At 63.2% G+C, this 55631-nt stretch carries 55 protein-coding genes; 15 read left to right on the forward strand and 40 right to left on the reverse strand.

Annotation, left to right across the window (positions count from 1 at the left end):
* The 6 genes from infB to pnp all read left to right on the forward strand — a co-directional run.
* Nucleotides 1-1671, forward strand: a 1671-nt coding sequence (infB, locus tag OES25_12515; GenBank protein MDH3628459.1) for a translation initiation factor IF-2, incomplete at its 5' end; no start/stop codon positions are given.
* Nucleotides 1671-2003 (forward strand): DUF503 domain-containing protein, encoded by a 333-nt coding sequence (locus OES25_12520; GenBank protein ID MDH3628460.1) that lies wholly within the window; start codon nucleotides 1671-1673, stop codon nucleotides 2001-2003. The genes infB and OES25_12520, both read left to right, overlap by 1 nt.
* Entirely contained in the window at nucleotides 2000-2353 is a 354-nt protein-coding gene (rbfA, locus tag OES25_12525; GenBank protein ID MDH3628461.1) for a 30S ribosome-binding factor RbfA, read from the forward strand. The genes OES25_12520 and rbfA overlap by 4 nt, the downstream gene beginning before the upstream one ends.
* Nucleotides 2350-3237, forward strand: a complete 888-nt coding sequence (truB, locus tag OES25_12530) for a tRNA pseudouridine(55) synthase TruB (GenBank protein MDH3628462.1) — start codon at nucleotides 2350-2352, stop codon at nucleotides 3235-3237. Before rbfA ends, truB begins: the two co-directional genes overlap by 4 nt.
* Nucleotides 3238-3371: 134 nt before the next feature.
* Nucleotides 3372-3641: a 30S ribosomal protein S15 gene (rpsO, locus tag OES25_12535; GenBank protein ID MDH3628463.1), complete on the forward strand. Its 270-nt coding sequence runs from the start codon at nucleotides 3372-3374 to the stop codon at nucleotides 3639-3641.
* Between the two features lie 18 nt (nucleotides 3642-3659).
* Nucleotides 3660-5876: a polyribonucleotide nucleotidyltransferase gene (gene pnp / locus OES25_12540; GenBank protein ID MDH3628464.1), complete on the forward strand. Its 2217-nt coding sequence runs from the start codon at nucleotides 3660-3662 to the stop codon at nucleotides 5874-5876.
* Nucleotides 5877-5949: 73 nt separating this feature from the next.
* Here pnp and OES25_12545 read toward each other — a convergent pair whose 3' ends face one another.
* The 24 genes from OES25_12545 to OES25_12660 form a co-directional block, all read right to left on the reverse strand.
* A complete protein-coding gene (locus OES25_12545; protein MDH3628465.1) occupies nucleotides 5950-7077 on the reverse strand; it encodes a LysM peptidoglycan-binding domain-containing protein in 1128 nt (375 codons plus the stop codon).
* Nucleotides 7078-7231: 154 nt separating this feature from the next.
* Entirely contained in the window at nucleotides 7232-7798 is a 567-nt protein-coding gene (gene rsmD, locus OES25_12550) for a 16S rRNA (guanine(966)-N(2))-methyltransferase RsmD (GenBank protein ID MDH3628466.1), read from the reverse strand.
* A gap of 39 nt (nucleotides 7799-7837) precedes the next feature.
* Nucleotides 7838-8251, reverse strand: coding sequence for a biopolymer transporter ExbD (locus OES25_12555; protein MDH3628467.1), 414 nt, complete (start codon nucleotides 8249-8251; stop codon nucleotides 7838-7840).
* A gap of 1 nt (nucleotide 8252) precedes the next feature.
* Entirely contained in the window at nucleotides 8253-8918 is a 666-nt protein-coding gene (locus tag OES25_12560; GenBank protein MDH3628468.1) for a MotA/TolQ/ExbB proton channel family protein, read from the reverse strand.
* Between the two features lie 21 nt (nucleotides 8919-8939).
* Nucleotides 8940-10295 (reverse strand): DEAD/DEAH box helicase, encoded by a 1356-nt coding sequence (locus OES25_12565; protein MDH3628469.1) that lies wholly within the window; start codon nucleotides 10293-10295, stop codon nucleotides 8940-8942.
* A complete protein-coding gene (locus tag OES25_12570) occupies nucleotides 10292-11527 on the reverse strand; it encodes a LeuA family protein (protein ID MDH3628470.1) in 1236 nt (411 codons plus the stop codon). Before OES25_12570 ends, OES25_12565 begins: the two co-directional genes overlap by 4 nt.
* Before the next feature lie 65 nt (nucleotides 11528-11592).
* Nucleotides 11593-12708: a hypothetical protein gene (locus tag OES25_12575; GenBank protein MDH3628471.1), complete on the reverse strand. Its 1116-nt coding sequence runs from the start codon at nucleotides 12706-12708 to the stop codon at nucleotides 11593-11595.
* A 49-nt stretch (nucleotides 12709-12757) separates the two neighbouring features.
* On the reverse strand, nucleotides 12758-13825 hold the full coding sequence (locus tag OES25_12580) for a beta-lactamase family protein (GenBank protein MDH3628472.1): 1068 nt from the start codon (nucleotides 13823-13825) through the stop codon (nucleotides 12758-12760).
* Entirely contained in the window at nucleotides 13825-14772 is a 948-nt protein-coding gene (locus tag OES25_12585) for a Gfo/Idh/MocA family oxidoreductase (GenBank protein MDH3628473.1), read from the reverse strand. Before OES25_12585 ends, OES25_12580 begins: the two co-directional genes overlap by 1 nt.
* Nucleotides 14773-14783: 11 nt before the next feature.
* A complete protein-coding gene (lpxA, locus tag OES25_12590; GenBank protein MDH3628474.1) occupies nucleotides 14784-15569 on the reverse strand; it encodes an acyl-ACP--UDP-N-acetylglucosamine O-acyltransferase in 786 nt (261 codons plus the stop codon).
* Nucleotide 15570: 1 nt separating this feature from the next.
* The gene (gene fabZ, locus OES25_12595; GenBank protein ID MDH3628475.1) at nucleotides 15571-16005 is read right to left on the reverse strand and encodes a 3-hydroxyacyl-ACP dehydratase FabZ; all 435 of its coding nucleotides are present in this window, start codon (nucleotides 16003-16005) and stop codon (nucleotides 15571-15573) included.
* On the reverse strand, nucleotides 16005-17066 hold the full coding sequence (gene lpxD, locus OES25_12600) for a UDP-3-O-(3-hydroxymyristoyl)glucosamine N-acyltransferase (protein ID MDH3628476.1): 1062 nt from the start codon (nucleotides 17064-17066) through the stop codon (nucleotides 16005-16007). Before lpxD ends, fabZ begins: the two co-directional genes overlap by 1 nt.
* Nucleotides 17067-17074: 8 nt before the next feature.
* Nucleotides 17075-17614 carry an OmpH family outer membrane protein gene (locus OES25_12605; GenBank protein ID MDH3628477.1) on the reverse strand — a complete coding sequence of 180 codons (540 nt, stop codon included), beginning with the start codon at nucleotides 17612-17614 and terminating at the stop codon, nucleotides 17075-17077.
* Between the two features lie 16 nt (nucleotides 17615-17630).
* The gene (locus tag OES25_12610; GenBank protein ID MDH3628478.1) at nucleotides 17631-20264 is read right to left on the reverse strand and encodes a BamA/TamA family outer membrane protein; all 2634 of its coding nucleotides are present in this window, start codon (nucleotides 20262-20264) and stop codon (nucleotides 17631-17633) included.
* A gap of 80 nt (nucleotides 20265-20344) precedes the next feature.
* Complete coding sequence (locus tag OES25_12615) at nucleotides 20345-22795, reverse strand: ATP-dependent Clp protease ATP-binding subunit (protein ID MDH3628479.1); 2451 nt, start codon at nucleotides 22793-22795, stop codon at nucleotides 20345-20347.
* Nucleotides 22796-22868: 73 nt separating this feature from the next.
* On the reverse strand, nucleotides 22869-23597 hold the full coding sequence (locus tag OES25_12620) for an ABC transporter ATP-binding protein (GenBank protein ID MDH3628480.1): 729 nt from the start codon (nucleotides 23595-23597) through the stop codon (nucleotides 22869-22871).
* Nucleotides 23590-24828, reverse strand: a complete 1239-nt coding sequence (locus OES25_12625; GenBank protein ID MDH3628481.1) for an ABC transporter permease — start codon at nucleotides 24826-24828, stop codon at nucleotides 23590-23592. The genes OES25_12620 and OES25_12625 overlap by 8 nt, the downstream gene beginning before the upstream one ends.
* Before the next feature lie 3 nt (nucleotides 24829-24831).
* Nucleotides 24832-25842 carry an Asd/ArgC dimerization domain-containing protein gene (locus OES25_12630; GenBank protein MDH3628482.1) on the reverse strand — a complete coding sequence of 337 codons (1011 nt, stop codon included), beginning with the start codon at nucleotides 25840-25842 and terminating at the stop codon, nucleotides 24832-24834.
* Nucleotides 25820-26599 (reverse strand): CDP-diacylglycerol--serine O-phosphatidyltransferase, encoded by a 780-nt coding sequence (pssA, locus tag OES25_12635; protein MDH3628483.1) that lies wholly within the window; start codon nucleotides 26597-26599, stop codon nucleotides 25820-25822. Before pssA ends, OES25_12630 begins: the two co-directional genes overlap by 23 nt.
* A gap of 56 nt (nucleotides 26600-26655) precedes the next feature.
* On the reverse strand, nucleotides 26656-27237 hold the full coding sequence (locus OES25_12640) for a phosphatidylserine decarboxylase (protein ID MDH3628484.1): 582 nt from the start codon (nucleotides 27235-27237) through the stop codon (nucleotides 26656-26658).
* A gap of 2 nt (nucleotides 27238-27239) precedes the next feature.
* Entirely contained in the window at nucleotides 27240-27719 is a 480-nt protein-coding gene (gene rimI / locus OES25_12645; protein ID MDH3628485.1) for a ribosomal protein S18-alanine N-acetyltransferase, read from the reverse strand.
* Nucleotides 27694-28386 carry a tRNA (adenosine(37)-N6)-threonylcarbamoyltransferase complex dimerization subunit type 1 TsaB gene (tsaB, locus tag OES25_12650; protein ID MDH3628486.1) on the reverse strand — a complete coding sequence of 231 codons (693 nt, stop codon included), beginning with the start codon at nucleotides 28384-28386 and terminating at the stop codon, nucleotides 27694-27696. Before tsaB ends, rimI begins: the two co-directional genes overlap by 26 nt.
* Nucleotides 28383-29624, reverse strand: a complete 1242-nt coding sequence (locus tag OES25_12655; protein ID MDH3628487.1) for a diguanylate cyclase — start codon at nucleotides 29622-29624, stop codon at nucleotides 28383-28385. Before OES25_12655 ends, tsaB begins: the two co-directional genes overlap by 4 nt.
* Entirely contained in the window at nucleotides 29621-30808 is a 1188-nt protein-coding gene (locus tag OES25_12660; protein MDH3628488.1) for a diguanylate cyclase, read from the reverse strand. Before OES25_12660 ends, OES25_12655 begins: the two co-directional genes overlap by 4 nt.
* A gap of 229 nt (nucleotides 30809-31037) precedes the next feature.
* Here OES25_12660 and OES25_12665 point away from each other — a divergent pair, with 229 nt between their 5' ends.
* Nucleotides 31038-31676 (forward strand): sigma-70 family RNA polymerase sigma factor, encoded by a 639-nt coding sequence (locus OES25_12665; protein MDH3628489.1) that lies wholly within the window; start codon nucleotides 31038-31040, stop codon nucleotides 31674-31676.
* Nucleotides 31677-31678: 2 nt separating this feature from the next.
* Nucleotides 31679-32293 (forward strand): hypothetical protein, encoded by a 615-nt coding sequence (locus OES25_12670; protein MDH3628490.1) that lies wholly within the window; start codon nucleotides 31679-31681, stop codon nucleotides 32291-32293.
* Here the strand turns inward: OES25_12670 and OES25_12675 are convergent.
* Genes OES25_12675 through lpxC form a run of 4 tightly spaced genes read right to left on the reverse strand, consistent with a single transcriptional unit; the run spans nucleotide 32290 to nucleotide 37243 of the window.
* Entirely contained in the window at nucleotides 32290-33564 is a 1275-nt protein-coding gene (locus tag OES25_12675) for a sigma-54 dependent transcriptional regulator (protein MDH3628491.1), read from the reverse strand. The two genes, OES25_12670 and OES25_12675, sit on opposite strands and share 4 nt — an antisense overlap.
* 15 nt (nucleotides 33565-33579) lie before the next feature.
* Entirely contained in the window at nucleotides 33580-35766 is a 2187-nt protein-coding gene (locus OES25_12680) for an ATP-binding protein (protein MDH3628492.1), read from the reverse strand.
* Nucleotides 35766-36341, reverse strand: coding sequence for a DUF4390 domain-containing protein (locus OES25_12685; GenBank protein MDH3628493.1), 576 nt, complete (start codon nucleotides 36339-36341; stop codon nucleotides 35766-35768). The genes OES25_12680 and OES25_12685 overlap by 1 nt, the downstream gene beginning before the upstream one ends.
* 2 nt (nucleotides 36342-36343) lie before the next feature.
* Nucleotides 36344-37243 carry a UDP-3-O-acyl-N-acetylglucosamine deacetylase gene (lpxC, locus tag OES25_12690; GenBank protein MDH3628494.1) on the reverse strand — a complete coding sequence of 300 codons (900 nt, stop codon included), beginning with the start codon at nucleotides 37241-37243 and terminating at the stop codon, nucleotides 36344-36346.
* Nucleotides 37244-37420: 177 nt separating this feature from the next.
* Here lpxC and OES25_12695 point away from each other — a divergent pair, with 177 nt between their 5' ends.
* The 3 genes from OES25_12695 to OES25_12705 all read left to right on the forward strand — a co-directional run bounded on the left by OES25_12695 (nucleotide 37421) and on the right by OES25_12705 (nucleotide 40170).
* Nucleotides 37421-38146 (forward strand): tetratricopeptide repeat protein, encoded by a 726-nt coding sequence (locus tag OES25_12695; protein MDH3628495.1) that lies wholly within the window; start codon nucleotides 37421-37423, stop codon nucleotides 38144-38146.
* 66 nt (nucleotides 38147-38212) lie between these two features.
* Nucleotides 38213-39175 carry a hypothetical protein gene (locus OES25_12700; protein MDH3628496.1) on the forward strand — a complete coding sequence of 321 codons (963 nt, stop codon included), beginning with the start codon at nucleotides 38213-38215 and terminating at the stop codon, nucleotides 39173-39175.
* Nucleotides 39176-39216: 41 nt separating this feature from the next.
* Nucleotides 39217-40170, forward strand: coding sequence for an MBL fold metallo-hydrolase (locus tag OES25_12705; GenBank protein ID MDH3628497.1), 954 nt, complete (start codon nucleotides 39217-39219; stop codon nucleotides 40168-40170).
* Here the strand turns inward: OES25_12705 and dapF are convergent.
* Genes dapF through hslV form a run of 4 tightly spaced genes read right to left on the reverse strand, consistent with a single transcriptional unit; the run spans nucleotide 40155 to nucleotide 44032 of the window.
* The gene (gene dapF, locus OES25_12710; GenBank protein ID MDH3628498.1) at nucleotides 40155-40961 is read right to left on the reverse strand and encodes a diaminopimelate epimerase; all 807 of its coding nucleotides are present in this window, start codon (nucleotides 40959-40961) and stop codon (nucleotides 40155-40157) included. The genes OES25_12705 and dapF overlap by 16 nt on opposite strands.
* A complete protein-coding gene (locus OES25_12715) occupies nucleotides 40954-42060 on the reverse strand; it encodes a fibronectin type III domain-containing protein (protein MDH3628499.1) in 1107 nt (368 codons plus the stop codon). Before OES25_12715 ends, dapF begins: the two co-directional genes overlap by 8 nt.
* Nucleotides 42061-42080: 20 nt before the next feature.
* Nucleotides 42081-43490, reverse strand: coding sequence for an ATP-dependent protease ATPase subunit HslU (gene hslU, locus OES25_12720; protein MDH3628500.1), 1410 nt, complete (start codon nucleotides 43488-43490; stop codon nucleotides 42081-42083).
* 2 nt (nucleotides 43491-43492) lie between these two features.
* Nucleotides 43493-44032, reverse strand: a complete 540-nt coding sequence (gene hslV, locus OES25_12725) for an ATP-dependent protease subunit HslV (protein ID MDH3628501.1) — start codon at nucleotides 44030-44032, stop codon at nucleotides 43493-43495.
* A gap of 242 nt (nucleotides 44033-44274) precedes the next feature.
* On the opposite strand from hslV, the gene OES25_12730 reads away from it, so the two are divergent.
* The 3 genes from OES25_12730 (at nucleotide 44275) to OES25_12740 (ending at nucleotide 46731) form a co-directional block, all read left to right on the forward strand.
* On the forward strand, nucleotides 44275-44796 hold the full coding sequence (locus OES25_12730) for a hypothetical protein (GenBank protein ID MDH3628502.1): 522 nt from the start codon (nucleotides 44275-44277) through the stop codon (nucleotides 44794-44796).
* A gap of 91 nt (nucleotides 44797-44887) precedes the next feature.
* Nucleotides 44888-45853: an MBL fold metallo-hydrolase gene (locus tag OES25_12735; protein ID MDH3628503.1), complete on the forward strand. Its 966-nt coding sequence runs from the start codon at nucleotides 44888-44890 to the stop codon at nucleotides 45851-45853.
* Nucleotides 45850-46731 carry a DUF72 domain-containing protein gene (locus OES25_12740; protein ID MDH3628504.1) on the forward strand — a complete coding sequence of 294 codons (882 nt, stop codon included), beginning with the start codon at nucleotides 45850-45852 and terminating at the stop codon, nucleotides 46729-46731. The genes OES25_12735 and OES25_12740 overlap by 4 nt, the downstream gene beginning before the upstream one ends.
* Here the strand turns inward: OES25_12740 and OES25_12745 are convergent.
* The 8 genes from OES25_12745 to def are packed head-to-tail and all read right to left on the reverse strand — an operon-like array spanning nucleotide 46728 to nucleotide 53398.
* The gene (locus OES25_12745) at nucleotides 46728-47885 is read right to left on the reverse strand and encodes a saccharopine dehydrogenase NADP-binding domain-containing protein (GenBank protein ID MDH3628505.1); all 1158 of its coding nucleotides are present in this window, start codon (nucleotides 47883-47885) and stop codon (nucleotides 46728-46730) included. The genes OES25_12740 and OES25_12745 overlap by 4 nt on opposite strands.
* A complete protein-coding gene (gene bamD, locus OES25_12750) occupies nucleotides 47882-48721 on the reverse strand; it encodes an outer membrane protein assembly factor BamD (protein ID MDH3628506.1) in 840 nt (279 codons plus the stop codon). The genes OES25_12745 and bamD overlap by 4 nt, the downstream gene beginning before the upstream one ends.
* Nucleotides 48708-49136: an acyl-CoA thioesterase gene (locus OES25_12755; GenBank protein ID MDH3628507.1), complete on the reverse strand. Its 429-nt coding sequence runs from the start codon at nucleotides 49134-49136 to the stop codon at nucleotides 48708-48710. Before OES25_12755 ends, bamD begins: the two co-directional genes overlap by 14 nt.
* Nucleotides 49120-49803 (reverse strand): ribulose-phosphate 3-epimerase, encoded by a 684-nt coding sequence (rpe, locus tag OES25_12760; protein MDH3628508.1) that lies wholly within the window; start codon nucleotides 49801-49803, stop codon nucleotides 49120-49122. Before rpe ends, OES25_12755 begins: the two co-directional genes overlap by 17 nt.
* A gap of 10 nt (nucleotides 49804-49813) precedes the next feature.
* Nucleotides 49814-50572 (reverse strand): PASTA domain-containing protein, encoded by a 759-nt coding sequence (locus OES25_12765; protein ID MDH3628509.1) that lies wholly within the window; start codon nucleotides 50570-50572, stop codon nucleotides 49814-49816.
* Nucleotides 50573-50605: 33 nt separating this feature from the next.
* On the reverse strand, nucleotides 50606-51946 hold the full coding sequence (gene rsmB, locus OES25_12770; protein ID MDH3628510.1) for a 16S rRNA (cytosine(967)-C(5))-methyltransferase RsmB: 1341 nt from the start codon (nucleotides 51944-51946) through the stop codon (nucleotides 50606-50608).
* On the reverse strand, nucleotides 51927-52871 hold the full coding sequence (fmt, locus tag OES25_12775; GenBank protein MDH3628511.1) for a methionyl-tRNA formyltransferase: 945 nt from the start codon (nucleotides 52869-52871) through the stop codon (nucleotides 51927-51929). Before fmt ends, rsmB begins: the two co-directional genes overlap by 20 nt.
* A complete protein-coding gene (def, locus tag OES25_12780; protein MDH3628512.1) occupies nucleotides 52868-53398 on the reverse strand; it encodes a peptide deformylase in 531 nt (176 codons plus the stop codon). Before def ends, fmt begins: the two co-directional genes overlap by 4 nt.
* Nucleotides 53399-53642: 244 nt before the next feature.
* Between def and OES25_12785 the strand changes: the two genes are divergently transcribed.
* On the forward strand, nucleotides 53643-55631 hold a 1989-nt coding region (locus OES25_12785; protein ID MDH3628513.1), incomplete at its 3' end, for a FecR domain-containing protein.

Consider the following 55631-nt stretch of genomic DNA (forward strand, 5'->3'; position numbering starts at 1 on the left):
CTGGACCCCAAGGTTGCCATCGAGGTCGCCAAGGACTTTGGCTCGACCGCAACGCTGATGTCGTACGAGGAAGAGGCCCTGCAGGAGGCTCTTGCGGTCCAACCTCGGGAAGCCATCACCCAGGAACTGGACGCGGCCGATACGCCCGAAGACATGGTTCCCCGGCCGCCGGTTGTCACGGTGATGGGCCACGTCGATCACGGCAAGACATCGCTTCTTGACGCGTACCGAACCGCCACCGTCGCCGAGGGCGAGGCCGGCGGAATTACTCAGCATATCGGCGCCTACCAGGTGGACCTTGGCGGGCGCAAGATCACGTTCCTCGATACCCCGGGTCACGAAGCGTTCACCATGATGCGTGCTCGCGGCGCCGGCGTGACCGACATTGTCGTGCTGGTTGTCGCCGCCGACGACGGCGTCAAGCCCCAGACACTCGAGGCGATCGACCACGCGAAGGCGGCAAACGTGCCCATCGTGATCGCCATCAACAAGATCGACAAGCCCAATGCCCAGGTCGATCGCGTCAAGCAACAGCTTGCCGACCGCGACGTTCTGGTCGAGTCGTTCGGCGGCAAGATCGTTTCCGCCGAGGTGTCCGCCAAGCAGAGGACGGGACTCGACGACCTCCTCGAGTTGATCGTTCTGGAAGCGGATCTGCAAGAGCTTCGAGCCAACCCCAAGCGTCCGGCATCCGGCATCGTCCTCGAGGCTCGCAGAGACCGAGCCAAAGGAGTGGTTGCGACCGTCCTTGTCCAGGAGGGCACGCTGAATGTGGGCGACCCCTTCATCGCAGGTAGCGTGTGGGGCAAGGTGCGGGCGATGACCGACGAGCACGGCAAGCGGATAACCTCCGCCGGTCCGTCGATGCCCGTGGAAGTGATGGGCAGCGCCGAGGAGCCCCTGGCCGGCGACTCGTTCCAGTCGATCGCCGACGAGGCGAAGGCCCGCCGCATCGCGTCCCACCGGCAGGAGAAGGTTCGCGCCGAGGACATTAAGCGCAAGTCTGCGCGCCGCACCCTGGAAGGCCTTGGCCGCGATCTCGATGCCGGTGGCATCAAGGACCTGGCCGTCGTCCTGAAAGCCGACGTCCAGGGTTCCCTGGAAGCCGTACGAAAGATGCTTGGCGACCTTCCCGACGACAAGGTTCGCGTCCAGATCGTTCGCGCATCCATCGGTGGGATCACCCAGGCCGACGTCCTCCTGGCGGCAGCCGCCAACGCGATCGTTGTCGGGTTCAACGTCCGTCCCGAAAAGTCCGCGACACAACTGGCCACCGTCGAAGGTGTCGAGTTGCGGATGTACACCGTCATCTACCACATGGTCGACGAGATCCGTGCGGCGATGGTGGGGATGCTGGATCCCACGTTCAAGGAAATCGTTCTGGGACAGGCCGAGGTTCGAGAACTGTTCAAGGTCCCGAAGATCGGTTTGATCGCCGGCTGCTACGTCACGGATGGCAAGATCACTCGGAAAGCCGAACTCCGCCTCCTCCGCGACAACGTCATCATCCATACCGGCAAGGTCGGATCGCTGCGACGGTTCAAGGATGACGCCTCGGAGGTCAAGAACGGCACCGAGTGCGGCATCGGCATCGCGGGCTACAACGACCTCAAGACGGGCGATGTCATCGAAGCCTTCATGATGGAAAAGATTGTCGCTGAAAGCTTGTAGTGACCGTCGGACTGCTCACGTTTGAACTCCATCTCCCGGACGCGCGATCTCTGAAGAACAAGCGACAGACGGTTCGTCGGATCAAGGATCGGTTGCGCTCTCGCTACAACGTCTCGGTGATGGAACTCGAGGAGCACCAGGACCTCTGGCAACGGGCCGGCCTGGCGGTTGTCACGATCGCAAGCAATCGCGACGTGATCGAGAACCTGTTCGAGACGATCCGAAGTGAGACGGAACGGCTGAGCCCTGGACCGGTCATCGAGACGGCGAGAGACTATCTCGAAGCCGGCGAGGGGATGGCCGAAGGCTGGGATGGCGAGGATTGGGAATGAATCAAAAACGAACCCTACGAGTCGGTGATCGCGTCCGGGAGACACTGGCCCAGGCGATCCGCGAAGAGGTCCGGGATCCCCGGATCGGCTTTGTCACGATTACCGAGGTCGAACTCTCTTCCGACCTCCGTTACGCTCGTGTCTTCGTCTCCATGCTGGGCGAGGAGATGGAGGAGCGGCTGACGATCCTACGTCGGGCCACACCCTTCCTCCGAAAAACTCTGGCGGCACAGGCCGGCCTACGTTTCACGCCGGAGTTACGATTCGAACTCGATCCCACCGCCGGGACCGCCGATCGGATGGAACGCATCTTCGAAGAACTCGGCCCCGGAGACGAAGAGCCGACGTGAGCTGGCTTGGGCTCCTCCTGGTCGACAAGCCCGAGGGTCCGACCAGTCACGATATCGTCGCCGTGGTCCGCCGTGCGACCGGTGAACGACGCATCGGCCACACCGGTACGCTCGATCCCCTGGCGACCGGGCTCTTGCCGTTGGCGATCGGGCCGGTCACGCGTCTGATCCAGTTCCTCCCACACTCTCCGAAGACCTACGTCGGGACGCTCCTCCTGGGACAGACCTCGGACACCGACGACATCAGCGGACAGACGACGACGCGGCACGAGGGGACACTCCCCGGGACAGACGCCATCGCCGAGTCCGCCGCCGCGCTCACCGGATCGTTGTCCCAGCGCCCCCCTGATTTCTCGGCACGGAAGGTCGGGGGACAGCGTCTCTATCGCCTCGCCCGTCGCGGCGTCGAGGTCGAGGCCCCGGAGCGATCGGTTCAGGTGGATCGCTTCCAGCTCGACGCGACCGACGATCCCGCCCGATTTCGATTCGAGGCGGTGGTCTCCGCCGGTACCTACATCCGCTCGCTGGTTCGAGACCTCGGTGCAGATCTGGGTTGCGGTGCCGTGATGGAGAGCCTCCGCCGGACCGCCATCGGCCCGCTGAAGATCGCCGACGCGTTGAGCTGGGAAGGCGTGCCCGACCCGGCGGCTCTCCGAGACGGGCTTGTGGCCCCCTCCGATCTGCCCCTGGAGCTGCCCCGTACGGGCCTGGCGGATGCGGAGGATTGCCGGCGATTTCGCCTCGGACAACCGATCCACTCGTCGATAGCGGGATCCACCGAGGGGCAGACGGCGGTTCTGGATCCCTCCGGGCGACTCCTGGGCGTCGCGGAGTGGCAGGGTCCGGTTCTCAAGCCGAGATTGGTCCTACCCGAAGCCCCCTGAGGGGAGGTCTGCGCGGTTGTTGCCCCCCTACGGCCTGTGATACCTTCCCGCAGTTCAAGAGACGAAAACCTAATGTTTTCATTCTCTTATCTAGCCCGTACGCATGTGACGGCGGCGTTGGAGGAGGATTCGAAGTGTCCCTGTCTCGCGATGGCAAGTCCGACCTGATTCAGTCCCACCGAACTCACGACAGTGACACCGGCTCACCGGAAGTCCAGATCGCGATCCTGACCAAGCGGATCGAATACCTCACCGAACATTTCCGAACCCACGCCAAGGACCATCATTCCCGCCAGGGATTGCTGAAGATGGTCGGCAAGCGGCGCCGACTTCTGGACTATGTCAAGAAGAAGGACCTGGGCCGCTACCAGCAGATCATCGGCCGTCACGGCCTGCGCAAATAGCACCAAGCGGAGAAGAAATTGATCACAAGAAAAGAGATTGAAATCGGCGGCAAGCCGATCGTTGTTGAGACCGGCAAGATCGCCAAACAGGCCGATGGATCGGTCACCGTTCGCCTCGGCGATACGATGATCCTGGTCACGGCGGTGGCCGCTAACAAACCCAGAGAAGGGGTCGACTTCCTTCCCCTCACGGTCGACTACCGCGAGGCGGCCTACGCAGGCGGCAAGATCCCCGGCGGATTCTTCAAGCGCGAAGGCCGGCCCAACGAGAAAGAGACGCTCACCTGTCGAGCGATCGACCGCCCGTTCCGTCCGTTGTTCCCCGACACCTGGCGATGCGAGACGCAGATCATCAGCATGCTGCTCTCCACCGACAAGGAACATGACGCCGATGTACTGGCGATCACCGGTGCGTCCTGCGCACTCTGCATCTCCGACATTCCGTTCGACACGCCGGTTGCGGCCGTACGGATCGGACTCACGGAAGACGGCGAGCAGATCGTCAACCCCACGTTCCAGCAGCTCGAGACGTCCAACCTGAATCTCGTAGTCGCCGGCACCCGTGACGCAGTTGTCATGGTCGAGGCGGGATCCGACGAGGTCTCCGAGCAGGTCATGCTGGACGCGATCTTCCGCGCCCACGACGAGATCAAGAAGATCGTCGCCATGCAGGACGAACTGGTCAAGGAGATCGGCAAACCCAAGCGACCCGTCGTGGTCGAGGAAGAGCCCGACGGGGTCCGCGAGACCCTCGTCAATGACTGGCTGGCCCCGCTGACCGACGCGATGCGGATCCAGGACAAGCTCGAGAGCTATGCGAAGGTCGATGGTGTCAAGACTCGGATGCTGGAGATCTTCGGCGACGATCAGGACGCAGAGCGGGGCTTCGCCAAGAAATTCTGGCACGAGATGCAGGACATGGTCCTCCGTGACGAGGTCCTCAACCAGGGCCGCCGCGTGGACGGTCGTGGAATGGACGAGATTCGTGACCTGGACAGTGTGGTCAGCTTCCTCCCCCGGACCCACGGGTCGGCCGTGTTCACCCGAGGCGAGACTCAGGCGCTGGCCGTCGTAACCCTGGGGACGGCAGCGGACGCACAGCGTCTGGACTTCGTCGAGGGCGAGCGAAAACGACGATTCATGCTTCACTACAACTTCCCGCCCTTCTCCGTCGGCGAGGCACGATTCCTACGCGGACCCGGTCGCCGAGAGATCGGTCATGGCGCTCTCGGCGAGCGCGCCCTCCTCCCGATGCTTCCGCCCGAGGCCGACTGGCCGTACACCATTCGCATCGTCTCCGAGATCCTGGAATCCAACGGTTCGTCGTCCATGGCGACGGTCTGCGGTGGATCCCTGGCGATGATGGATGCCGGAGTTCCGCTCAAGCGACCGGTCGCCGGCATCGCGATGGGTCTCATCAAGGGCGACAAGTCGTTCGAGGTGCTGACCGACATCGCAGGTGTCGAGGATCATCACGGCGACATGGACTTCAAGGTTGCGGGAACCACCGAGGGACTCACCGCCCTGCAGATGGACATCAAGATCAAGGGTCTCAGCAAGCAGATCATGGGTGCGGCGTTGACTCAGGCCAGGAAGGCCCGTCTCGAGATCCTCGAGTCGATGGCCGGAGCCCTGAATTCGCATCGCGAGTCGATCTCGCCGTACGCGCCGCGCATCGTCACTCTCACAATCAACAAGGACAAGATCCGCGACATCATCGGTCCCGGTGGTAAGACGATCCGTTCGATCGTCGAGCGTACCGGCTGCAAGATCGAGGTCCACGACGACGGACGTGTCGATATTGCCAGCACGGATGAGGCCGGCACCGCGAAGGCGATCGAGATCGTCAAGCAATTGACCGCCGAGGCGGAGCTTAGCAAGACCTACGTCGGCAAGGTCGTGCGGGTCGTCAACTTCGGTGCGTTCATCGAGATCCTCCCGGGAGTCGAGGGGCTCCTGCATATTTCCGAGATCGACAACCATCGGATCGAGGAAGTGACGGATGTGATGAACGAGGGCGACGAGGTGACCGTGAAAGTCATCGACATCGACGGCCAGGGCCGTGTCCGACTCTCGCGTCGCGTGTTGCTGCCCGGTGGCGGCGATCGCGGTGGCGATCGGGGTGGCGGAGACCGAGGCGGTCGTGGCGGTGGAGACCGAGGCCGCGGCGGAGATCGCGGTCGTGGTGGAGATCGTGGCGGTGGCCGCGGTCGTCCCGGTGGCGACCGACGCTAGGACCGACTTCAGGAAGACAAAAAAAGGCGGACCCTCGGGTCCGCCTTTTCTATTTCATTGAGGTTGGCGAGATCTAGCGAGTGATCTCGACACGATCGCCGACCTGGGCCTCCGCGATCAATTGGGTGATCTTGGCGGTGGAAGTTCCATCCTCGACCGTCAGCACGATCGCCTGCCCCAACATCCGTCGCGGCAATTCGGCACGCTCCTGATAGAGGCGGATGACCGAGCCGGGCTCGGCACCGCTACCGGCACCCAGATCCGTGTGGATGATCCGACCCGTACCCACCGAGTCTCGGTCATCGGCGATGCGGACGACGTGTCCCGTGGCCTCGCCCGAAGGCTCGGCATCCCAACGGTCGAACTCGGGGAGGTTTCGCAGACGCGGGACCGGGATCTCGCCCCACGGCACCAGCTCGTCACTCATCTGGATATCTTCGCAGGCCATCTCGATCATCGCGGTGGCCGTGTTGCCCTGGGTCACCATGACCTTGACCTTGCCAAGGCGTCGGATGAAGCTACCGAGGGCCTCACCGGACGACGGATGGTCCACCGTTCGGATTCGGCGAACGATGGCGAATTCGTCGCCACCGGCGATTCCCTGGCTTCGGCCCTGGTTCAGGTAGATCACATCGCCGGTTGCCAGTCCCTCGCGGGCGGTCTCACGACCTCCGACCCATAGGTCGGAGTAGCTGGGCTCTGCATCGATGTATCCGGAGCAGTAGATGTCGGTGGCGTCCGCGACCGGCAACAACGGTCGAGGTTGGAGCCTCGCCGTCATCGACGGGTCGTCGCCGTCGCCGTCGGGGTCGCCGACCCCCGCGATCATGTCGTCTCCGCCGTCGTCGTTCAGGTCGTCCCCGATGACCTCGGGCTGATTCGGAACCACCAGCGGGTCGCCGGGATAGATCCAGTGGCTGTCCAGGATGTAGCGGTTCTCATCCCAGATCTGGGGCCACAGGAAGGGATCGCCGAGCCATTCCTCGGACAGATCCCAGAGGGTGTCCCCCTTGACAATGATGTAGTTACCGGCACCGGCGGCAGGCGGATCCCACGCCGTCCAGTGTTCGTCTACGAACTTCAGGTCCTTGGGAGGCGTCGGAGACGTCCCCTGGGCCAGAGTCACCCCACCGATGACACCACATAGCATCGAAACGATCAGGGCAGAACGCAGGGTTCGTGCAGTGATTCGATATCGCATCAACCACTCCTAAGCGAGGGCGGAAAACCGCTGCTCATCTTCTGTATTGGCCAGAATGAAGTCAAGGAATATCCCTCGGTTCCCTCAGCGCCTGACGTCGAGGCATTCCGATATCTTCCCCTCGCGGAAGAATATAGTCCCGACAACCCGGAATTCAACCGATAGGCTCATAGAAGTCCAGACAGCTGCCGCCGTAGCGGGCCGTGCGCCGGTGCTCCAGCCCCACTGGGGCGACCTCCAGGGGGTCTCGACGGTCCCTCTCGACGATCAGGCGACCCGTCGGGGCCAGGAGACTCCTGGAGGCTACGGCCGACAGAAAGGGTCCCAATTGGGCCGTTCCGTAGGGAGGATCGGCGAAAATAACCGAAAAGGGTGCCTGATCCCCAACTCCAGAGCTCAGAAGCCCCTCGGGGAGCCCCAGGCAGAGGGCCCGAGCCCGGTCCGCCACCTTCCAGGCCTCGGTGAGGGACGCCAGCGAGGCGATGGCCTCGGGATCCTCGTCGATGAACAGGGCCCGCTCCGCCCCTCGACTGAGCCCCTCCAGGCCGATGGCCCCGGTCCCGCAGAAAGCGTCCAGGAAGCGTGCCCCATCGAGGGAAGGCCCGAGAATATCGAAGAGCGCTTCCCGGGTCCGCTCGCCGGTGGGGCGATAGGTCACTCGGGCGGGGATCGAGATCCGACGACCTCGCAACGCACCACCGACGATACGAAGAGATCCCATGGCTCTCGACCTCGCCCCCGACTCTACGTCCAGGGGCCCTTATTCGCCGGCCGCGGTCCGCGCGGCCACCGTCAATCCTGAGGCCCCGGCGTCGCGAATCAGGTCCATGACCTTGACCACATCGCCATGGGCCGTTGACCGATCGGCCCGTAGGACCACCAACTTGTCGTCGGACTCCACCAGGAGGGCCTTCAGGCGTTCCTTCAACTCTGCCGGTTCGACAATCTTGCCCTCGAACGAGAGGCGGCCGTCGGCATCGAGTGCGACGGTCAGGTCCTTCAACTCCTGCTTGGCGGTCGAACGTGTCTGGGGTAGCTCCAGCTTCAATCCCGAGCTCTCGAGAAACGTGGTGGACACCGCGAAGAAGATCACGAGCAGGAAGATCACGTCCACGAGCGGCGCGATGTTGATCGCGGCCGCGGTGCGTCGATGGGTATTGCGCCCGAACTGCACGTCAGTCTCCGCTGATCGCCATCGACGGTGCCGGGGGCGACTCCGATGGGGAGTTTCGTTCAGACCCGAACAGACCCCGCAGCATCCTCAGGGACTCGCGCTCGAGTTCACCGACGAGGAAGTCGGCCTTCTCCTGAAAATAGTTGTGGGCGATCAGAGCCGGGATGGCGACGACGAGCCCCGAGGCCGTTGTGATCAACGCCTGCGAGATGCCGCTTGAGAGCGATGCCGCCTGCCCGGCACCCTGATCCGCGATCGTCTGGAAGACGTCGATCATTCCCAGAACCGTTCCGAGGAGTCCCATCAACGGCGTGACCGCTGCGATGGTCGCCATCGCACCGAGGTAGCGATGGAGACGACTGGACTCGTGACGCCCGGCGTTCTCGACGGCCTCCTTGACCGCCGCCTCGCCTTTGCCTACCAGCTCCAGTCCCGCAAGCACGATGGACGGGAACAGACCGGGATGCTCCCGACAGACCTCGATGGCACGATCCACTCTGCCACCTTCCAGGAGGCCAGTGATGCGCTCGACGACGGTCGGGTGCAGGATGCGGGAGGCTCGGAGATTGATCGCCCGGTCGACGATCAGGGCCAGCGTCAGAAGGGATGCGATGGCCAGGGGCCACATCAGTGGTCCGCCCGCGTTGAACAGTTCGATAAAATTCATGGTGCTATCGTAACCCGCCGATCAGGATCCGCTACTCGACCCTCGACGTTCTCCGGAACGACCGCCGGAGCTTCGCCGTCGGCCGCCACTGCCGCCGCGGTTGCCACTACCGCCGCCGCGGTTGCCACTACCGCCGCCGCGGTTGCCACTACCGCCGCCGCGGTTGCCGCCACTGCCGCCGCGACTGCCACCACCGCCGCCGGGGCCACCTCGACCGCGCCCTCCGGCCCTCGGCGTGAGATCCGGGTCCCCGCGGTAGTTGAATCCCTCGAGTCTCCGCCGCGGTACGTCTTCGCCGAGGAGGGTCTCGATCTCGCGAATGCGTCGACCGTCCAGTTCACAGACCAGCGTCACGGCGCGACCGGTGCGCTCGGCCCGACCGGTACGCCCGATTCGATGGACGTAGTCCTCCGCATGCATGGGCGCATCAAAATTAACAACCAGGTCGATGTCGGTGATGTCCAGCCCTCGTGCGGCCACGTCGGTTGCCACCAACGCGTGACACTCGCCATTGCGGAATGCCTCCAGGGCCCGCTCGCGGTTGGCCTGAGATAGAAGGCTCGAGAGCGAGATGACGTCGTATCGCGCGCGACGAAGCAACGCGCCAATCTCCGTGGTCCCCTCTCGGGTTCCGGAGAAGACAAGAAACTTCTCCGGCCGCTCTCGACGGAGAACCTCGACCAGCAACTGTTCCTTCTGACTCCTCAGCACCGGATAGAACGCGTGATCGACGTTCTTGGCGGTTCGCGTACCGCGATGCATCTGGACCTTCTCCGGATGCAGCAGATAGCGCTCCGAGAGTTCGGCGATTTCGTCCGGGAACGTCGCAGAGAACAGCAGTGTCTGACGGCTCATCGGGGTCTTACGAATGATGGCGTCGATGTCGTTGATGAACCCCATGTCGAGCATGCGGTCCGCCTCGTCCAACACCAGGAACTTCAACTTCCGCAGCGATAACCATGCCGACTGCACGAAGTCCAGCAGACGTCCCGGCGTACCGACCACCAGGTCGCAACCGGCCGCAAGCTCCTGCTTCTGGTGCCCGCTTGAGGTTCCGCCGTAATTGAGGACGGTGCGAACGCCCAGCCGCCCGCCGAATTTTACGGCCTCGCCGGCGACCTGAATGGCAAGCTCTCGAGTCGGGCAGATGACGAGCCCCTGGGGATCGCTCCCACCGATCTCCATCTTCTCGAACATCGGCAGCAGGTAGGCCAACGTCTTTCCCGTGCCCGTCTCGGCGACCCCGATCAGATCCTGCCCCGTCAGCAACGTCGGGATGGAGGCGATCTGAATCGGTGTGGGCGTGTCATAGCCGGCGTCGTCAAGTGACGCCTGCAATTCGGCACGCAGATTGAATTTTGAAAAGGTGTCGGTCACGAAACCGTCGTTCCCAGCAGTTGCAGGATCTCGTCGTCCCGAAGGAGACGGTCGGACTGTTTGGCGTGGTCAAAGATGATATCGACCCGCTCATCGGTGGACTCTATCCCGTTCTGCTCCAGCCAGAAGATGACGTTTGAGCGCCCACTCATCGGGCCGATTCGAATCTTCTGCCGAGCACCGAATTCGCCTGCCGCCACACCGGAGTAGATGCGATCGGCGAGCCAGTCGTCGCCCTTGCGATAGGCCTTGATCACGGCGGCCGCATGGACACCGGTTGCCGTCTCGAACGCGTCGGTCCCGACGACGGGATAGTTCGAAGGGATCGGGACTCCGGTCGCCTCCGAGACGGCTCGACAGTACTCGCCGAGTTTGCTCAGATCGCGATCGATCCAACCGAGCAGCTTCATGTTGACCATGACGAGATCCAGCTCGGTGTTGCCGCATCGTTCGCCGATCCCGAGACCACAGCCATGGACTCGGGTGGCTCCCGCCCGGAACGCCGCCAACGAGTTGATCAGACCCATGCCGCGGTCACGATGACCATGCCAGTCGATACCCACATCGTTGCCGCCTGCCTCATCGACGACCTCGCGGACGAACCGGATCAATCGTGCGACGCCTGCCGGTGTCGCGTGGCCGACCGTGTCGGTGACACAGACACGCTTGACTCCGAGCCGCACGGCCTCACCGTACAGCTTGCGGATCGTCTCCGGACGCGCGCGGCTCGTGTCCTCGGTCACGTACAACACGGGCAGGCCGTGACCGACCGCGAACCGGATCGCTTCCGTCGTCTGCTTGAGAAGGAACGACTCGTCCCACCCCTCCGCGAATTGACGAATCGGTGAGGAGCCGATGAAGAGGCTGGCCTCGACGGCGAGGCCGGAACTCTGGCTTGCTGCAACGATCGGCTCGATATCTCGGATCATCGTGCGGGCCGCGCAGTTAGCTGTGAGCGAAAGTTTCTGGTCCGCGATCTCGCGACAAAGCGCTTCGACGTCCGCGACCGCCCTCGGGCCGGCGCCCGGCAGGCCGACGTTAGCCGTATCGATCCCCAACTCATCCATCAGATGCAGGATCTTCTTCTTCGCGGCGATCGGCGGATCGATCACCGACGGCGACTGCAGTCCGTCGCGAAGCGTCTCGTCGTCGAGCATCAGCCCCTTCGGACTGGCGTCGACCGGCGGGTCCTCGGGTAGATTCCAATCGTGGATCAGCGATTCCTGGGACATAGGCCTCCCAACTCGTTTAGTCAGTGGATCTTATCACCGCGACGAGGTGCGTCAACGGCGTGAACTCAGAACAGACCCCGCTGTTTCATCGCTCGGAGATAGCGGCGCATGAACCGTAAATCTGCCGTGGCGACGAACCGGGCGTGGACCGTCTCCTGGGCCCGCGGAAAATCGTCAGGAAGCGGCGGGAGGATGACCTCGGCCAGCGCGTCCGTCGCCGAGAAATCCAGGGGTCCGCAGGACGATGGGGCCTCGACGGAGATCCCCACGACCTCCCCGCTCTCGACGATCGTGAATCGGATACTCACCTCGTCCTGGAGGATCGCGGTACCGTTGTTTCGCCCCCACAGCTCGAACTCGTCCGTCGTTGCGAGGATCCGGTTGTGCCAGGCTCTCCAGATCGCCCAGTAGACCTGACGACCATAATCCTCCCAGTCGTAGTCGGCGCTCTCGAATCGAAGGTTCCCTAACCCGTATCCCGTATTCTCGACGACGCTGACATCGGGAACGAAGACGTTAGATGGCCTCTTCCCGCGCGGCCCCAGCGGCGCCTGACGTTCTCGGACCGCCTGGACCTGCTCCTCGAAGTCACGTAGCGCACGATCGAAATCGATTGGACGCGAGGCGCGTCGTTCTTCGAGTTGCCGAAGTAGCTCGGCATCCGGTGCCTCGTCGAGAGTCGATGCGGCATCCTGCTCACTTTCATCGAGCGCCTCCGGGTCCGGCTGCTCGCTCTGTTCGAGCTCCTCGTCGACCGTTCGGTCCGGCGGTTGCTCTGCGCTCCTGGGCTCGGACTCGGGCTGTGGCGGAACGATCGGTTCTGGCGGCGTCTCCGCGGCTGCCGTGTCGCCTCCGCCTCCACCGGCGGTGGGCGACGGCAGGAATTCGGCCGCCGGCGTCGGTGATGCGCGAATCGTATCGGTATCGAAACTGGAGTCCTCGACGTCGAGGTCCGATGTATCGACAACCCGCAGCAGAGACTCGTCTTTCACCGGCGTGAAGCTGAACACGATGTCGTCGGGAGGCTCGTCTACCGGCTTGGCGGCCGACCCGAACGGAATCCAGAGGCTGACGAGGAGGATCAGCCCATGAAAGACGAGAGAGACCACGAACGCAACCGGAAGACCGATGGATCGGTCCCCTCCGTCACGGTTGCGTCGCGTGAGATTCGTGGATTGCATGGGCGTTTACCATTCTAGGACGCGACCGATGATCTCGCCGCGAGCGTTGCTATCCTCCCGGAACCAGGAGTCGGTGAACCTCGCGGCGAAACGGCTGGAAATCGACCTCGGAAACCCGCGGATGGATTCGATTGGTCAACAGCACGAACACCTGGCCTACCTCGGGCTCCAGCCAGAGGCTGGTTCCGGTAAAACCCAGGTGCCCGATCGCCCGCTCGGAGAGGATCTCCCGAACCGCCACGCTGTCGCGCGCCCGCTGCCAGCCGAACGTCCTCGGAGCCTGGCCCCCGTGGCCGAATCTTCTCTCGAGAGATCGTCGCTCGGCCGCCAACGGCCCACCCGGGAGCAGGCGACGACCCAGTTCGATCACGGCGGACAACGTACCGAACAGCCCCGCGTGACCCGCCACACCGCCAAGTGCCCAAGCGTGGGTGTCGTGCACCTCCCCCGCAGCGATGGTGACCCGTCGCGGGAAATCCGAATTGCCGGCCAGCTTCATCTCGAAATCGTTGCCCTGCTCCGTGGCAATGGACGACGCCGCGTCTGCATGAAATCCGATCGTCGATTGAAGATCCCCGCCGACGACGCGATCCGAAAACAGAGCGTCCAGATTCACGCCGTGTAGGCGCTCGAGTAGCTCTCCCAGTATGAGGTAGCCAAGATCCGAATAGAGGGTCTGCCCACGGGGTGTCGCAGGCGCCAGTCGTGCAATCTGTGGCAGCCACGCTTTGAGCCCACCTTCGAGACTCGCCAGCGGACTCCAACTGGGCAGCCCCGACTCGTGACGCGCCAACTCCGAGATACGGACATCGGCATAGGAACTTCCCGACAGCTCCGGGATCCACGGCCCGACCGGCGCATCGAGGTCGACCCGCCCTTCTTCCTCCGCCAACTGGAGCAGCGTCGCCGTGGCCAACGGCTTCGTCAACGATGCGAGATCGAACTGGGATCGAACCGAGACGAGAGCGGCATCGGAATGGGATGCGTGGCGACCCGCAAGAACCGTGAACTCTTCATCGTTTGCGTCGTGGACGCCCACGGCCGCCGCCGAGAATCGACCCTGGTCAAGCCCCTGTTGCAGAAGGGCCCGCAGCGCTGATTCCAGCGCCGGGGACATCAACCGGCGAACGGAGAACTGGCGATCGCGTCACGAACACGAAACGCAAGCTCTAGCGCGTTCTGACCCTGCCGACCATCGACCGGTGGGGCGCTGTTGTCTCGAATGCAGGTCAGGAAGGCGTGAAGTTCGGCGCCGAGAGGCTCCTCGTCGGCCACGGGCAGCTGGTCGAATTGGATCGTGGGGGCTTCGCCCGGTTTCGGCACCAGGCGATGACGCGAGACCTTTTTCTGGCCCGTGTCGCACGAGAGATAGGTTCGCGCCTGAAAGACCCGCACTCGGCGAATCGGTTCTGCAGATATCCGACTGGCCGTCAGATTCGCCACGCACCCCGACCGAAAGCGAATCCGAGCATTGGCGATATCGACCTTGTCGGTCAGTGCAGAGACCCCCACCGCGTCGACGGATTCCGGTTCGGTTCCGTCCAGGTGCAGCAGGAGGTCGAGATCATGGATCATCAGATCGAGGACGACATCGATATCCGTGCTTCTGGCCGTAAAGGCCGCCAGCCGATGAACCTCGACAAAGCGGGGTGCGTCCACCGCCCCTGCCAGTGCCTGGAACGCGGGATTGAAACGTTCTGTATGACCCACCATCACCCGTCGGCCATGGGACTCGGCAAGACGATTGATGGCCTCGGCGTCCTCGAGACTGGGCGCGATCGGCTTCTCGATCAGAACATCGATGCCACTGGACAGGAGTGGTTCGGCGACGCGTCGATGGGAGTCCGTCGGGACGGCGACACTGACCGCGACCGCCCGCCCGACCAACTCCGAGGGATCGCCAAGGGCGACCGTCCCGAACTCGGATGCGATGGCCGCGGCACGGTCCGCGTCGTGATCGACGACCGCGACCAGATCGGCCAGCGGCGATGCAGCGTAGAGACGCGCGTGATGGCGGCCAAGGTGCCCCACCCCCACGACAGCTACGGGAATTTTCTCCGACATCGTCGCGGCTCCTAGCGGCAGACGCCCCGCTCACTCGACCGAATAAACTCGAGGAGCTGTTTAACTTCCGTGTACTGACCCAGCTCGGCGTCAACGGTATCGACCGCGGTCTCGAGCGTCTCACCGGAGCGAAAGAGCATCCGATAGGCCTTCTTGAGCGCCGTGATCGTCTCTCGGGGAACCCCGCCGCGTTTCAGCCCGACGAGGTTCAGACCGTACGCCTTTGCACGATTCCCGACGGTCATCACCCACGGCATCGCGTCCTGGGTCACGACGGAATACCCACCGATGAACGCGTGATCGGCGACACGACAAAACTGATGGATACCGCTGTACGCACCGACCGTGGCGTCATTACCGATTTCGACATGTCCGGCAAGTGTCGCGGCGTTGGCGAGGATGTTCCGATCGCCTACGAGGCAATCGTGGCCGATGTGAGTGTAGGCCATCAGGAGATTGCCGTTCCCCAACCTTGTGACGCCACCTCCGCCGACGGTCCCCCGATTAAGGGTCACCGACTCGCGAATATCGTTGTCATCCCCCACGACCAGCTTCGTCGGCTCGCCGTCGTACTTCAGGTCCTGTGGAGGCCCCCCGATGGACGCAAACGGCGAGACGCGATTGCGAGCTCCGAGGGTCGTCGGTCCGGTGAGCGAAACGTGGGATGTCAGGATCGTTCCGGCGCCGATCGTGACGCCCGGTCCGACCACGCAGAACGGGCCCACCTCGACGCCCTCAGCGAGAACCGCCGATTCGTCGACCTGCGCCAACGGATCGATCTTGCAACCCTCTGCCACGCTAGGCCTCACGATCAACGAGGGCCGACATGATCTCCGCCTCCGCGGCGAGCTGGCCGTCGACAAACGCCTTGCCACGCATCTTGCACGTTCGAGACCGCAACTTGAGAACCTCAACCTTGAACATCAGCTGATCGCCGGGGACGACCGGACGCCGGAAACGGGCCTTGTCGATGCCGGAGAAATAGACCAATCGTTCCTCTCTGCCCGGCATGTCGTGGAGAAGGAGTACTGCCCCGGCCTGGGCCATCGCCTCGATGATCAGGACACCGGGCATCACCGGCGCACCCGGGAAATGCCCCTCGAAGAACCCCTCGTTGATCGTGACGTTCTTGAGCGCCTCGATCTCTTTTCCGGGCTCCATTCGCAGGATGCGATCGATCAACAGCAGCGGATAGCGATGCGGAATACTCTTCATGATTCCGCCGATGTCCATCACGACTCACTCCTCCGTTGCAGCTCCTCTATCTGACGCCGCAACTCCTTGATCTCGCCACGCATCTCGCCCAGTCTACGCGAAGAGGCATGAATTCGTTTCCATTCACGATGATCGATCGCAGGAACCCCGGCCACGAAAGAGTCGGGGTCGATATCGGAAAACACCGCCGACTTCGCGGCGATCACGACTCGATCTCCAATCGTCAGATGACCGGCGACACCCGATTGGCCGGCAACCGTCACGTGGTCCCCGATCACCGAACTTCCGGCAACACCGCTCTGGCCGACGAAGAGTCCCCCGCGTCCCGTCTTCACTCCGTGGGCGATCATCACAAGATCGTCGAGTTTACTTCCGGCGCCAATCCGCGTCTCCCCGATCGCGCCGCGATCGACCGCCGAGTTAGCACCAATCTCGACGTCGTCCTCGACGACGACGGTACCCACCTGAGGAATCTTGTGGTGCCTGCCATCCGCCTGAGCAAAACCAAAACCATCCGCGCCTAGTACGACTCCGGCATGAAGAATGCAGTCGGCCCCCACGCTGGTCCCCGAATAGAGCACCACGCGAGGATGAATCATCGTCCGCTCGCCGATGGCCGATTGATGGCCCACATAACAGCCGGCGCTGACGACGACGTCATCGGCCAGTCGGCAGCCGGCTTCGATCACCGAGTACGGACCGACGTGAACTCGTTCACCGATCTCGACATCGGCGCCAACACGGGCGTCCGGATCCACGCCCGGCGTCGGGCGGGACTGCGGGTGGAACTTCGCCAGTATTTTCGCGAGTGCCAGGTACGGACTTGGCGCGACGACCAGGTCGCGTCCGGCCAGCGCGGGGTCCGGAGTATTCCCGCTGACCGCGTCTTCGCCAACCAGGAATGCCCCGGCTGCGGAGGTCGTCGCGTCATTGCGGTACTTGCGATTGGTCAGAAAACTCAGCGCATCGACATCCGCGTCTGCGAGTGTCGCGACACGAACGACGAGACGGCCGTCGTCACCGAGGACACGACCACCCACCGCATCGGCAAGCTCCGCGAGTGTGAACTCCGTTCCCACCGTGATGGTTAGTTGCCGTCAACCGGGAACATCTGATTGAACTGATCAATCAGAGCGGTGGTCACGTCGGCACTCTGACCGGCCCACGCGATGGCACCCGTGTCGAGGATCAGATCGAACGATTCGCGTTTCGCAAATGCGTCGAGCACCGCACGTAGTTGCTCATTGAAGCGAGACTCGGCGGCGGCCAATTCAAGCTGCAACTCGCGCTGGGAGAGGTCCTTCTGCGCGTTGATCTCCAGGATCTGACGCTGGATGTTCAACTCCATGTCGATGCGACGATCGGTAGATAGCGAGAGCGCCTGCTGTTGAAGTTGTTGCTGCTGAGCCTGAATCGCGGTCTCTTGTTGGGAGATGGCCTGCTGCTTGGAGTCGCGCACGGCTTGCAGCGCCTGCTGGGCACGGAGCGCATCCGCGGCCTCTGCAGACACGCGGTTCGGGTCGAATACGCCGATCTTCATGGTCGTCTGCTGGGCCATCGCACTGCTCGCAAGAAGGAGACCCACGGCCAGGACGATGAGTTGGATAGACTGACGGTTGATTCGCATTGGATTCCTCTTCGCTCTAGAAACTGCGACCGATCGAGAACTGGAAATTCGTTGACTCATCCCCGACGAGATCGCGTATGGGCACGCCCCAGATTAACCGCAACGGCACTGGGAAAATTGGCAAGTAAAACCGAAGCTCCACACCCGCAGCCACTCTCATGGTATCAAATCCGAGTGACTGATCCTCGAACAGGGTATCCCCGACGTCGAGGAAGAACGCCAGCTCCGCCTGCTCGTTCAATGGTCGCACATACTCGCCCTGGAGCAAGTAAAAGCGGTTGCCGCCGACTTCTACGGTGACCGGAACGCCATTGCTGGAGACCAGATCCGCGGGCGACAGACGGCGCGGGTCGCCTAGCACCTCGCCAATCGACCCGTCCGGGTTGATCTCAATGTAACGCAACGGGGTGATCGAGCGAGTCTCGAACACACGAGGACCGAACGTATCGCCCCCCAGCCAGAATCGACGGAAGCGCGGGACTCCGCCGATCGCAGACTGGTCGTTGGGAGAACCATCCTTCCAGTCCGCGACGTAACCGAGTTCGCCGTGGAACGCCAGGAACGCCTTCCGGAGTCGTTTCCCCCGATGGTAATGAGTGTAGCGGATCTGTGGTCGCAGGAAGTTGGTATCCCCACCGAGAGGCCCGCCGGCGACCTCGAAGAACGCCTGGAACTCTTTACCGCCACTGGGTCGGAACGGGTTGTTGATCGTGCTGAACCGATAGACCGGTGTGACGCTCGACACCTTGTTACTGGTCTCGATGACCTCCGCCACCTGCCCGATGCCAACTCCGCCGGCCGGCGTCAGGATCGTGCGGGACGAGACATCCTGGAAGTTGTACTGCAGGCTGATCTGCGAGTTGCGATTGAGGCTCTTGCCCAGAGTGAGACTCCCACCGCTGCTCTTGCTCTGGAGTGTGTCGCCGAAGTCCACATCCCGGCGGAACAGGCTGAATCCCAACTGATAGGGTCGTCCCAGGAACCACGGCTCCTGAAACGAGATCTGGTACTGATCCGATCGCCCACCGAGACGAATCGATGTCGAGAGGGTCTGTCCCCGACCGAGAAAGTTCCTCGTCGAATAGACACCGTTGAAGAAAGCGCCGTTCAGCCCGCTGAACCCGCCTCCGACCTGAATCTCGTTCTTGCCCTGCTCGGTTCCGGGGAATTTGACGTTGACGGTGCGATTTTCTTCGTCGGGCTCGATGATGGGTTCGCCGTCAACGGAGTAGTAACCCAGTCGATTGACGAGTCGTTTCGTCTGCTCGAGACGGGTGCGACTGAACAGCCCCCCCTCGAGCAATGGCGTCTCCCGGCGCAAGACCGCGTCCTTCGTCTTGGAGTTGCCAAGGTAATCGATGCGCGAGACGAGGTACGGATAATCCTCTTCGACACTGATCGTAACATCGGCGACCCTGTTCTCCGCATCGCGATCGATCCGCCGCACGACCGTGGCGTAGAGATGCCCACGATCCTCATAGCCCGTCGTGATCGAATCGACACCGGCGTCGACCCGGTCATTACGGAAGATATCGCCGGTCGCGATCGGGATCGCCCGCCGGAGGATCGCGTCCGGGAAGACCCCGTCGTTCCCCTCGAACTGCACCGTTCCCAGGGTGTACTGGGGGCCCTCGGTAATCGGAACCTTGAGATAGGCCCAGCGCTTGACGGCCTTCTCCTTCTTCTCCTGCTTTCGGCGGTTCTTTTCGAGTTTTGCCTGTCGTCGTGCGTGTTTCTTGGCCTCGGACCGCGAAAGACTTCCCACATCCACTGCCGGCTCGTCTTCCGCTGAGTCGGCTTCCGGCTTTTCACGTTTCTTCTTCTTGGGTTTCTTGTCGTCTTCCTCGTCGGTCGCGATGATCGTCACGACGGGGGCACGGATCTCCACATCCAGATACCCGAGGTTCTGGTAGAGCTGGCGAACGCCCGACACGTCCTGGTCCCACTTGGCCGGGTGGTAAAGGTTCTTGCCGGACCAGGGCCACCACCAGTGTCGTTCTTCCGTGAGTTCGAGTTGCGATCGAAGCTTCCTGCCGGAAAACAGTTCGTTCCCCTCGAACTCGATCTTCCGAATGCGCGTCTTGCCGCCACTCGAGATACTGAACGCAACCGATCGGGTTCGCTCCGTCACTCGGGTGATTTTCGACGTCACATCGGCGTCGAGGAATCCCTTCTCGCCGAGTAGATCTCGAATTATGGCTTCCGCGCCTGCGATCGCGCCAGGATCGACCGGTTTCCCGAGATGAAGGTCGATGTCTCTCTCGGCGAGTCGATCCTCGATCTCGGTTCGCGTAATGCCGCTCCCCTCCTCGTAGGTGATCGAGCTCAGCGTCGGACGCTCGGTGACCTTGACGACCAGCACGACGCCTCCGTCGCGAGCCGCCTCCGCCTCCATCGTGAGGTCGTCAAACAGACCTCGGGCCCAGAGTGACTTGAACTGGCGTCGGAGGCGGGCGACGTCGTAGGGGTCCCCGACCTTGACACCCATGGCGTGGATGAACGCCTGCTCGGTCATCCGGCGCAGCCCCTGGACATCGATGATCTTGATATCGCCGGACAGCGGCGCCGCCTGCGCATGCGCCAACAGCGGCAGCACGAAAATCAGTGCGGCGAGGAGGAGTCCTGGGATTGATTGGCGCTTGGGGGACATGCAGCGAAGCTCGTAGACGAACGCCGCATTCTACTTCGAAATTTCTGGATGCGCCGCAGTTCCGACGTCAAATGGCAGGCTCAGGCCTCGGCCGGCGAGGCCTCCTGCTCCTCTTCCTGCTCCTGAACGCGAAATCCGAGGCTATCGCCGGAGACGTAGACTTCGATCGTCCCACGAGGGGGCATCTTGCCCTGAATCAGAGTCTCCGAAAGCGCGTCTTCGATATGCCTCTGAATCGCCCGCCGAAGGGGCCGCGCGCCGAAGGAGCGGTCCTGACAAGTGGTATCGACGAGCCATCGGCAGACCTCGTCAGAAACCGTCAGGCGGATCCCGCGATCTGCGATCCCCTCATTGAGTCGCTCGATCATGATGCGGGTAATCTGCTGCAGTTGATCCTCACCCAGGGCGTCGAAGACGATGATCTCGTCGATGCGGTTGATGAACTCGGGGCTCAGCGTGCGCTTCACCTCGGACATCACGGAATCGCGACGGTCCTTGAACGCTTCGGACTCCTGCTCCTCGGCCTTGAAACCGAGTCGATTGCCTACGCGGGCAACATGCTGGGAGCCGATATTCGAGGTCATGATCACGATGGTGTTCTTGAAGTCGACGACCTGACCGTAGGCGTCGGTGATCATGCCATCCTCAAGGACCTGAAGCAGAATATTAAGGACGTCCGGATGGGCCTTCTCGATCTCATCCAGCAAGATGACGCTGTAGGGCTTTCGCTTGATCTGCTCGGTCAGCTGGCCACCTTCCTCGTGACCCACATAGCCGGGCGGCGAGCCGATCATCTTGGCGATCGCATGCCGCTCCATGTATTCCGACATGTCGAACCGCACGAGCGCGCGCTCTGAATCGAACAGGAACTCTGCCAGCGTGCGGGCGACCTCGGTCTTGCCGACGCCCGTCGGACCAAGGAAGACGAACGAGCCGATGGGCCGGTTCGGATTCTTCAGCCCCGCTCGAGAACGGCGGATGGCACGCGCGAGAGCGCTGATGGCAGGCTCTTGCCCGACGATTCGCCGATGCATGAATTCCTCGGTCTGCAGCAGCTTCTCGGCCTCTTCCTCCGCGACCGATTGGATAGGAATCCCGGTCCAGCGAGAGATGACCTCCTCGACGTGGGAGCGGTCGACGTCGAGGATCTTGTTGCACTCTTCTTCATAGGCGTGCTTGAGTTCTTCGTGACGGCGCCGAAGTGTCACTTCCTCGTCGTGAAATGCCACCGCCTCGTCGAAGTCCTTGCGGGCGAGCGCGCTCTTCATGCCGTCGACGGCACGCTTCAACTCACGTTCGATACGCTTGATCTCCGCATAGGAGGTGCTCTTCCCCAGCTTCACCCGTGCACCGGCCTCGTCGAGGACGTCGATCGCCTTGTCGGGAAGGAACCGATCGGTGATGTACCGATTGGACTGATAGACGGCGGCTCGAATCGCCTCTTCTCCAAACCGGACACCATGGAACCGCTCGTAGCGTTCCTTGACGCCGGTCAGGATCTCGAAGGTCTCGTCCTCTGAGGGCGGACGGATGTTGATGGGTTGGAAGCGACGCACAAGGGCACGGTCTTTTTCGATATATTTGTGGTAGTCCCGCGGCGTCGTCGCGCCGACGCACTGCACCTCACCGCGCGAAAGCGTGGGCTTGAGGATGTTGGCGGCGTCCAGGGAACCCTCCGCCGATCCGGCACCGATGAGGGAGTGGATCTCATCGATAAAGATGATCACGTCCTCTGTGCTTGTCAGCTCCGCGATGATTCCCTTGAGACGCTCTTCGAACTGCCCGCGATACTTGGTTCCTGCGACGACGAGAGAAAGGTCGAGCGCCAGGAGACGCTTGCTCATCAGCGATGGAGGAACGTCCCCTTCGATGATTCGCGTGGCAAGACCCTCGACGATCGCGGTCTTGCCGACACCGGGCTCACCCAGGAGGACCGGGTTGTTCTTCCTTCTACGCGACAGGATCTGAATGACGCGCTCTAGTTCGGCTTCGCGACCGATCAGCGGATCGAAGACGTGGCGCTCGGCCATCTCCGAGAGATCCCGAGAGAATTCGTTGAGGAACGGAGTCTCTTTCTTCTTCTTCGGAAGCGAACGACGCTTGTGCAGATTGACGGCGTCCTCACGGACCGCGTAGAGACGCATGCCTCGTTCGACGAGAAGCCGTCCGGCGGTCGACTCCTCCATACGCAGGAGTCCCAGTAAGAGATGTTCCGAGCCGATGCTGGAATGCATGAGTCGCTCGGACTCTTCCTCGGCATACTCGAGAACTTTCTTCGTCTCGTCGCTGAACGGAATCTCTACCGAGGTCGAGAGCTTCTCTCGCATGGGACCCCGGCGCTCGAGTTCCGCCTGGAGTAAATCGATCGAGACATTGGCGCGGTTGAACAGCTCTCGAATCGACTCTTCCGGCTCTTTGAGGAGCCCCAGGAGGATGTGCTCGGAGCCGATGTGCTGCGCGCTCTGCTGGCTGGCCTCGTAACGCGCGAGGAAGAGGACTCGTTTCGCTTTTTCTGTCAGCTTTTCGAACATCAAGCCTACCGCCCCGTTTCATGACGTTCAGCGGAAGTTCCCGCTTCATCTATAGCATAGGTCCTGGGGGGGGTTACACGCCAAGCCCTCGAAAGTACGACTCTCGTTCGTCCTCGGACAGTGGGTGCAGCCCCCCGTCCGCGAGGCGCAAGATCCGTGTGCAGCCCGCGGCGAGCCGTTCGCTGTGGGTCGCGAGGACCAGGGCGAACCCCTGTTCGCGCTGGAGCTCGCTTAGGACGTCGAAGACCTTCGCGCCTGTCCCTGGATCGAGGTTGCCGGTCGGTTCGTCGGCCAGGACCAATTTGGGGCCGCCCACGACCGCTCGTGCGATCGCGACGCGCTGCTGTTCGCCACCACTCAGCTCTGCGGGACGATGATCCAACCTGGATTCCAGCCCGAGATCCGCGAGGACCGCTCTTGCGCGATCACGAGCCCCCGACAGGCGCCCGCCGATCCGGAACGGCATCTCGACGTTCTCGAGCGCCGTGAATTCGGGCAACAGATGGTGGGCCTGGAAGACGAAGCCCACCGAACGATTTCGGAACTCTCCCAGTTGCTCGGTGGATGCCCGACGCAGGTCCACGGCGTCGACGGTGAGCTCCCCCGAATCCGGTCGATCCAGCCCACCCATCAGCTGGAGAAGCGTCGACTTGCCGACTCCGGACTCACCGACAATCGCGAGGGACTCTCCCGCGCTCACCTCGACGGAGAGATTATCCAGAACGGTGACCGGCCTGGGTCCCGAGCGATAAGTGCGGCCAAGCCCCTCCGCACGCAAAACGACTCTCGAGGAATCAGTCATGACGCAACGCTTCCACCGGACGCAGTCGGGCCGCCTTCGATGCCGGATAGATGGTCGCCAGCAGCGAGACGGCAAGCGCGGCAACACCGATCCAGACGAGGTCGATGGGCCGAGTCTGGAACGGAACGAACGAGAGGTAGTAGACGTCCGGGTTGAGTTGGATGACCTCGCCGGCGTGCAGCCAGTAAGAGATCGCGGTGCCCAGGATCAGACCGCTGATGGTGCCGAGAATCCCGATGACCAGTCCCTGAAGGACGAACACGGCCGCAACACCCGTCGGGCGGGCCCCGAGCGCGGTCAGGGTACCGATATCGCGGATCTTGTCGTTGACCATCAGAATCAACGTCGAGACGATATTCAGGGCGGCGACAACCACGATCAGACCGATCGCCAGGAACAACAAGATCCTCTCGGTGTTGAGAGCCCTGAGGAGGTCCTTGTTCTGCTCGATCAGATCGACGACGATCCACTCTGGGAAGAGCGCCTCTTGCAGGCGCTCCTTCATCACCGGCAGGTCGTCGATCTCCTGTAACCGCACCTCTGCCCAGGTCGCCTGCTCCGGGGCGCGCAGGAGGCGTTGCGCCGCGGGGACCTGGATGTACGCCCGCTGGGAGTCTTCCTGAAAGTGTCGGGAGCGGTAGGTTCCGACCATCTCGAATAGCTGACTCTGCGGTGCGACACCCCAGGGTGTCAGCCCGACCCGGGGGACCAGCACCCTCACTTCATCCCCCGTCGTAACGCCGAGGGTCCTGGCGAGCTGTTCGCCAAGCACCATTCCGGGGCGGCGCCCCGCAGAGGAGTTGGCCAACGCCTCGAAAGCCGTCGGCTCGGGGTCTTTACCAAGCACGACCGCGGTATGCCGCCAGGGGTCCACGCCGTACAGTTGGATGTACTGAGGGGTCGAACCGTTTCCGTCGGCTGTGATCATCGCGGGGGAATAGAGAACGGGACCGGCGGCCTCAACACCCTTCACCGAGAGGACGGCCGCAAGCAGCGTCTCCACATCGCCAAACGTATCTTCGAATCGACTGGTGACGGTCAGGTGGGCGCTTCCGCTGTGGATCCGATCTCGCACGTCGGCCTCGAACCCGGCCATCAGCGACAATGCGATGACCAGGGCCGCGGCTCCGACGGCGACGCCGGCAACGGAGATCAACGTGATCACGGAAAGAAACGTGTGACCACGGTGAACACGAAGATAACGGAGTGCGAGGAAGAAAGAGTACGCCATGGGCTACAACGGCTTCACGGCGCCCGCGAGGCGAACCGCATGGCTCGCCGCTCGCTTCTGTGCTTCCCCGGCAATCGCCCAGAGGGAGATGCGACCGGTGTCCTCGACGTCGATCCGTGCGACCTGCAGTCTCTCCTCGCCGATGATGTCCAGCGGTGTCTGCGCCGCGGCATCCCCTTCGGGCAACGAGATATCGGCCGCGGCCATCGCCGCACGCAACACATCGACGTCGATCGCGGAGGACGGCTTGAGACTGATCTGTAGCGCATGCCCGTAGAACACCGGGACCGCAATCAATGACAAGCTCAGCCGGGGTCGATCCCAACGCACCAGGTGTTGCACCTGTCCGCGAATCACATCCGTCTCGTCGGCCGTCTCACACGACAGACGGCCGGCAGGGACGACGTTGAACGCCAGTTGTTGCCCCAGCACCTCGGTCGGGACCTCGGAGAAATTCAGGAGAAGCACCGTCTGCTCACGAAGTTCGTCGATCCCCTTCTCGCCGAAGTCCGCGACGGGACGAAGTACCGTGGCGACCACGTCGTCCAGATCGACCAGGCGTTGGATCGGTGCCAGAAGTTTCGCCAGGATGAGCGTCAGCGGATGCGGCGCTATCAGCACCGACCCAGTGGGTGCCTCTTCGGACCCAAGATCCAGGTCGACGAGAAGCGCCTGGCTCGACGGTGGAATCGTGCCGGTGACGTCGATCACGACGCCGTTTCGTGTCGGATCGGCCACGAGCTTATCCACCACCGGTCCGGCCTCGCACACGAACACGACGTCGAACTCTCGAATCTCCTCGAAGATCGGCGGCTGAATGAGTCTGGCCTCCCCCGCGTACTCACCGATCTGCGCTTCTTCACCGTCATCGCCAAACAGATCGACACGGGATCCCGGAATCCGTCTCTCGGTCAGGACGTCACGAATCGCGACCCCTTCGCGAGACGCGGCTCCGAGGATCGCAACCCGGGCAGTCCCGGATTTCGATGGTTTAGCGGACTGGAGTTCCGTCACCGACGCTCTCCTCGGCCGACGTGGCCTGCGATTCTCGACGTGAACGACGACGCCAGGACCAGAGACCACTGACCGGCGCGGACAACAGGTAAACGACGCCCATCCCAAGCAGTGCCCATTCTCTGAAGAGCACGATGGCCACGATCGATACCGCAACCGGCAACACGACGAAGTACGACTTGCGATCGCTCAGTCCCAGATCCTTGAACGCCGGGTAGCGGACACGGGAGACCATCAACAAGGCAAGGAAGATGACGATCGCTATCGGTGCCGCGACCGCAGTTCCCTCATTGAACGCGTTCGGGAACGTCAACATCAGACTCGAGAAGATTCCGGCTGCGGCGGGTGAAGGCAGACCCGCGAAGTGGCGCTTCTCCTGAACCGTGTTCCGGAGATTGAATCGAGCAAGACGCATGGCGGCGCAGACAACAAAGATGAACCCGACCAGCCACCCCACTCGCTCGAACGGCTTGAGGACCCACGCGTACGCGAGCACGGCGGGAGCCAGACCGAACGAGACGAGGTCGGCCAACGAGTCGAACTCGAAGCCGAACTCCGATGTCGTGTTGGTCAATCGTGCAATTCGCCCGTCGAGCCCATCAAGCACACCGGCCACGACGATCAAGATCGCGGCACTTGTGAGGTGCCCGTCCATCGATTGAATGATCGCGCTGAATCCACAGAACAGATTCCCGACCGTGAACAGTGTCGGCAACAGGTAGATTCCGCGGCGGCGCTTGCGTCTGGGTTTGATCATCTATCTCCGAGCTCCAGCCCACACTATATCCCTAGCGGGGAACCCGACGCCCGTCCCTAGGCGATGGGTGTCTCGCCGGCCACGGTTCGGTCCCCGGCAGAGAGCTTGGTTCTGCGACCCGCCGGAAAATGAACATCGACCCGGGAGCCGAATCGGATCACTCCCACCCGATCGCCACGTTTGACCGTATCGCCCACGCGAACCCGACAGACGATCCGACGCGCCACGAGACCGGCGACCAGGACGAATCGGCAGGGGCCGCCGTCCCCCTCCACGAGGATTTCCGTACGCTCATTGGCGTCCGGCGCGTCATCGCGGTAGGCGGCAAGGAACTGACCGTCGTGATGTTCGACGTGAGTCACTCGACCGGCGATCGGCGATCGACAGACATGGACATTGAAGACGTTCATGAAGATCGAGAGTCGCTCAGGATGGGTCGCCAACACTCGACCGTCGGCGGGCGCTAGCCAGCCTTCCACCGCGACCTCGGAATCGCGGGCCGGGTCACGAAAGAACCAGCCCGTAAACAGCAACGCCAGAAGCGGCAACAAACCTGCGAGCGGGTGCCACCAGAACGCCAGCGCTGTAACGACCGCTAGCGGCAGGACGAACTGCCAGGCTTCTCGATCCAGCTTCATGATCACCGCTCCCCGTCCGGGAATTCGCCAAGGTCGAGGCTCAATACCAGAGCATCCTCGACCGGCGCCAGGTAGTAGTGCGGGCGACGTCCCACCTCCACGAATCCGTAGCCTGCATAGAGACGTCGCGCAGCATTGTTGGATTCGCGAACCTCGAGCCAGACACTCTCGACGCCATCCGCAGTCCAACGTCGAAGGCCATCCTGCACCAACCTGCGAGCGAAACCGCGCCGGCGTTGATTCGGCTCGACTCCCAACTTGAGAATCTCAACTCCAACCGGAAGGCGCCGTGTCAGGAGGTAGCCGACGAGCAGGTCTCCGCGATGGAGGACCGTCCCGCTGCCGCCTTCGTCGAGTGTCTCCCGAATCCCGTCGACCGACCACGGGGCGCTGAAGCAACGAGCCTCCAACTCTCCCACCACCGGCAGATGGTCTGACGTCAGGATCTCCAACCGCTCATCCCCTGCGCTTGATTTCTGCATCGGACGGTCGGATGTAGAGCGGTGCGACCGGCGCACCGTCGGTTGCAAGAAAGGTCTCGTCGAAGGCGAGTGCGGTGGCAGCCGCCGCAATACCGGCGGATAACTCCTCGAGCACGTAGCCCGTCGGTAGCATCTTGGCGTCCAACCCGTCGATCTCACCGATTCGATCGACCACGACACGTGCCGGTGAATTCGGGTCCAGGAAATGAGCGGGCCGGGCAACCGACGGAGGGGTTCGTACGACGGGGGGCATACCCGTGGCATCGAACCTGGCGCCGTACACCTCTCCACGCCCCGCACCCATCAACGGGACTCGTGGAAGCGAGCCCCGCCCGGCCTTCGCAGCCATGGCCGTTAGCCGATCGACGCCTCTGACGGTGTGTCCGGACGCAAACCCAAGACCCTGGACCGCGCCCAGCGCGATCCGCACACCCGTGAACGAACCGGGACCGCGAACCGCAACCCAGCCCTCGGGGTCGGTTCGATTCCAGCCGGCCTCCTCCAGTGCCTCATCGAGCAACGCGGACAGATGGACGGCGTGGGAGCCCTTCATCGGGCGGCGAACCGTCGAGCAGACTCGCGGCTCCGAGTCGTTGGTTCGGTCAAACTCGACGCAGGCGACCTCGGCCATGGCGGTCGCCGTGTCGATCCCGATGGCGCGGGTCACGTCGTTGTTCCGACAACATTCCGTCGGGTCCACTCGAGGAACTCGAGCAGGTCGTCGCCGCCACCGAGAGAGCCGAGATCGAACGCCATCCCGATCTCGTAACGATCGCCAGCCTCCTCGGTCTCCGCTGGGACCGGAAACTGAATGGGAAGCTCCTCGAGACGCACGACCTGACCCCGGGCGCTGAGCGGTGGATGCCCGCGCTCCTCTTGCCCTCCGGTCACGCGAATCTCGATCCGCTCCCCGACCTCCAGCGGCTCAGGACCCGTGAAAAGCAAGCCGCTGTGACTGAGGTCGCGAAGGGTTCCACGACCCGCCTCTCGCGGAGACAGCACCTCGATCTCGAAACGTCCGGGCTCCAACTCGAGGCGGAGAAACCGACGACGCTCGGGTTGGTAGCGCTGCACCATGTTCTTGCCGCCTGCCTTCGCGGAGTACAGAGCCTGCGCGGCACGCTCCAACAACTCGTGGGCCGACGTCGCGTCTGCAGGGTACGAAGCGACGCCCGCCGAGATCTTGAGTTGGACCGGGCGCCCCTGGCACTCTCGACGTGCGAAATAGCTCTCGAACTCGCGGCGGAATCTCTCCGCCACCAGGAGGGCGCCATTTCCGTCCGTCTCGGGCAGCAAAACCGTCAGCTCGTCTTCGCCCGGGCGACCCGCGATGTCAATGTCACGAATCTTGTTGCTCACGAGGATGGCAGCCTCCCGAAGGAGCCGATCCCCCAACGCCCGACCGTTTCGCAGGTTCACTTCTTCGAAGTCGTCGATATCGAAGACGACAACCGACATCTTCTGGGTGTAGCGACGTGCTCGACGACATTCCTTCTGAACCGCCGTTCGGAACGGGAGATCGGCGAGCAGTCCGGTGAGTGAATCGTTGGGCGTCTCACGCTCGGCAGCCTCGACCATCTCGAGATCGATGAGCGTTGGTCGCAGTAGATTCCGATTCTCGTTGACGAAGTAGTCCATCAGCGCCACACGGAGACCGACATCTCTCCCGAGTGTTTCGCCCATCTTCTCGCGATGCCCGACAATCGCTTCCCAGTGGCGTCGCGCCTCGTCTTCACGAAAAGTGAGCCGGGTCAATATCAGCAACGCAGCCGCGTGAACGTCGAGACCCGTCTCGTGCGACAACGCCTGCAGTTGCGAGAGGAGCCTGTCGACGTTGTGTGCGTCCTCCGCCAGAAGATCGACCAACCGACTGCGCAACGCGTCGAGTCTCTCGTGGGGAATCATCGCGATTGGCCTCGCTGTGTGTTCCTGCGACGCGTGACGATGTGGTGAGACAATGCCTCGGGTGCCATTCGACAGAGGAACCGAACTGCAACGTTGCGGGTTCGGGCCCGATCGTCCTCCTCGACTCGCACAACCGTCGCCGGCATGACGAGAGGGTCGCGCTGACCGAGGATGAACTCGACGGTCTGCGATGGAGCCAGAAAAATCTCCGTCGCGAACAGGGCGCCATCGAGGCTGAGGTTTACCGGCCGTACCCGTTGCGTGCCTGCGGGTTTCGCCGCCACCCGCGCGAGGGTCCGTGGTCGAACCGGATAACGGGTCGATCGCCGTTTCTCGTCGAAGTAGATGCTGATCTGATTTCGACCCAGCGATTTCGCCCGGTAGAGCGCCTGATCGGCATGCTCCGTGAGAGTCTCCACGTCGGAGCCGTCGGCAGGACTCACCGCTATCCCCCCGGAGACCGTGACGCGGATCTTTTGACCCTCGATCGGATGACGATCGAAACACGTAAACACGGCCTGACGGATTCTCTCGGCGACGGTCAAAGCACCCAGACGATCCGTCTCCGGGAGGATCACCGCAAACTCTTCACCGCCAAAGCGGCAGGCGACATCGGCCTCTCGTACAGCTCTCGCCATGACGCTACCGACGGTCGTCAGGACACGATCGCCGAAGCGATGCCCCCGACGATCGTTGATCTCCTTGAACCGATCGAGATCGAGCATCAGGAGCGACGTATCCCGCCGATAGCGCTCCGATCTGCGCATCTCGATTCGCAGCGCCCGATCGAGGTAGCGCCGATTGAAAAGGCTGGTCAGCGAATCCGTCACGGCGGACCGCTCGATGCGACGCAAGAACTCGGTCTCGACGACGGCGGGATTCTTCAGTACAGGTTCGATGTTGGTACTGAAATCGGCCACCGCGATCATGAAGCCCGGGTCACGTCCGAGACCTGCCGCCAGATCGGCCTGATGGACGGCGATCCGATCGAGGAACGAGGCCGCCGCCTCCCCGCCCAATTCGATATGGACCAGCCGCTCGACCACCTCGCTGTAGACGCCTGAGCCGTGGGTCGACGCCAGCGCGCGGAGTGCTGCCCACGGGGTGCCTCCGTCCGGGGAATCCCCGGCAAGCACCGACTCGATCTGCTTGCTCACCTGCGGTGAGAGAGGGACTAGATCCATCCTTACGGCTCGACCTGGGGACACGTGACTCGCTCCAAGTCCCTATGCCATAGAGGGTTAGCCAGACCGCGATATCCTAACACGGTCGACCGGGCTCATGTCAATCCGCAAAGGGAGCCGGTCGTCGGTCCCGATGGTAGCCTCTTTGGAGGTGAAACCATTCCGGCGGGCCGTCGTAATAACAGCAGGCGCGGCTCGAACGGGCGATCTCCCGCGCCGGAGGATGTCCTTGGCAAGCGAGCTCCAATCGACCACCGTTCGTCCTCGAAGACCCCGCCACGACGACGACCCACGCAGCGATGAGGACCTGGTCGTCCTGGCCGTTGGCGGTGACCGCTCGGCGTTCGAGGTCCTCGTTCGGCGTCATCAGCGTCCCCTGGCCAGCCACCTCTATCGGCACACCGGCCAACGAGAGACGGCCGTCGAACTGGCCCAGGAGGTCTTCCTGAAGGTCTACCTTTCGCTGGCGTCGTTCGATCCGAAGTACCGGTTCACGACCTGGCTCTATCGGATCGCATCCAACTCCGCCATCGATCACCTCAGAAAGCGCCGTCCCGCAACCTGCTCCTTCGACGCCGAGACCGACCGTGAGACCGGCACGGCTACCTCGAGCACGGTTGCCGGAAACAGCCCCGATCCCGACGAGATGCTCCGTTATCGGGAGCTGACCCAACGTCTTGAAGAAGCGATCGCCCAACTGCCGGCGGACTATCGTCAGCTGGTCTTGCTGCGCCACAATCGACACTGCCGATACGACGAGATTGCACGCATCACCGAATTACCGATCGGTACGGTGAAGAACCGGATTTTCCGTGCACGTGAGATGATGAAGAACCGTCTATCGGATCTGCTCGGCTCGGAGAGTTGACGATGAAGATCGAAGCATGCTCCAAGATCTTGCCGCTGGTCAGTCGGGTGATCGAAGGGGAAGCGACGCCCATCGAAGCCATGCGTGTCGCCCACCACGACGCGGATTGCACGCATTGCAAGATCGTTCATGCCCGCGAGCGTCGGCTGGCTGTCCTCCTCGAACAAGGGTTGCCGGAACTCAGCATTGGCGATGATGTTGTCGCATCCGTGATGGCGGGGCTGCCGGATGGGCCTCCCCCGGCTGAGAAACGGCGTCGCAGACGCGGCCTGCGTCTCGCGACCGTGCTCGGCGGACTGATGGGTGGCACATGGCTGTGGTCCTCCACCCAACTCCCCGCGGGGATCGCCCGAACGTACCCGGCCATGCCCAGTCCCGAGTACGAGACGGCGTTGCCCATTCTGGACCAGATCGTCTCCCTCGCAGGGATGGCATGGATCGCGTTGGTCAGTGCCGGAAACGCGCTTGCGCCGCTGACCGCGTCAGCCCAGTGGCCGACATTGATCCTCGCGATCAGCGTTGGGGTCGCCGCCGGCCTGGCGCTGCTCTCGACGTCAATCTGCGGCTTCCTGGCCTACGGCGTCGGCGGGCTTCTTCGTCAGGACGATCGAGACTAGTCGCCTGCGACCAGTCGCTCGAGTTCCTCCTCGGACACTCCCAGCCGTTCAGCCGCTTGCGATCGATCGCCCTGCTCCCGTTCCAATGCGCGACCTGCATGAAAACGGCGAAACTCCTCGACGGCGTTCGCTAGCGATTCGAAATCTCCATACAGATCCACGACGGGACGTCCCCGCCCACCGAGCTCCGCCGGTAGATCGCTGGATTCGATGGTCGGCCCGCCATGAGACATCACGCAGTGCTCGACGAGGTTGCGGAGTTCGGCCACGTTTCCGGGCCAATCGTGCCGCTGCAACGCGGCCAGGCTGTCGTTCGTCCAGCGGATGGGCGCGGCGCCGTACTCCTCTGCAAGCTCGACGATGAAACGTTCGGCAAACTCCGGGATATCCTCCCGTCGCTTTCGCAACGGGGGGACGTCGATCCGGATGACGGCCAACTGTTTATGAAGAGCCGTGTCGATCTCGGCGGCGTCATGTCTCATGATCGTGAGAACCCGCAGGCGACGGGTCGTCTGTTCTTCCCGCAACACGTCGGCGAGGCGTCGTTGATCGTCCGCGTCCAGTCGATCGACATCGGTGAGCATCAATGTCCCGCCATACGCCAGACGGATTCTCCCCGCGCCACCCATATCGAAGAGCGCGATTCGCGCCGGCTCCGACGCCAGCGCCCCACAACGAACGTCGACAAACGGCCCGGCCGCGTCCTGCCCGAGGCCATGGATCCTTCGCGCGACGGTCTCCCGGCCCGTCCCGGGTTCGCCCATGATCCAGACCGCCGAATCCGATTCTGCCGCGGCTCCAACATCGGACCGCAGCCCGCGGGCGGCTGCAGACTTTCCGACGATGGCGGTGTCACGCGAGAGTTGCGCCAGGAGTTTCACGTTGACACGACGTAGGCGTCGCTGACGTAGCGCGTTACGAAGCACCAGCAACGTCTTTTCCAGCGAGAGCGGCTTCTCCACGAAGTCGAACGCCCCCAACTTCGTGGCACGCACCGCGGTGTCGATGGTGCCGTGCCCGGAGATCATGAGGACCTCGGCGTCGTGACCGGAGTGACGCAACTCCGTCAGCGTCTCGAGTCCATCCTTGCCCGGCAACCAGACGTCCAGGAAGATTGCGGCGTAGTCTTCGGCCTCCAACTGTTCGAGGCCGGCCTCGCCGCTCCCGACCGTGTCGACGTGAAAACCCTCGTCACGCAACACCGCCTCCAGCGAGTCCCGCACGCCGGGTTCGTCGTCGATCACCAGGATTCTGTTTTCAGGATCGGACATCAACTCTCCATCGCGTCAGACCGGAATCTCGATGACGAACATGGCCCCTTCCGGCTCGTTGTCGGTAACTCGGATGGTCCCACCGTGGTCCGTTACCACCTTATGCACGATCGCAAGCCCCAGGCCCGTACCGCGTTTCTTGGTCGAGAAGTAGGGGCTGAACATCTTGTCACGATCACCGGGGGGAATGCCGGGACCCGTGTCGCTGAACTCCACGCGAAGCGAACCATCCCCTCTGGGCGACCGGGCGACGATACGGATCCTACCGCGGTTCTCCATCGCGGCCATCGCGTTGTCGATCAGGTTGATCATCACCCGTCGCATCTGCTCGGAGTCCAGATCTATCGAATCCAGCCCATCCGCGATCTCGATGTCCCACGTGACATCCTGGGCGCCGCGATACAACTCCAGCACCGAACTGACGATGTCGCCGAACGAGACCGGATGTCGGTTCAACTCCGGCATCCTCGCAAACTTCGAGAACTCGTCGACCAACCGCTTGAGGCCGCCGACCTCCCGTTCGATCGACTCGGTCGCGGCCGGCACCACCTCCCCGAGGTCCTGTGCGCCCGTCGCAAATTTCTTGCGAATACGCTGGGCGGCAAGCTGGATCGGCGTGAGCGGATTCTTGATCTCGTGGGCGATGCGTCGGGCAATCTCTCGCCAGGCCGCGGCCTTCTGGGCCTGCAGAAGTTCGGTCAGGTCCTCGACGATCAAGAGCGTTCCGAGTCGTCTCTCGGCGTGCCCCCGTAGCGGCGAGACCCGCACGGCGAGTGCCATCGAACGATCCTCGATATCGAGACGCAGATCGCTACTGACCGACTCGGTGTCGGCTGCACCCGCCTCCTCCACCAGGTGAGCCAGAGGAGCGAGCCCCTGTTCCCCCAACACCTGCGTCAACTGCATCCCGACGCTGACGTCGATTCCCAGGATCTTGCCTGCGGCCGGATTCGCAGTTGTCACGTACCCGTCACGATCCAGAGAGACCACACCGTGAGAGAGATTGGCGAGAAGGGTTTCGATGTAACGACGCCGTTCCTGAAGCGCCTGGTTGGTCTGACGCAGGTCGGCGGTCGAGCGCGTGATCACCGCACGGTTCTCCTGCAACTCCCCCGCCATCTCGTTAAACGCGTCCACAAGCATGCCCATTTCATCGCCGGACGTGTTCGCGACACGGACCTCCAAATTTCCGGCAGAAATTTCACGGGCGGCAGCGGCTAACTCTCGCAACGGCTCCGTGATACGTCGAGCGAGGTAGAGTCCCATCCACGTCGCCGCGAAGAGCGTAACCAGGAAGATCAATCCGATCAGACGGACGTACAGTCGAACCATGTCGCGTCGATTCGCGCGAAACTGCCGATAGGCCCGATCGGCGGCGGCGAGTTCGTCAAGATCGCCGGCGAGTCGGGTCGGCAGCAACTCGCCAACGAGGACAACCCAGACTCGTTCCGGACCGTCGATCGGCACGGCCGCAGACGCGAACAGGCCCGCACCAAAGGCTTCGATGCGGGTTACGGGGCCGTCTTGTTCGGCCGCCCCCCGGACGGCCATTCGCGACAGTCGCGCGAGTTCTTCCTCGTCGCCATCCTCGGTCAGTGGGTCCAATCGGACGACGTCCCTGCCCTCCACGGCAATCAGCACGACCCGACGCAATTCCCCTCGCTGGGCGCGGGCCAACGCATCGCGGAGTGCGTTGGTACGATCCGGTTCGGGTAAGTGAAGAACGCCGAGATCTTGCAGGTCCGTCGCCAGGGTTACGGCACGCTGAAGGGATTGCTCCTTGAAGTAGTCGCTCCAGCGATCGACCATGATCCGGGTCTGCGCGTTGACGTCACGGATCGGTTTCGCGAGGATCGCCTCCACGGTCCGCTTGATGACCTGCGATGAACCGACGAATAAAACCGTCGCAGGCAGTAACACCAGCGCGAAGAAGAAGAACACAAGCTTCGTGCGCAATCTCGATCCGAGGATCCCTCGCTTGCGATCGACGATCAGCTTGACGAGGTTTCGAATCATCACCCACGCGAGAGCCAGCGCAAGGACGACCACCGCGATGGATAGCGCGGGCAACATCCAGGTGACGCGCTCTTCCTGGGCGCCGGCCTCGGCGAGACGATCGAAGTAGCGATACACCCACCAGACCGAGATCCCGAGCAGAGTTGCCAGCGACAGCCAGCGTGCGGTGCGACCTCCGAAAGCCATCACGGACGCAGCGGTTGTTCGGCGGTGACGGAGAGGCTGGCGGGGAAGATCCACATGATGTAGCGACGACCGAGGTTGGTGGTGACACGTACCCGTCGCGAGTCGTTGAATTTGTCGCTGCCGGCATCGTCGATTGCCAGATCGTCAAGCCGGGTCATCCAGTCGACCATCCGCTCGACGGAGTCGGTAACCTCATGCTCTTCCGTCGGCGGCTGCGCGCGTTTCTTGCGCGCCCGCAGCCGGATCGTCCGTGACAGGACGTACTGCTTCCCCAGCGTGTCGTACTCCACCCGGGTATCGACGGTCGTCCGACCCAGGACGCGATTCGGGATCGGAAACGGACGGCGGGCGAACAGTTCGAGCCGATGGCGGAAGGTCACCGGTGTGCCGGACTCGATTCTCTCCAGCAATTCCTTCGGTAGGCCCCCGTGAATCTCGAAAGAGACAAGGGCCCCTCGGTCGTCGACTCGAGCCTCGGTCAGCGTGACCGACGGCTCGGCAAAATCGGCCCATGCGGGTGCGACCCAGAACAGGACCACGAGCCCTACCAGGCACAGGTGCGGCCCTGGACGCACCGTCATTGTGCGACGGCCCGGTCGGAGGGTTCGGATGCGTCGTTGTTGTCATCCCACGGTGCCAGGTACCAGCTGTCTCGGGCCTGCAAGATGCGACGCGCGAAGCGCCCGTGGAGGTCGTGCCCCGCGCGGTAGGCAACCACGTGGGCACGCAGGGGATGGCCGATCAACGACAGGTCGCCCGTCAGGTCGAGCATCTTGTGCCGGACGAATTCGTCCTCGAATCGGAGCGAGTCATTCAGAACACCCTGCTCCCCGATGACCACGGCATTCTCCAGAGACCCCCCCTGCGCCAGGCCCTGTTTTTGCAACGCCTCGACCTCGCGCTCGAACGTAAACGTCCGTGCCGGGGCTAGCTTGTCTGCGAACGCCGAGTTCCCCCACAGACTCGTCGTCAACTCCTGGTAGCCCAAGTTCGGATGATCGAAGTCAATCGCATAGGTGACGCGATACTCACGACACGGGTAGGCGGCAATTCGCTTCTCGTCGACTTCGAGCTGAATGGGTTTGATGAGCGTGATGTATTGACGGGGCATGTCCAGAGACTTGAGTCCCGCATCCAGAATGCAATCCACGAACGGCTTCGATGAACCGTCCAGGATCGGTACCTCGGGACCATCGAGTACCACGTCGACATCGTCCACCAGCAGTGCATACAGGGCCGCCATCAGATGCTCGATCGTCGACACCGTGACACCCTCGTGTTGCAGCACGGTCGCGTAGAAACTCGGCCCGACGTACTCGAGTCGGGCGGGAATCTCTATCCCCCCCCGGTCACTGCGAATGAACCGGATTCCACGGCCCGCAGCGGCGGGCCGCAGGCAGAGGGTGACCGGTTGGCCGGTGTGGAGCCCGGTCCCCTGGAGCGTCGCTGGTTCGGCAACCGTCTGGCGAAGTCGCATGCAGCGCCATTCTATATGGAAAACCGGCGATTCCCACCTCGTCCCCGATCGGCACGAAGGAAGGCTCCCGCTACCTAAACGACGCATTGACCACGGTTTACCGGTCATGCTAGATAACGGCCATCCGTGGGACGGAGGGAAGAGGCGGCAGCTTCGATCTTCGTGGGAGACCCTCTGATGAGATGGGACCGTAGCCTGAAGGCCCATCGGCGATCCGCCGCCGCCACGCCCCAGATCCCTCCGGGTGTGGCGAACCAGTACATCGATCTCGGCAATCGTTTCCTCGAGGCGAAGCGTTTTCAGCGTGCCATCGTCTGCTATCGGCGGGCCATCCGTCTCGACGGACGGCGTCATGAACCCTGGTACAACCTCGGGATCGCCTGGGAACGGCTGAATCGACCGGACCGAGCGGAAGCAGCCTATCGGCAGGCGCTGGCAGCGACCCCGGGAGACCCCGCCAGCTCCTACAATCTGGGGAACATCCTCCTGGATCGTGCGTGCCCCCGCGAGGCCATCGACGTCTTCCGTCGCGGACTGACGTCCGACGACTCGGATCCCGCACTCTGGAACAACCTGGGCATCGCGCTTCACGAGCGGGGAGACCTGAGAGGGGCTCTCGCGGCCTACTCCCGGGCCACCCGTTGTCGCCCGGAGTTCCACGTGGCCTGGAGCAATCTGGCCCAGGTGGCGGAAGAGCAGGGGGATTTTCGACTTGCGGGAGAAGCCTGGGATCACGCCTTGCATCTACGCCCCCTTCCCACCTATCGTTTCCTACGGGCCTCCCTGCTCGCCCGCTGCGGCCGTCGCCCCGAGGCGGCGGTCGAGATCGAGTCGGTCTTGCGTGAGGCTCCGGACCTACGGGGACTGCTTCCGGTCTATCCGGAACTGGAGTCGTTGTTGTAACGACAGTTCTTCGGTCCGCGATGAACGCAAGACGCGGGCGTACGCACCGCAAGGGTGGATGAAGAAATGCAGTCGACGGTTTTGCCGCTTGCCGAAGAGATGGAAAGACGCATTCTCGCGCTGACCTGCGCCGAGAGTCCTCCCCAGGTCTTCAGGGCGCTGCTGGAGGGGTCGCGACTCGCCGCACCCCGAGCGGCCATCTTCCTGGTTCGACAAGGACAGTTCAAAGGATGGGGCTCGGTCGGGTTCGATACGACCGCAGCCGAGCAACAACGGGGAATGACGCTTCCTGCAGAGTCCGGTCTTCTTGCCGACGTCCTGTCGGCGAAATCGCCAGACCCGATCATTCGCGAAACGTCCGAAGGCAATCCGGATTTCGGACAGGACGCCGCTCAGACCCGTTTCGCCATCGCGATCCGTGTCAAGGATCGCGCCATCGCCATCCTGTATGCGGAGCAGTCGGGCAATGGGAGTTCCTGGTTGCCGCCGTTCTTGAATTCGCTGGTGGCGATTGCAGGGATTCGTCTCGAACTCGATCTCCTCAGAAAGAAAGTAGATCTGGCAACGCCGAAGCCTTCGACGCCCAGGGCGATGCCCACTGCGGCTCCTGCGGCGACTCCCGTCGTCGCTCCGGTACCTCGGGCCGCATCGCCCGAACCGGCACCGACCCCCGCTCCGACCCCGGTTCCGACCGCCGCTCCGACCGCGGTGCCGATCGCCGCGCCGACGGCTGTCGCCGAAGCGGCTCCTGCGGAAACGTCCACCGACCCCGGACTGGAGGCGGCCCGACGATTTGCGCGCCTTGTAGCGACGGACATCCGGCTCTACAACGAAGAAGCCGTGGTCCAGGGTCGACAGGCGGGTGACCTGGCGCAGCGACTGGCAGAACCGCTTGCCCGTGGCAAGGAGACCTATCAGCGACGTCACGGCGCTCTAGGGGCAACCGCCGTCGAGTTACTCCACGAGGCCTGCGTCCAGGTGCTGGCCTCCGGGGATGCCTCGCTACTCCCCCGCTCCTGCTTCGAGTAGTCCCGGTGGCCCGTCGTGGGGGCCGGTGGTAGATTTCTCGGATGCATGTTGCAGCCCGAATCGTTCTATTTGCGTTGTTCCTGAGCCTTGCCGTCCCGTGCCTGGCGACGGTGGCGTCTCCAGGTCCATTCGTCGTGATGGAGTTGGCAGACGGTGTCTGGCTCTACCGCGCCCCCGACGACAACCCTCGACTGAGTAACTCCCTGGTCGTCGAGCGGTCCGACGGCCTCCTGGTCGTCGATAGCCAGCCGACGCCCGTGTCCGCCGGTTTATTCAGGAAACAACTGGCGACACAACTCGACGCACCCATCCGCTACCTGGTGCTGTCCCATCCCCATGCGGAAGCGGCGGGAGGCGCCAGCGGATTCGACGACACCGGCGCTCTGCTCATCGGCTCCAGCGCCTTTAACCGCACGATGAAAGATCCCGAGTCCGACTTCGGCGCCGAGTGTCGCGACAAGATCGGCGATGGATGGGTCGACCCGCCGCGTCGGTCGGCCACCCTGGAGATTCTCTCCAGCACGCGTCTGGATGACGAGCGCAACACGGTCGATCTTCTCCCGCTCAAGCGCGGACACAGCCGGGGTGACATGACCGTGTCGCTCCCGGATCTGCGGCTGCTCTACATCGGTGGCGTGATCTACCCGGATCGGAATCCGTACATGAGGGACGGGTCGGCAGAGGGCAGCCTACGATTCTTCAACTCGCTCATTCGCGACAAGTACGCAACGATCGTCGGAATCCACGGGGACCCGATCGCCGAACTGGAACTGAAGCGACTGCGCGATGGACTCGCGTGGCTACGCGGCCGCATTACCTACCACTTCGTCCAGAAGGTGGCCGAGGCCGAGATCGCCGACAAGGTTCTGAACGACGAAGGGATCGAAGAACAATTCAACATGGACGCCCGACCCAATTTCGTTCGAAGCGTCGTTGAAAGCGCGATCACGGAGATGATCTCCGATCGGAAGAGCCGAGGCTACAACTCTCCGTAGGACGACTGCGACAGCCGACCCTCGAAGGCGTACGCCGCATCGCCAGTCATGCGTACTCGTCGAGGCTCACTACCTTCCGGTTCCATCGCGATCGTGATCGTGCCTCCGGAAAGAACCCGAAAATCCGAGCGACGCACGCCGTCGGTCAACCAGCGCACATACCCACAGGCGACTGCACCGCTTCCACACGCCAGGGTCTCTCCCTCGACACCCCGTTCCCAGGTACGAATCCTCGTGTCATCGAAGACGCTGACGTTGGCGCCGTCAGGCCCAAGATCCTCATGGTGGCGCAACGACGGTCCGAGTTGATCAAGGGGAAACTGATCCACCGCCGGTTGGCGCAGGACAACATGCGGGCACCCGGCATCGATTATTCTCGGCTGTAGCGGAGTCTCGCCGATGATCCACTCACGTTCGCCTCGATCGGTCGGAAGAGGGAGCGAGAGAACAACCCCTCCCTCGACGATCTCTGCCGGCACCTCGCCCTGAAGAGTCTCGAGGACCATCGACGTTTCGACCCAGCCGCGCCGATAGGCGTGAAGCGCTGCACAGCGACTACCGTTTCCACAGAACGCCTGGCTGCCGTCCGGATTCCAAAAACCGACGGAGACTCTCCCGGGACCGACCCGAGAAACCACCAGCAATCCATCGGACCCGATGGACTCGCGTCTCCGGCAGAGAGACCGGGCGACGCTTGCAAGATCGCCCAGGCGTGATGCCGACGACCCGTCGAGAACCACGAAATCGTTGCCGAGGCCATGCATCTTCGCGAAGCGCAGATCCTCAACCATCGGTCGTCTCGTCCGCACGAGCGCCTTCTCCCAACTCGAAACTCTCCTCGACGGACGGTGACGATTCGTTGGGTGGCGTTGAGCTATCGATCGCCGTCGCTCGGTAGTCCCTCACCCGACCGGTCGTCAGATCGCGATCGAGGAACGACGGTGTCGAGAGAGCGGCATCGTTCAGGCGAATCCAGTCTCCGTCATCGATCCGACGATAGAGGTGATAACCGGCCAGGTCGCGTTCCGTGCCGGGATTCCAGAACAGGCGAATACCGTCGCCCTCCTTGACCACCACCAGACCGTCCGGCGCGGTCGGCGCGAATCGATCTGCGGCGAGGATGGTCTTTGCAAGGCTGGGCGGGCCTTCCCGGAATGGGCGATCGGGCGCGAGGGCGACCCGAATCTCATAGCGATACTGCGAATCGGTGGTGACGTTCTGGTCGCGATACTCCGTACCGGTGATCGGCTGCGAATTGATCGGCTGGCGCGACGCAGGTCCACCGACCTCCTGACGATAGAGATTGTATTGGTACCCGCCTTCACCGGGTGGTTCGGTCCAGGAGAGACGAACCCCCTCGGAGGTGGCCCGCCCAGTCAACCCGATAGCCGCCGGGCCGAATGCGATCGGGACCAGATCCCGCGCGACGACGAGTGCCGAGGGGCGTCCTCGACGATCCAACACACGCACCCCGTAGCGCAGCGTCGAGCCCATCCCGCTGTCTTCCAGCGACCCGAGGTCATTGTCCGAGAGCTGCAGCGTCTGCCCGCTCTCAAGCGGTAACGCGTCGTGGGCCGCCACGGTGACACCTCGACGTCGAAACGCGTCGGGATCGGCCTGGGGCTCGACGGTCGAACCGTAGACGACCCGCACCAGTTCGGCCCGAACGGGTGTCTGATTCGGGTTCGCACCCCTTGGCCCCGGGACCACGAAGTCGACGAGAATCCGTTCCCCGAGTTGTCGAGCCCGGACCGCGGTCGGGGGCAGGGGTCCACGTGGCTCCGGCGGCAGGGGTCTCCCCTTCTTGCCACAGCCGGAGAGCAACGTCAGCAACGCCAGGAACGAGACGAGGAGCCATCGTTCGACCGTTCTGTTCGCAAAGAATCTCACGATGCGGGGAGTCTACAGGATCACAGCACGAACCGAGAGAGGTCCGTGTCCTCGATAATGTCCTGTAAGCGATCGACCACGTACTGGCGGTCGATGCGCACATGCGTCTCGCCGCGCTCCGACCCATCGAACGACACCTCGTCGAGGAGCCGCTCCATGACCGTCGGTAGCCGTCGAGCACCGATGTTTTCCGTCTTCTCGTTGACCGTCGCGGCGGCCTCGGCGATGGCGACGATCCCGTCCTCGGTAAATTCGAGGGTCACGCCCTCGGTGGCAAGTAGCGCCTCGTACTGACGCGGCAACGAGTTCTCGGGCTCCGACAGTATCCGGACCATCTCATCCCGCCCGAGAGAGTCGAGTTCGACGCGGATCGGTAGACGCCCCTGCAACTCGGGAATCAAGTCCGATGGTTTCGAGACGTGAAACGCGCCGGCGGCGATGAAGAGGATGTGGTCGGTCCGAACCATTCCGTACTTGGTGTGGACCAGGGTCCCCTCGACGATCGGCAGGAGATCTCGCTGAACGCCCTCGCGGGAAACATCCGGTCCCTGCCGATTGCCACCCCCGGCAATCTTGTCCAACTCGTCGATGAACAGGATTCCCGACTGCTCCACCCGTTCGATGGAATCTCGGGCCAGTTGGTCGGCGTCGATGAGCTTCTCTTCTTCCTCACGCAGCAGGGCGTCTCTTGCCTCGGTGATCGTCATCTTGCGCAGCTTCGACTTTCCCTGAAAGAGCCCGGGCATCATCTCCTTGAGATTCATGTCCATCTCTTCCATCCCACCGGGTGTGAACATCCGGAAGGCGGCCTGTGAAGACGAGGCGGCCTCGATCTCGACCATCCGCTCTTCGAACTCGCCGTTGTCCAGACGGGTCTCGAGGAGAGCGCGGCTACGCTCCCAGGAGGCCTGCTCCTCTTTCTCTCTTGTCTGCGAGTCGGCGTCCCCGACGGGGCGGGCGACGTGCGGACGGGGCGGCAGGAGTAGGTCGAGCAATCGAACGCGAACCGCCTGCTGAGCCTGGTTGGCGACCTGCCGGCTACGTTCCTGACGCAACAGGTCCATGCCGATCTCGACGAGGTCTCGGACCATCGATTCGACGTCCCGACCGACGTAGCCGACTTCCGTGAACTTGCTCGCCTCGACCTTCATGAAGGGCGATCCGGCCAGTCGCGCCAATCGGCGGGCGATCTCGGTCTTCCCGACACCGGTGGGACCGATCATCAGGATGTTCTTCGGGACGACCTCTTCTGCGATCTCCGGTGCGAGTCGCTGGCGTCGAATGCGATTCCGGAGCGCGATCGCCACGGCCCGCTTCGCCTGTCCCTGCCCGACGATGAACCGGTCGAGTTCCTCGACGATCTGACGAGGCGTCAGGTCTGTCGCGTCGATGGCGGGAGTTTCGCTGGAAGCCGGCATGTAGAAGACCATCGTCAGAGCTCCTCGATCGTGAGTTGATCGTTCGTGTAGATGTCCAGCCCCGCCGCGATTCGAAGCGAGCGCTCCGCAATTTCCCTGGCCGGAAGTTCGGTGTGATCCAACAGGGCGCGCGCCGCGGCAGTCGCCGCTACGCCGCCACTCCCGATGGCGAGGATCCCGTCGTCCGGCTCGATCAGATCTCCCGTTCCCGACAGAAGAAGCGTCTTGTTTCGGTCGGCGACAATCAACATCGCCTCGAGACGACGCAGCGCGCGATCCGTGCGCCACTCTCGAACCAGTTCCACCGCCGCGCGTTCCAGCTGCTCGGGATACTCGGCAAGCTTCCCCTCGAAGCGAGTGAGGAGTGCGAAGGCGTCTGCGGCGCCGCCGGCGAACCCCGCCAGCACCGAGCCCTCCGCCAGGAGGCGGACCTTCCGCGCACTGCCCTTGACGACGAGCCGGTCCAGGGTCACCTGGCCGTCGCCGGCCAGGGCCACGTGGGCATCTCGGCGCACCGCCAGCACGGTCGTTCCAACGATTTCCGGTCGTTTCATGGTCGATTCACCTGTGGGTTAGAGCGTCAGGATAGCCCGCGGCCCGCGCCTCCTGCCAACGGGACCTCTGCGGCGGACGCCGGACCGTCAGAACGTCCTCTCCAAAGGACAATCTTCGTGAAAGCGGAGAACCGTACCCTGCCCGCCATATCCTCTAAACCAAACCTGTAAAAGGGTTTAGACAACATTCGGGAGAGTTGGCAAGCCCTTCGCAATAGACGTGGCTACGAAAGGAGATCAACATGCGACGTCTCATCCCTCGGTACCTCGGCCTGACAGCTTTGATCACCCTGGGTCTTCTCGCGGCTGCACCGGCCGCCGCCTTCGACGGGCCCGGTCATCGAAACTCGTCCAAGAGTCATCGGTCCAACGGCCACAAGGCTTACGGCCACAAATCTCATGGACATAAAGCCCACGGAGCCAAGTACCGTGGACACAAGCGTCGGCACGGGGCGAGAGATCATCGAGGCCGCTACGGCATCGACTATCGCTACCAGCCGGTTCGGCACTATCGACCGCGTCATCGTGAGCGATTCACGGCGCCCCGTTTGATCGTCCGAAACCAGGCTCATCGATATGATCCTTACTACTTCGACGATTTCTACTACAGACCTCATCGTCATCAGCACTCGGTCTATCGCTTCCCCGTTCGGATCGAAGGTCGGTGGGTCCATCGCCCCTTCGAGTATTGCGAAGGCTCGCTGTTTGTCTCCGGCGGGTTCTCGGTGGAACGACCGCGTTTCCGTGTCTCCGTTAATTTCTGATAGCTACCTTCCCTCCTGATTAGGGGTCGGGCGAAAGCCCGGCCCCTTTTTTTGCGATCCCCGCCCAGCGGTGTGGCGTTACCATGCCTCCATGATCCGCCCCGCCCCGGTTGCCCTCGGCCTGCTTCTCATCGTGTGCAGTGCCGTCCTGCTCGTCGGTTGCGGCGAGGGGCCCGAGGACGCCGACCGCCCTGTTTCCGGTCCGCGGGTTCTTGTTCTCGGAACCGCCCAGGATGGCGGGTTGCCCCATGTCGCCTGTCGTTGCGATCGCTGCGAGGCGGCCCGACGAGACCCGGCGTCAAGACGCCGCGTCTCGAGTCTCCTTCTTGAAACAGTCGATCCTCCACGTCGCTACCTGATCGATGCCACGCCCGACCTCCCCGAGCAGCTGGCCTCGCTCACGGCACGAATCGAAGAGGCCCGCGTCGATCGACGACCCCTCGATGGCATCTTCCTGACCCACGCCCACATCGGACACTATCTGGGCCTGGCCTACCTCGGATTCGAGGCGATGCACGCACCGGGAATCCCCGTCCATTGCACGCCGAGGTTCGCGTCGTTCCTCGAGAGCAACGGACCGTGGGAGCAACTCGTTCGACTGGAGAACATTCGTCTCATGCCCATGGACGACGAGCGCGTGCTGGAAGGCGGTCTACGAATCCGCGCGATACCGGCACCCCATCGTGACGAGTACACCGACACCGTCGCGTTCCTGATCGAGGGCCCGACGTCACGTGTGCTCTTCGCGCCGGACACCGATGACTGGGTCAACTGGGAGCCACCCATCGAGTCGTGGTTGGCAGACGTTGACGTCGCCATCCTCGACGGAACGTTCTACTCCTACGATGAACTCCCCGGCCGCGATGTGGGCAGTGTCGGGCATCCGCTGATTTCAGAGAGCATCGATCGGTTCTCCGCGATGAAGGGTCAACGGGGCGAGATCTACTTCACACACTTCAATCATTCGAACCCGGTTCTTCAGAATGGACCGGCGTTGGAGCGGTTGCGAAAGGCGGGCTTTCATCGGCTGGAAGACGGTTCGCAGTTCCCGCTGTGAGCCGGAGCGTACGGATCGGTCTCGCAGGATGGGACTATCCGGACTGGTCTGGTGTCGTCTATCCGGCAAGGAGTTCGTCCCGCTTCGACCGACTCGAATGGATCAGCCGGTTCGTCGATGTGATCGAGGTCAACGCGAGCTTCTACCGACACGTCGCGGCGTCGACCAGTCGGTCGTGGGCGACCCGCGTCGCGGATCGACCGGACTTTCGTTTTACCGCCAAGTCTCACCGCGACTGGACGCACGGCCACGAGGACCTGGTCGAGAGTGCCGTCTCCGAGACGCTCCGAGGTCTCGAGCCCCTCTCGACGGCCGGGAGGCTGCTCTGCATCCTCGTGCAGTTCCCCCAACGGTTTCACAGAACCGAAGAGAATCGACGGCGCCTCGAGCGGATCCGACTCGCGTGCGACTCGCTCCCCTGGGCCGTCGAACTACGGCATCGGTCCTGGGATCACCCCGAGACGTTCGAGTGGCTTACGACGCACCAGATCAATTGGTGCGCCATCGACCAGCCACGCGCGTCGCGTCAGGTGCTGAAACTGATACCGAGAGTCACCGGGAAGATCGCCTACCTGCGGTTCCACGGCCGAAACAGCCGCGAGTGGTTCGCCGCCGACACGAATCGCGACCGGCGATACGACTATCTGTACTCCGGTGCCGAGGTTGCGGAGTTCGCGGGGTGCGTGGAGAGCCTCGCGAAGCCGGCCGAACAGCTCGTTGCGATCCAGAACAATCACTTTCGAGGACAGGCACTCGTCAATGCACTCCAATTGCTCCACGTTTTGACGGGGGAGCGCCCACCCGCACCGCAGGAACTCGTCCATCACTACCCCGCGTTGGAGGATCAGGTGACGGTGCGGCGGGACACACTCTTCTAGGATCGTAGCGGCGTCGATTGGATCTCGTGATGGATCTCGACGCCTCGCCCCCGTAGTTCCGCCAACATGCGTTCGGTCAGGTCCGCGCGTGCGCCCAGGATCTCCGGCGGAGTAATGCCGGCCGTTTTCCATGAACCATCCGCAACCATTCGCGTCACGATAGCGCATGGGAACCCCGTGGTTCGGGCCATCGACGTGGCACCGGTTTCCCGGTCGGTTCGGTCGTAGAGATCCCATCGCTCGGTCCGTTCCTCGCCGGCCGATCTACCCCGAACCACGACCCGCATCACGGTAAACTCCTCGTCCCCCGGTCGCGGCTCCCATCGCGAGAACATCAGGTTCTCCGTCAGGGAACGGGGCCGGACCATGACCCCATCAATCTCGATCGGTGACTCGTCGAAGAATCCGGTATGACTCAACATCGCCATCCGGTCGGCATGACCGGGATAGCGGAGCGTCTTCTCGCACATCGTCGGCGAAGGGATCGTCTCGAGCAGCGAGCGCAGCCCGTCGGTGAGAAACGCCTCGAGTGTGCCGACCCGTTCAAATTCGACGTTCTCGATCTCGGTGAGCGGTGGGACGACGATATCCACGCCTCCGCGACGCATCCGGCACGGCCGCGTGTACTCCTCGACGACATCTGTCGGCGAGAACACCGACTGGTATTCGAACGGCCAGCGTCGAGTGACCGGCAACCCTCCGACCATGATCTCAACATCCAGGACGTCGTCCATTTCCGCCGCCGAACGTCCGACGAACCAGTTCGACAGGCCGGGTGCGACACCGCAATCCACGACAACGGGGACGTTGCGCTGCGCGGCGAGGTCGTTCAACCGACTCGAATCTTCCGGGACGAATGAGATGTCGACCAGCGGCGTCCCCGCCTCGATGGCCGCGCTCTGCAGCACATGGCCCAGAGCCCCCGGGACCGCGCCCACGACCACGTCTGCCGATTCGACCCGCTGCTTGACCGCCGCCGAGTCGGCAAGGTCGGTGACCTCGGTGCGAACGCGCGGACCCGCGACTCTCTGAAGCGCCTGCGGGTCGCGATCACAGACCGTGACCTGAAGCCCGTCGTCGCCGGCGAGATCGAGTGCGATCAGGCCACCGACCCGACCCGCGCCCAGAACGACCACGCGAACCGCTTGACTCACGGTGCCGCCGCAGCGTCCGGCGTGCGTGATTTCCGCTCGGACGCGTCGCTGAGCATCTTGCGGATCTGACCGGCGTAGCGGCTGCTGGGAAAATCGGCCAGAACCTTGCTGAGGTAGATCTTGCCTTCCTCCGTGTTGCCCGGCAGCAACGATTGCCCGAGGAGGAAGTAGACCGTTTCCAGGTCGTAGTAGTTCGGATACTCGGTCAACGCTCGCCGGAAGCGACCGGAAGCCGCGATATGCGCGCCCCGTTTTTCGTAAAACCTACCGACGAGCAGGTCATGTTCGGCGAGGTTTGACTCGGCCTTGATCCGCATGGTCCGTGCGGCACCTGCGTAAAGCGAACTCGGCCAACGCGTCTCGACCTGGCGAAAGTCCGCGATGGCCTGGAAGGTCTCGCTCTGGTCTCTCGACGGGTGAACGATCTGGAGCAACACGCAGATCCCGGTCTGCAGCTGGGCGTACGGCGCGAGGTCGTGATCCCCGTAAAGCGTCACGAAGTCCTGGTACAGCGAGCGGGCATCGATCCAGGCCAGCGAACTGCCCTTGTAGAACGTGGCATCGGCAAGAGCAAGACGGAGGAGTGGCTCGATCTCCTTACGATTCGGTGAGTCGTAAGAGTCCACGCGGCTCAGCACCTTGATCGCGGGCGACAACTCACCTTCGGCGATCAGCTGTCTGCCAAGGTCGTAACGCTCCTGGGCATCGAGGAACTCGTTCATCCGCGGGTCCTTCTTCCCGCAACCGACGAGCGCACCCGTGGCGACGAGTAGACCAACCACACCAAGACCCACAACCCGGCCAAGCCGCAACTTCAAGACGTCAACTCCCGCCATGCTGTAATCGCTCCCGAAGATTGGCCGGCAAACGACGCGGTCGCCCCTCGGGTCCAACCGCTCCGTGTTCGGTGGCGCCGGTCGCCACCATCCGACCATCCTGCCCATCGATCTGATACTCGAAACGGACTCGCGATGCGCCGACGCTCACGAGACGGGTCTCGACGACGAGTCGCTCATCGTAGCGCGCAGAACGCCTATAGCGCACCTCTGCTCGGGTGACGGGGAAATAGACACCCTCGTCCTCTAGTTCTCCGTAGGGAAACCCGATTTCGCGCATCCATTCCGTTCGGCCCAATTCAAACCAGACCAGGTAATGACCGTGATAGGCCACACCCATCCGGTCGGTCTCGGGGTAGCGCACCCGCGTCTCTACACGGCCAAGCAGCGGACCGACGTCAGCAGGTCTGTTCAAGGTTCGCAAACTCCGCCAGACGCCGCACCATCCGTGCCGTCGTCTCCGTTGGCTCCCCGCCACCGAAGACCGCGGACCCGGCAACGATCATGTCGACTCCCGACTCGGTCACCTGCTGAAGATTGTCCTCGGTCACCCCGCCATCGATCTCGATACGAACATCCAGCCCGCGCTCGACGAGGGTCCGACGAAGACGACGCGCCTTATCGAGCACGCCTGGAATCAACGTCTGCCCGCCGAATCCGGGATTGACCGACATCAGCAGGACGAAATCGGTCTGGTCCAGGACCTCTTCCAGCACGGAAAGCGGCGTGGCGGGGTTGAGGACCACACCGGCGCGCGCGCCAAGCTCTCTGATTCTGGCCAGGGTCCGATGGAGATGGGGCACGGTCTCCTGGTGCACCGAGATCATGTCGGCGCCGGCCTCCCGGAATGCCTCGAGATAGCGGTCCGGCTCCGCAATCATCAGGTGACAATCCACCGGCAACTCGGTGCTACGGCGGACGGCCTCGGCGATGAGGGGTCCGATGGTGATGTTGGGGACGAAGTGCCCATCCATCACGTCGACATGGATGATCCCTGCGCCACCCGCCTCGACAGCCCGGACCTGTTCACCGAGTCGGGCGAAGTCGGCAGACAGGATGGAAGGTGCAAGGATGGCCGCCACGTCAATCTCCTCAGTGAACGATAGTCAGTTCGACGATGTCTCGTGCTCGGATGGGATGCCCCGAGAGAGGCGACTGCCCGATGACTGTCCCGGGTTCGAGCCCGGACATCGTAACCCGGCGGACGGCCCCCCGCCTAAACCCGGCGGCATCGAGCCAGCGTGAGGCCGTGGCCTGGGACTCGCCCGTAAGATCCGGCATCACCCAGACGATGGGGCGCGAACCACTGGAGACCAGGCGATGGATGCGTGTGTTGGGAACGGCCGGCGATAGGGGCGGTGGAACCTGACTGATGATCCTGCCGGTTTCAACCTTCGAAGAAAACACACGCACCTCGTCGCCGGCCACCAACCCCTGACGACGCAACTCGATCGTCATCGTTCGAGACGTCTCGTGAGTGAGATCCGGCACCTCGAGCACCTGCCCCCCGAGGCTGACGATCAGCTTGATCCGGCGTCCCCGCCGCACGGATGAATCCGGCGGAGGCACCTGCTGCAGGATCCGACCACTGGCGACGGCGGGATCGTGGCGTTGGTCGACCACCTCGGTGATCAACGAGACGGATCCTGCCATCTCCCCTGCCGCCTCGAGTGTCAGTCCGCGCAGGTCCGGCACCCGAGTCTCGGTCGCACGTTGGTCGCCACGCATGGAGTAGAAGAACGCCATGACGAATGCGATCCCCATGAGGGTCGCGGTTGCAATTCCCCAGGCCGCGGCGGCAAGGACGCGTCGCATGGGCGGCAGGGTCGGCATTCGGACTCGTATCTTCAACCGGATCTCCGGGGGCCAGAAGACCCCATGACTCTAACGCCGATGGAGCACCGCTGCAAAGAATCCGTCGACACCGACGGCCGGATCGGTGACCAGGTAACCCTCGGGGGTCACGAACTCCCTCGCGCGACCCGATACGCGCTCGGCGGCCGAGGCCACGACGATGTCGTCACGGTCTGCCAGCACGGTCTCGATGACGTCCGGCCCCTCCTCCCGTTCGATGGAACAGGTAGAGAAGACCACCTCGCCACCTGGCGCCAGTCGCTCACAGGCGCGTGTCAGGAGCCTGACCTGCCGTTCGCGATAACGACGGAGGTCGGCTTCCGTCAGGCGCCAGCGGATCTCCGGGTGGCGCCGCAAGGTCCCGGTCCCACTGCACGGCGCATCGACCACGACTCGATCGAATCGACCCTGCAGAGCCCAGGGCTCGGCGCATCCGTCAAGCGCGGCGGTCAGCGGCGCCTCGAGTCCACATCGAGCCAGGTTCTGTTGAACTTTTCGGAGCCGCCTCCAGTACCGATCGGCCGCCACGACGGTCGAACCGTTGTCGTATCGCGCGGCGAGTTGGAGGGTCTTCCCCCCGGGGGCGGCGCAGAGATCCAGAACCCTCGCCTGCGAGCAGGGCGACAGGAGCGAGACCACCAGCTGGGCCGCCTCGTCCTGGACCCAGCAATCCCCGCCGGCAAGGGGGGCGGTGACGCTGCGGAGTCCCTCGGAGATGTGGACCGCCGTGTCCGCAAATTCGCCGCGACAGGCGGCCACGCCCTCAGTGGTTCGGTCGGCGACGAATCGGTCGACGGAGATCCTCGTCGTGTTGACGTGCACGGTGAGAGGGGGCGGCTCGTTGCCGAGACGAAGCATCGCCTCGATGGACTCCGCGTCGCGCGTTTTCAGAAGACGCTCGACCCACCAGTCCGGATAGGAATAACGAAGGGCCAGGGCCGCGTCGTCGTCAGGCAGCAGCGTATCTTTCTGTCGAGCGATGGTGCGCAGGATGGCGTTAACGAAACCGGTCGCCGGGCCACCTCCCCGGCGACGGATCCCCTCGACGGCGGCATCGACCGTCGCGAACTCGGGGACACGATCCAGGAACAGCAACTCGAAGGTCGCGAGGCGCAGCGGAATCGGCAGATCGCGGCCCATCTGACCCAGTGGCCGGCTGGAGGCACCTTCGATGACATGATCCAGCAGACGACGTTGTCGCAGGACACCCATCACCAGTGCATGCATCAGACTGACGTCACGTGGATCGTTCAGGCGGTCCGACGCTCGGTCGAGGAGAGGTTGGGCATGGGCCCCCGCCCGTTCGACGCGCTCGAGGGTGGCGACCGCCAGCTCCCGCGCCGTCACGACGTCAGCCGGTCGCGGATTCAAGTTGATCCCCGATGGCAAGTTGTCGGCCGTTCAGAGCATCCTGGATCGGCATCGCTCGCTTCCCCTCAGGCTGCACGGCGGTGAGGATCGCAGCCCCCTGACCACACACCAACACGACCGAGTCCCCCACCCGGGCCAGCGTTCCCGCGGGTGACCCCTCAATCGGCGGGCCGCCGTAGAGCTCGGCCTCCACCAACCGGATCCTTCGCCCCCCTCGCATCAGCCAGACACCCGGCCAGGGATCGAAGCCTCGCACCTTGCCCACTAATTCGCCGGCCTGGCCCGCGGGGTCCACATGTCCATCTTCGCGTCGCAAGATCGGAGCATAGCTTGCCCGGCTATGATCCTGGGGTGTTGCGTCGAGCGAACCGGACGTGAGTCCGGCCAACGTGTCGACCAGGAGTTCCGCGCCGTGCACGGACAACCGCTCCTGCAGCGACGGTGCGTGTTCTCCGACCAGGATGGGAACGGTCCGGGTCAGGTAGACATCGCCCTCATCCATGGCGCGACTCAGGCGCATGGTGCTGACGCCTGTCTCGGTCTCACCGTTGGCAAGTGCCCACTGCACGGGAGCGGCTCCTCGATATCGGGGCAACAGCGAGAAGTGGACATTGATCGAGCCGAACGGCCAATCCTCACGCAGAGACCGTCCGAGCATGCGTCCGTAGGCCACGACGACGAGGGCGTCGGGAGAGGATTCGACGATCCGCTGCCTGAAAGCCGGCTCGCGAAGGGAGGACGGCTGCAGGACCTCGACCCCCAGATCGATCGCCGCTCGTTTCACCGGTGTGGGTTGAGCTCGCCCGGAGCGGCCGATCGGTCGGTCGGGTCGGGTGACGACAAACTCCAGGGAGTGCCCCGCGCGGACGATCGCCTGCAACGTCGGGACCGCCGACGCCGGCGTGCCGAAGAAGACCAGCTTCAAGAGGGATCCGCTGGGTGCCAGTCGTCCGCTTCGATCCGCTTCTTGATTTTCTTCTTGATCAGGTTTCGTTTGAGGGACGATAGGTTGGACAGAAACGTCTTGCCCGACAAGTGCTCACATTCGTGGAGGATCACCCGGGCAAACATACCCTCGGCTTCTAGAGTGAACGGCTCACCATCGAAATTGAGGGCCTCGACGACAACTCGCTCCGCCCGTTGGACATCGAATGTAATGTCGGGAAACGAGAGACAGCCCTCCTCGCCCAGCTGTGTTCCGTCGGCATCGAGGATCTTCGGATTGACGAAGACGAACAGCTGTCCTTCCTCCTCCCCGGCACTGAGATCGACGACGCAGACCCGGCGATTGTCTCCGACCTGATTGGCCGCGAGACCGATCCCGGGGGCCGCGTTCATCGTCTCGGCCATATCTCGGATCAACTGTCGGAGGTCGTCATCGACCCCGTCGACCGGGACGGTCGGCTTGAGGAGGATCGGTTCGGGGTAGAGAACGATTGGTAGGATGGCCATGATCTGTCCGAAAACCGAAAATTATCACCGGGCCTTCGAAAGCGTCAAGGGAGCCATCTGGCGGCCGGCAGGTGTCACCATCCAGAGACAGTGTCCACTTCTGGTGAGGACGAACGGCCCATTACAGGCCTAAATCAAGGACTTTTGCGGGCAAATGGAGCCCAAAAGCTGGCACGTTTGATGCAATTCACACCGGTGACCCGACTGTGCGGCAGAGAGAATTCGACGGCGCAAGGAGAGAACGATGAACAGCACAAAACAAACCCCCAATCGCTGGCGGACCCTTCGGTGGAGCAGCATCGGGTTGTTCCTGGCGATCGCCTCCCTCGCGCCACTGGCCGCTCAGAGCGGCAACGACACCTACCGATACGACGACAAGAAGGGCGACGACGCCGGTTACGCCGATGGTGCCTACGGGCGTATCCAGTTCGCAGATAACGGCCTGACCGTCCGTCGCTCCGTCCTCACGGATAACGGCGATTCGGGATCGGACGTCGGTCCCAATACGCCGATCTACCCCGGTGACACGCTGCTCACGGGTCACGACCAGCGCGGAGAGGTCGAGCTGGGCGACGGTTCGTTGGTCCGGTTTGACCGTGGCTCCGAGTTGACCTTCCTTTCGATGCCGTCTCCTTACGCGGAGATCCAGGACAACACGATCCTTCAACTCTCCACAGGCGCGATACGCATCCTGACCCTCACCGATTTCGACGGCGACGGAGAGGAGTTCCGCATCGACACCCCGACAGCATCGATCTACGTCCTGGATGCCGGTGATCTGCGCATCGAGGTTAACGCGAATGGTGTGACCGATGTGACCTCCCGGCGCGGGGTCGCCGAACTCGTCGGAACCGATGGCGCAGTCATCGTTCGTGCTGGCACACGCAGCACGGTTCGCCACGCGTCACGCCCGACAAGGCCCGAACCGTTCAATACGTTTGTCAGCGACTCGTTCGACCGTTGGGTCGACGAGCGCGATGACTTCTACCAATCACGCGACCGCTACGCCGGTAACAGCGGCGACGGCGCGTACGACAGCTTGCCCGACGAGGTCCGCCCGTACTACCGCGAACTCTCGTCTCAGGGCGGTTGGCGTCACACGGCCGACTACGGCTGGGTCTGGTCGCCGCACGATGTGCCGGCAGGCTGGCGTCCCTACCGTCTCGGTCGCTGGGACTATGGCCCCGGTGGCTACTTCTGGGTCTCCTCCGAGCCGTGGGGCTGGGCGCCCTACCGTTACGGGCGGTGGAACTGGGTCAGTGGGTTCGGCTGGAGCTGGTGCCCCGGCCGAGTCTTCGGCGGAGCCTGGGTCGCCTGGTCCTGGGGTAACGTCCACGTCGGCTGGACCGCGCTGAACTACTGGAACCAGCCCTGCTATGCAGGCCCGATCTACTACGGCTATTACGATCCGTATGCGTGGACCTTCGTCCGCTATGGACACTTCCGACACCGATACTCTGATCGGTACGCGGTGCCGGTCCACTCGATCCGAGACGAGCTCCGCGGATCCGCTGTTTCGACACGCCCGCCGCGGGTCGCGCCGGGTCGTCTGGCCAACTCCGAGTCGGCTCGACGAGAAGCGGTGCTGCGAGTCCGTGGGGACGATCGAAATCGGATCAACCCCGTCGTTCGGAATCGACCTACCCGTGATTCGGTGCGGGATACCGATCGGATCGTCAGGGATCAAATCTCGCGTGGCGATCTGCAGCGCGGCGATCGATTCTCGGGTGACCGGACTCCGACAACACGCGGGGCCCATGCAAGAACACTGACCCGTCCCGGCGGAGACAACCGACCGTCATCTGCGAGACCGGAGCGAAAGCCTCGGGTGGAGACCGGTGACGATTCGCGGATGCGTACGATCTACGACCGCATGAGCCGACCGCGAACGACCCGGGATCGGACCGATGAATCCGCCGACCGCGGACGATCGTCGTCCGCCGGATCGACCGCCGAACGCAGACCTTCTCGTCGACCTGCCGTCGAGAACAATCGCGGCAGCGACTCCTCTGCATCGTCACGATCACGCTCGGCCCGCCCGACGACACCGCGACGACAGCCTTCGTCCCAGCCGCGGTCCACGCCGCAGCCGCGTCGACAGCCTTCGTCCCAGCCGCGGTCCACGCCGCAGCCGCGTCGACAGCCTTCGTCTCAGCCGCGGTCCACGCCGCAACCGCGACGACAGCCTTCGTCCCAGCCGCGGTCCACGCCGCAGCCGCGTCGACAGCCTTCG

The organism is Acidobacteriota bacterium, from assembly GCA_029861955.1.
Lineage (GTDB): Bacteria > Acidobacteriota > Polarisedimenticolia > Polarisedimenticolales > Polarisedimenticolaceae > JAOTYK01.

Bases quoted from the DNA above. Each gene is read 5' to 3' on its own strand.
- rbfA (MDH3628461.1), top strand. From the start codon at position 2,000: ATGAATCAAAAACGAACCCTACGAGTCGGTGATCGCGTCCGGGAGACA.
- OES25_12545 (MDH3628465.1), bottom strand. From the start codon at position 7,077: ATGCGATATCGAATCACTGCACGAACCCTGCGTTCTGCCCTGATCGTT.
- rsmD (MDH3628466.1), bottom strand. From the start codon at position 7,798: ATGGGATCTCTTCGTATCGTCGGTGGTGCGTTGCGAGGTCGTCGGATC.
- OES25_12560 (MDH3628468.1), bottom strand. From the start codon at position 8,918: ATGAATTTTATCGAACTGTTCAACGCGGGCGGACCACTGATGTGGCCC.
- OES25_12570 (MDH3628470.1), bottom strand. From the start codon at position 11,527: ATGTCCCAGGAATCGCTGATCCACGATTGGAATCTACCCGAGGACCCG.
- OES25_12575 (MDH3628471.1), bottom strand. From the start codon at position 12,708: ATGCAATCCACGAATCTCACGCGACGCAACCGTGACGGAGGGGACCGA.
- OES25_12580 (MDH3628472.1), bottom strand. From the start codon at position 13,825: ATGTCCCCGGCGCTGGAATCAGCGCTGCGGGCCCTTCTGCAACAGGGG.
- OES25_12585 (MDH3628473.1), bottom strand. From the start codon at position 14,772: ATGTCGGAGAAAATTCCCGTAGCTGTCGTGGGGGTGGGGCACCTTGGC.
- fabZ (MDH3628475.1), bottom strand. From the start codon at position 16,005: ATGGACATCGGCGGAATCATGAAGAGTATTCCGCATCGCTATCCGCTG.
- OES25_12605 (MDH3628477.1), bottom strand. From the start codon at position 17,614: ATGCGAATCAACCGTCAGTCTATCCAACTCATCGTCCTGGCCGTGGGT.
- OES25_12610 (MDH3628478.1), bottom strand. From the start codon at position 20,264: ATGTCCCCCAAGCGCCAATCAATCCCAGGACTCCTCCTCGCCGCACTG.
- OES25_12615 (MDH3628479.1), bottom strand. From the start codon at position 22,795: ATGTTCGAAAAGCTGACAGAAAAAGCGAAACGAGTCCTCTTCCTCGCG.
- OES25_12620 (MDH3628480.1), bottom strand. From the start codon at position 23,597: ATGACTGATTCCTCGAGAGTCGTTTTGCGTGCGGAGGGGCTTGGCCGC.
- OES25_12625 (MDH3628481.1), bottom strand. From the start codon at position 24,828: ATGGCGTACTCTTTCTTCCTCGCACTCCGTTATCTTCGTGTTCACCGT.
- pssA (MDH3628483.1), bottom strand. From the start codon at position 26,599: ATGATCAAACCCAGACGCAAGCGCCGCCGCGGAATCTACCTGTTGCCG.
- OES25_12640 (MDH3628484.1), bottom strand. From the start codon at position 27,237: ATGAAGCTGGATCGAGAAGCCTGGCAGTTCGTCCTGCCGCTAGCGGTC.
- rimI (MDH3628485.1), bottom strand. From the start codon at position 27,719: ATGCAGAAATCAAGCGCAGGGGATGAGCGGTTGGAGATCCTGACGTCA.
- OES25_12655 (MDH3628487.1), bottom strand. From the start codon at position 29,624: ATGATTCCCCACGAGAGACTCGACGCGTTGCGCAGTCGGTTGGTCGAT.
- OES25_12660 (MDH3628488.1), bottom strand. From the start codon at position 30,808: ATGGATCTAGTCCCTCTCTCACCGCAGGTGAGCAAGCAGATCGAGTCG.
- OES25_12670 (MDH3628490.1), top strand. From the start codon at position 31,679: ATGAAGATCGAAGCATGCTCCAAGATCTTGCCGCTGGTCAGTCGGGTG.
- OES25_12675 (MDH3628491.1), bottom strand. From the start codon at position 33,564: ATGTCCGATCCTGAAAACAGAATCCTGGTGATCGACGACGAACCCGGC.
- OES25_12680 (MDH3628492.1), bottom strand. From the start codon at position 35,766: ATGGCTTTCGGAGGTCGCACCGCACGCTGGCTGTCGCTGGCAACTCTG.
- lpxC (MDH3628494.1), bottom strand. From the start codon at position 37,243: ATGCGACTTCGCCAGACGGTTGCCGAACCAGCGACGCTCCAGGGGACC.
- OES25_12695 (MDH3628495.1), top strand. From the start codon at position 37,421: ATGAGATGGGACCGTAGCCTGAAGGCCCATCGGCGATCCGCCGCCGCC.
- OES25_12700 (MDH3628496.1), top strand. From the start codon at position 38,213: ATGCAGTCGACGGTTTTGCCGCTTGCCGAAGAGATGGAAAGACGCATT.
- OES25_12705 (MDH3628497.1), top strand. From the start codon at position 39,217: ATGCATGTTGCAGCCCGAATCGTTCTATTTGCGTTGTTCCTGAGCCTT.
- dapF (MDH3628498.1), bottom strand. From the start codon at position 40,961: ATGGTTGAGGATCTGCGCTTCGCGAAGATGCATGGCCTCGGCAACGAT.
- hslU (MDH3628500.1), bottom strand. From the start codon at position 43,490: ATGGTCTTCTACATGCCGGCTTCCAGCGAAACTCCCGCCATCGACGCG.
- hslV (MDH3628501.1), bottom strand. From the start codon at position 44,032: ATGAAACGACCGGAAATCGTTGGAACGACCGTGCTGGCGGTGCGCCGA.
- OES25_12730 (MDH3628502.1), top strand. From the start codon at position 44,275: ATGCGACGTCTCATCCCTCGGTACCTCGGCCTGACAGCTTTGATCACC.
- OES25_12735 (MDH3628503.1), top strand. From the start codon at position 44,888: ATGATCCGCCCCGCCCCGGTTGCCCTCGGCCTGCTTCTCATCGTGTGC.
- bamD (MDH3628506.1), bottom strand. From the start codon at position 48,721: ATGGCGGGAGTTGACGTCTTGAAGTTGCGGCTTGGCCGGGTTGTGGGT.
- def (MDH3628512.1), bottom strand. From the start codon at position 53,398: ATGGCCATCCTACCAATCGTTCTCTACCCCGAACCGATCCTCCTCAAG.